At 58.2% G+C, this 55421-nt stretch carries 57 protein-coding genes, 1 rRNA gene and 1 riboswitch (1 of these 59 running past the window's edge); of the genes, 23 read left to right on the top strand and 35 right to left on the bottom strand.

Annotated features, from left to right (window positions below; translation table 11 throughout):
- From OS242_RS07170 to OS242_RS07220, 11 genes are all read right to left on the bottom strand, one after another.
- A 16S ribosomal RNA gene (locus OS242_RS07170) occupies positions 1 to 353 on the bottom strand; the annotation flags it as partial.
- 245 nt (positions 354 to 598) lie between these two features.
- Complete coding sequence (locus tag OS242_RS07175) at positions 599 to 3361, bottom strand: lipase/acyltransferase domain-containing protein (protein ID WP_267150995.1); 2763 nt, start codon at positions 3359 to 3361, stop codon at positions 599 to 601.
- A gap of 102 nt (positions 3362 to 3463) precedes the next feature.
- Positions 3464 to 3997 carry a hypothetical protein gene (locus OS242_RS07180; protein WP_267150996.1) on the bottom strand — a complete coding sequence of 178 codons (534 nt, stop codon included), beginning with the start codon at positions 3995 to 3997 and terminating at the stop codon, positions 3464 to 3466.
- A 110-nt stretch (positions 3998 to 4107) separates the two neighbouring features.
- Positions 4108 to 4971, bottom strand: a complete 864-nt coding sequence (locus OS242_RS07185) for a 2-oxoacid:ferredoxin oxidoreductase subunit beta (RefSeq protein WP_267150997.1) — start codon at positions 4969 to 4971, stop codon at positions 4108 to 4110.
- A gap of 7 nt (positions 4972 to 4978) precedes the next feature.
- On the bottom strand, positions 4979 to 6718 hold the full coding sequence (locus tag OS242_RS07190; RefSeq protein ID WP_267150998.1) for a 2-oxoacid:acceptor oxidoreductase subunit alpha: 1740 nt from the start codon (positions 6716 to 6718) through the stop codon (positions 4979 to 4981).
- A gap of 10 nt (positions 6719 to 6728) precedes the next feature.
- Positions 6729 to 8945 carry a hypothetical protein gene (locus OS242_RS07195; protein ID WP_267150999.1) on the bottom strand — a complete coding sequence of 739 codons (2217 nt, stop codon included), beginning with the start codon at positions 8943 to 8945 and terminating at the stop codon, positions 6729 to 6731.
- Positions 8942 to 10081, bottom strand: a complete 1140-nt coding sequence (locus OS242_RS07200) for a glycosyltransferase family 4 protein (RefSeq protein ID WP_267151000.1) — start codon at positions 10079 to 10081, stop codon at positions 8942 to 8944. Before OS242_RS07200 ends, OS242_RS07195 begins: the two co-directional genes overlap by 4 nt.
- Positions 10082 to 10206: 125 nt before the next feature.
- Positions 10207 to 11169, bottom strand: coding sequence for a LysM peptidoglycan-binding domain-containing protein (locus OS242_RS07205; RefSeq protein WP_267151001.1), 963 nt, complete (start codon positions 11167 to 11169; stop codon positions 10207 to 10209).
- Between the two features lie 6 nt (positions 11170 to 11175).
- Positions 11176 to 11329: riboswitch (cyclic di-AMP (ydaO/yuaA leader) on the bottom strand.
- 140 nt (positions 11330 to 11469) lie between these two features.
- Positions 11470 to 12537 carry a DUF4097 family beta strand repeat-containing protein gene (locus OS242_RS07210; RefSeq protein WP_267151002.1) on the bottom strand — a complete coding sequence of 356 codons (1068 nt, stop codon included), beginning with the start codon at positions 12535 to 12537 and terminating at the stop codon, positions 11470 to 11472.
- 129 nt (positions 12538 to 12666) lie between these two features.
- On the bottom strand, positions 12667 to 14115 hold the full coding sequence (locus OS242_RS07215) for an aminotransferase class I/II-fold pyridoxal phosphate-dependent enzyme (RefSeq protein WP_267151003.1): 1449 nt from the start codon (positions 14113 to 14115) through the stop codon (positions 12667 to 12669).
- A 200-nt stretch (positions 14116 to 14315) separates the two neighbouring features.
- Positions 14316 to 14780, bottom strand: a complete 465-nt coding sequence (locus OS242_RS07220; protein ID WP_267151004.1) for a YwhD family protein — start codon at positions 14778 to 14780, stop codon at positions 14316 to 14318.
- A 132-nt stretch (positions 14781 to 14912) separates the two neighbouring features.
- On the opposite strand from OS242_RS07220, the gene OS242_RS07225 reads away from it, so the two are divergent.
- A complete protein-coding gene (locus OS242_RS07225; RefSeq protein WP_267151005.1) occupies positions 14913 to 15557 on the top strand; it encodes a SpoIID/LytB domain-containing protein in 645 nt (214 codons plus the stop codon).
- A gap of 22 nt (positions 15558 to 15579) precedes the next feature.
- Complete coding sequence (locus tag OS242_RS07230) at positions 15580 to 16359, top strand: hypothetical protein (RefSeq protein ID WP_267151006.1); 780 nt, start codon at positions 15580 to 15582, stop codon at positions 16357 to 16359.
- Between the two features lie 54 nt (positions 16360 to 16413).
- Here the strand turns inward: OS242_RS07230 and OS242_RS07235 are convergent, their stop codons facing one another.
- From OS242_RS07235 to OS242_RS07250, 4 genes are all read right to left on the bottom strand, one after another.
- Complete coding sequence (locus tag OS242_RS07235) at positions 16414 to 17688, bottom strand: cyanophycinase (RefSeq protein WP_267151007.1); 1275 nt, start codon at positions 17686 to 17688, stop codon at positions 16414 to 16416.
- A gap of 81 nt (positions 17689 to 17769) precedes the next feature.
- Positions 17770 to 18492, bottom strand: coding sequence for an amino acid ABC transporter ATP-binding protein (locus tag OS242_RS07240; RefSeq protein WP_267151008.1), 723 nt, complete (start codon positions 18490 to 18492; stop codon positions 17770 to 17772).
- Positions 18485 to 19144, bottom strand: coding sequence for an amino acid ABC transporter permease (locus OS242_RS07245; RefSeq protein ID WP_267151009.1), 660 nt, complete (start codon positions 19142 to 19144; stop codon positions 18485 to 18487). Before OS242_RS07245 ends, OS242_RS07240 begins: the two co-directional genes overlap by 8 nt.
- Before the next feature lie 46 nt (positions 19145 to 19190).
- Positions 19191 to 19988, bottom strand: coding sequence for a transporter substrate-binding domain-containing protein (locus tag OS242_RS07250; RefSeq protein WP_267151010.1), 798 nt, complete (start codon positions 19986 to 19988; stop codon positions 19191 to 19193).
- A gap of 300 nt (positions 19989 to 20288) precedes the next feature.
- Here OS242_RS07250 and OS242_RS07255 point away from each other — a divergent pair, with 300 nt between their 5' ends.
- Both OS242_RS07255 and OS242_RS07260 read left to right on the top strand, forming a co-directional pair.
- Positions 20289 to 21425, top strand: coding sequence for a M20 family metallopeptidase (locus tag OS242_RS07255; protein WP_267151011.1), 1137 nt, complete (start codon positions 20289 to 20291; stop codon positions 21423 to 21425).
- 117 nt (positions 21426 to 21542) lie between these two features.
- Positions 21543 to 22499, top strand: coding sequence for a DMT family transporter (locus tag OS242_RS07260; RefSeq protein ID WP_267151012.1), 957 nt, complete (start codon positions 21543 to 21545; stop codon positions 22497 to 22499).
- A 12-nt stretch (positions 22500 to 22511) separates the two neighbouring features.
- On the opposite strand, the gene OS242_RS07265 is transcribed toward OS242_RS07260, so the two are convergent.
- The 5 genes from OS242_RS07265 to OS242_RS07285 form a co-directional block, all read right to left on the bottom strand.
- Positions 22512 to 23789 (bottom strand): methyl-accepting chemotaxis protein, encoded by a 1278-nt coding sequence (locus OS242_RS07265; RefSeq protein WP_267151013.1) that lies wholly within the window; start codon positions 23787 to 23789, stop codon positions 22512 to 22514.
- A gap of 122 nt (positions 23790 to 23911) precedes the next feature.
- Entirely contained in the window at positions 23912 to 24847 is a 936-nt protein-coding gene (locus OS242_RS07270) for a DMT family transporter (RefSeq protein ID WP_267151014.1), read from the bottom strand.
- A 97-nt stretch (positions 24848 to 24944) separates the two neighbouring features.
- The gene (locus tag OS242_RS07275; RefSeq protein ID WP_267151015.1) at positions 24945 to 25664 is read right to left on the bottom strand and encodes a hypothetical protein; all 720 of its coding nucleotides are present in this window, start codon (positions 25662 to 25664) and stop codon (positions 24945 to 24947) included.
- A gap of 191 nt (positions 25665 to 25855) precedes the next feature.
- On the bottom strand, positions 25856 to 27082 hold the full coding sequence (locus tag OS242_RS07280) for a M16 family metallopeptidase (RefSeq protein WP_267151016.1): 1227 nt from the start codon (positions 27080 to 27082) through the stop codon (positions 25856 to 25858).
- Positions 27083 to 27085: 3 nt separating this feature from the next.
- Positions 27086 to 27442 (bottom strand): arsenate reductase family protein, encoded by a 357-nt coding sequence (locus tag OS242_RS07285; protein ID WP_407702102.1) that lies wholly within the window; start codon positions 27440 to 27442, stop codon positions 27086 to 27088.
- Positions 27443 to 27563: 121 nt separating this feature from the next.
- Between OS242_RS07285 and OS242_RS07290 the strand changes: the two genes are divergently transcribed.
- The 3 genes from OS242_RS07290 to OS242_RS07300 all read left to right on the top strand — a co-directional run bounded on the left by OS242_RS07290 (position 27564) and on the right by OS242_RS07300 (position 29553).
- Positions 27564 to 27989 (top strand): CoA-binding protein, encoded by a 426-nt coding sequence (locus OS242_RS07290; RefSeq protein ID WP_267151018.1) that lies wholly within the window; start codon positions 27564 to 27566, stop codon positions 27987 to 27989.
- Positions 27986 to 28558 (top strand): DsbA family oxidoreductase, encoded by a 573-nt coding sequence (locus OS242_RS07295; protein WP_267151019.1) that lies wholly within the window; start codon positions 27986 to 27988, stop codon positions 28556 to 28558. The genes OS242_RS07290 and OS242_RS07295 overlap by 4 nt, the downstream gene beginning before the upstream one ends.
- Positions 28559 to 28782: 224 nt before the next feature.
- Entirely contained in the window at positions 28783 to 29553 is a 771-nt protein-coding gene (locus tag OS242_RS07300) for a S1 domain-containing protein (protein ID WP_267151020.1), read from the top strand.
- Positions 29554 to 29613: 60 nt separating this feature from the next.
- On the opposite strand, the gene OS242_RS07305 is transcribed toward OS242_RS07300, so the two are convergent.
- A complete protein-coding gene (locus tag OS242_RS07305) occupies positions 29614 to 30450 on the bottom strand; it encodes a GTP pyrophosphokinase (RefSeq protein ID WP_267151021.1) in 837 nt (278 codons plus the stop codon).
- Positions 30451 to 30579: 129 nt separating this feature from the next.
- On the opposite strand from OS242_RS07305, the gene OS242_RS07310 reads away from it, so the two are divergent.
- The gene (locus OS242_RS07310; RefSeq protein ID WP_267151022.1) at positions 30580 to 31383 is read left to right on the top strand and encodes an alpha/beta fold hydrolase; all 804 of its coding nucleotides are present in this window, start codon (positions 30580 to 30582) and stop codon (positions 31381 to 31383) included.
- A gap of 234 nt (positions 31384 to 31617) precedes the next feature.
- Here OS242_RS07310 and OS242_RS07315 read toward each other — a convergent pair whose 3' ends face one another.
- Positions 31618 to 32724, bottom strand: coding sequence for a M24 family metallopeptidase (locus OS242_RS07315; RefSeq protein ID WP_267151023.1), 1107 nt, complete (start codon positions 32722 to 32724; stop codon positions 31618 to 31620).
- Between the two features lie 131 nt (positions 32725 to 32855).
- Here OS242_RS07315 and OS242_RS07320 point away from each other — a divergent pair, with 131 nt between their 5' ends.
- Complete coding sequence (locus OS242_RS07320; RefSeq protein ID WP_267151024.1) at positions 32856 to 33848, top strand: metallophosphoesterase family protein; 993 nt, start codon at positions 32856 to 32858, stop codon at positions 33846 to 33848.
- Between the two features lie 58 nt (positions 33849 to 33906).
- On the opposite strand, the gene OS242_RS07325 is transcribed toward OS242_RS07320, so the two are convergent.
- A complete protein-coding gene (locus OS242_RS07325) occupies positions 33907 to 34899 on the bottom strand; it encodes an MBL fold metallo-hydrolase (RefSeq protein WP_267151025.1) in 993 nt (330 codons plus the stop codon).
- 91 nt (positions 34900 to 34990) lie between these two features.
- Positions 34991 to 35146, bottom strand: a complete 156-nt coding sequence (locus OS242_RS07330) for a hypothetical protein (RefSeq protein WP_267151026.1) — start codon at positions 35144 to 35146, stop codon at positions 34991 to 34993.
- An 86-nt stretch (positions 35147 to 35232) separates the two neighbouring features.
- Between OS242_RS07330 and OS242_RS07335 the strand changes: the two genes are divergently transcribed.
- Together OS242_RS07335 and OS242_RS07340 are read left to right on the top strand one after the other, a co-directional pair.
- Positions 35233 to 35403 carry a hypothetical protein gene (locus OS242_RS07335; RefSeq protein WP_267151027.1) on the top strand — a complete coding sequence of 57 codons (171 nt, stop codon included), beginning with the start codon at positions 35233 to 35235 and terminating at the stop codon, positions 35401 to 35403.
- A gap of 159 nt (positions 35404 to 35562) precedes the next feature.
- A complete protein-coding gene (locus OS242_RS07340; RefSeq protein WP_267151028.1) occupies positions 35563 to 35886 on the top strand; it encodes a rhodanese-like domain-containing protein in 324 nt (107 codons plus the stop codon).
- Positions 35887 to 35912: 26 nt separating this feature from the next.
- Here OS242_RS07340 and OS242_RS07345 read toward each other — a convergent pair whose 3' ends face one another.
- A complete protein-coding gene (locus OS242_RS07345; protein ID WP_267151029.1) occupies positions 35913 to 36116 on the bottom strand; it encodes a hypothetical protein in 204 nt (67 codons plus the stop codon).
- A 111-nt stretch (positions 36117 to 36227) separates the two neighbouring features.
- Between OS242_RS07345 and OS242_RS07350 the strand changes: the two genes are divergently transcribed.
- The 4 genes from OS242_RS07350 to OS242_RS07365 all read left to right on the top strand — a co-directional run bounded on the left by OS242_RS07350 (position 36228) and on the right by OS242_RS07365 (position 40586).
- Positions 36228 to 38027 carry an AMP-dependent synthetase/ligase gene (locus OS242_RS07350; protein ID WP_267151030.1) on the top strand — a complete coding sequence of 600 codons (1800 nt, stop codon included), beginning with the start codon at positions 36228 to 36230 and terminating at the stop codon, positions 38025 to 38027.
- Positions 38028 to 38078: 51 nt separating this feature from the next.
- On the top strand, positions 38079 to 39305 hold the full coding sequence (locus OS242_RS07355; protein ID WP_267151031.1) for an MFS transporter: 1227 nt from the start codon (positions 38079 to 38081) through the stop codon (positions 39303 to 39305).
- Positions 39306 to 39474: 169 nt separating this feature from the next.
- Complete coding sequence (locus tag OS242_RS07360; protein WP_267151032.1) at positions 39475 to 40368, top strand: YitT family protein; 894 nt, start codon at positions 39475 to 39477, stop codon at positions 40366 to 40368.
- Positions 40368 to 40586: a hypothetical protein gene (locus OS242_RS07365; protein ID WP_267151033.1), complete on the top strand. Its 219-nt coding sequence runs from the start codon at positions 40368 to 40370 to the stop codon at positions 40584 to 40586. Before OS242_RS07360 ends, OS242_RS07365 begins: the two co-directional genes overlap by 1 nt.
- Positions 40587 to 40640: 54 nt before the next feature.
- On the opposite strand, the gene OS242_RS07370 is transcribed toward OS242_RS07365, so the two are convergent.
- From OS242_RS07370 to OS242_RS07380, 3 genes are all read right to left on the bottom strand, one after another.
- Positions 40641 to 41840, bottom strand: coding sequence for an ATP-binding protein (locus tag OS242_RS07370; protein WP_267151034.1), 1200 nt, complete (start codon positions 41838 to 41840; stop codon positions 40641 to 40643).
- Positions 41841 to 41962: 122 nt separating this feature from the next.
- On the bottom strand, positions 41963 to 43765 hold the full coding sequence (pepF, locus tag OS242_RS07375; protein ID WP_267151035.1) for an oligoendopeptidase F: 1803 nt from the start codon (positions 43763 to 43765) through the stop codon (positions 41963 to 41965).
- A 1-nt stretch (position 43766) separates the two neighbouring features.
- Positions 43767 to 43982, bottom strand: a complete 216-nt coding sequence (locus tag OS242_RS07380; protein WP_267151036.1) for a DUF3906 family protein — start codon at positions 43980 to 43982, stop codon at positions 43767 to 43769.
- Between the two features lie 127 nt (positions 43983 to 44109).
- Here OS242_RS07380 and OS242_RS07385 point away from each other — a divergent pair, with 127 nt between their 5' ends.
- Complete coding sequence (locus tag OS242_RS07385; RefSeq protein WP_267151037.1) at positions 44110 to 44274, top strand: aspartyl-phosphate phosphatase Spo0E family protein; 165 nt, start codon at positions 44110 to 44112, stop codon at positions 44272 to 44274.
- Between the two features lie 32 nt (positions 44275 to 44306).
- Here the strand turns inward: OS242_RS07385 and plsY are convergent, their stop codons facing one another.
- The 4 genes from plsY to greA all read right to left on the bottom strand — a co-directional run bounded on the left by plsY (position 44307) and on the right by greA (position 46956).
- Complete coding sequence (plsY, locus tag OS242_RS07390) at positions 44307 to 44888, bottom strand: glycerol-3-phosphate 1-O-acyltransferase PlsY (protein WP_267151038.1); 582 nt, start codon at positions 44886 to 44888, stop codon at positions 44307 to 44309.
- A gap of 98 nt (positions 44889 to 44986) precedes the next feature.
- On the bottom strand, positions 44987 to 45874 hold the full coding sequence (locus OS242_RS07395) for a C40 family peptidase (RefSeq protein WP_267151039.1): 888 nt from the start codon (positions 45872 to 45874) through the stop codon (positions 44987 to 44989).
- 141 nt (positions 45875 to 46015) lie between these two features.
- Positions 46016 to 46465, bottom strand: a complete 450-nt coding sequence (locus tag OS242_RS07400; RefSeq protein ID WP_267151040.1) for a GNAT family N-acetyltransferase — start codon at positions 46463 to 46465, stop codon at positions 46016 to 46018.
- An 11-nt stretch (positions 46466 to 46476) separates the two neighbouring features.
- Positions 46477 to 46956, bottom strand: a complete 480-nt coding sequence (greA, locus tag OS242_RS07405) for a transcription elongation factor GreA (RefSeq protein ID WP_267151041.1) — start codon at positions 46954 to 46956, stop codon at positions 46477 to 46479.
- 187 nt (positions 46957 to 47143) lie between these two features.
- On the opposite strand from greA, the gene OS242_RS07410 reads away from it, so the two are divergent.
- Genes OS242_RS07410 through OS242_RS07420 form a run of 3 tightly spaced genes read left to right on the top strand, consistent with a single transcriptional unit; the run spans position 47144 to position 48222 of the window.
- Positions 47144 to 47371, top strand: a complete 228-nt coding sequence (locus OS242_RS07410; RefSeq protein ID WP_267151042.1) for a spore coat associated protein CotJA — start codon at positions 47144 to 47146, stop codon at positions 47369 to 47371.
- A gap of 5 nt (positions 47372 to 47376) precedes the next feature.
- Entirely contained in the window at positions 47377 to 47637 is a 261-nt protein-coding gene (locus OS242_RS07415; RefSeq protein ID WP_267151043.1) for a spore coat protein CotJB, read from the top strand.
- Positions 47638 to 47652: 15 nt separating this feature from the next.
- Positions 47653 to 48222 carry a manganese catalase family protein gene (locus tag OS242_RS07420; RefSeq protein WP_267151044.1) on the top strand — a complete coding sequence of 190 codons (570 nt, stop codon included), beginning with the start codon at positions 47653 to 47655 and terminating at the stop codon, positions 48220 to 48222.
- Between the two features lie 63 nt (positions 48223 to 48285).
- Here the strand turns inward: OS242_RS07420 and OS242_RS07425 are convergent, their stop codons facing one another.
- Positions 48286 to 48744 (bottom strand): MauE/DoxX family redox-associated membrane protein, encoded by a 459-nt coding sequence (locus OS242_RS07425; RefSeq protein ID WP_267151045.1) that lies wholly within the window; start codon positions 48742 to 48744, stop codon positions 48286 to 48288.
- A complete protein-coding gene (locus OS242_RS07430; protein WP_267151046.1) occupies positions 48695 to 49195 on the bottom strand; it encodes a thioredoxin family protein in 501 nt (166 codons plus the stop codon). Before OS242_RS07430 ends, OS242_RS07425 begins: the two co-directional genes overlap by 50 nt.
- Before the next feature lie 199 nt (positions 49196 to 49394).
- On the opposite strand from OS242_RS07430, the gene OS242_RS07435 reads away from it, so the two are divergent.
- Together OS242_RS07435 and OS242_RS07440 are read left to right on the top strand one after the other, a co-directional pair.
- Positions 49395 to 50774: a cytochrome ubiquinol oxidase subunit I gene (locus tag OS242_RS07435; protein WP_267151047.1), complete on the top strand. Its 1380-nt coding sequence runs from the start codon at positions 49395 to 49397 to the stop codon at positions 50772 to 50774.
- Positions 50771 to 51793: a cytochrome d ubiquinol oxidase subunit II gene (locus tag OS242_RS07440; RefSeq protein WP_267151048.1), complete on the top strand. Its 1023-nt coding sequence runs from the start codon at positions 50771 to 50773 to the stop codon at positions 51791 to 51793. Before OS242_RS07435 ends, OS242_RS07440 begins: the two co-directional genes overlap by 4 nt.
- A 62-nt stretch (positions 51794 to 51855) precedes the next feature.
- Here OS242_RS07440 and OS242_RS07445 read toward each other — a convergent pair whose 3' ends face one another.
- On the bottom strand, positions 51856 to 53835 hold the full coding sequence (locus OS242_RS07445) for a methyl-accepting chemotaxis protein (protein ID WP_267151049.1): 1980 nt from the start codon (positions 53833 to 53835) through the stop codon (positions 51856 to 51858).
- Between the two features lie 292 nt (positions 53836 to 54127).
- Here OS242_RS07445 and OS242_RS07450 point away from each other — a divergent pair, with 292 nt between their 5' ends.
- Entirely contained in the window at positions 54128 to 54988 is an 861-nt protein-coding gene (locus tag OS242_RS07450; protein ID WP_267151050.1) for a bifunctional 5,10-methylenetetrahydrofolate dehydrogenase/5,10-methenyltetrahydrofolate cyclohydrolase, read from the top strand.
- A 2-nt stretch (positions 54989 to 54990) separates the two neighbouring features.
- A protein-coding gene (locus OS242_RS07455; protein ID WP_267151051.1) for a cyclodeaminase/cyclohydrolase family protein crosses the window boundary here: on the top strand, positions 54991 to 55421 show its 5' portion. Its footprint extends 199 nt past the window's final position; only the first 431 of its 630 coding nucleotides appear in the window; it begins with the start codon at positions 54991 to 54993; the stop codon falls past the right edge of the window.

Raw genomic sequence — 55421 nt, forward strand, 5'->3', positions numbered from 1 at the left:
CCGTAGGAGTCTGGGCCGTGTCTCAGTCCCAGTGTGGCCGGTCACCCTCTCAGGTCGGCTACGCATCGTCGCCTTGGTGAGCCGTTACCTCACCAACTAGCTAATGCGCCGCGGGCTCATCCGACAGTGAAGCGATAGCTTCTTTCCCTCAAAAGTCATGCGACTCAAGAGCCTATCCGGTATTAGCACTCGTTTCCAAGCGTTATCCCGGTCTGTCGGGCAGATTGCCCACGTGTTACTCACCCGTCCGCCGCTGACATCCTCGGAGCAAGCTCCGAATCAGTCCGCTCGACTTGCATGTATTAGGCACGCCGCCAGCGTTCGTCCTGAGCCAGGATCAAACTCTCAATAAAAGTTTGGTTCAAGCGAACTGAATCGCTGGCTCGAAAATCGATCTCGTAACACTCGTTTAGTTTTCAAGGATCAATCAGCGAGATCACTCTCGCGTCAACCGCTTGTCTCTCGCGGCGACAAGAGATATCTTATCATGCCCGTTCCTCCACCACAACCCAACATTCTGCCACAATCCGCCATTGCAAAACAAAAAGCCGCTTTTCAGCGGCTCACAATCTCAAGGCTCGTTATTTTGTTTTCATGCTCACTCTCCCGCCATATGAAGCGGTTGGCCTTGAACGGCGTTCGCACCTTGATACACCGCCGTGTTGCCTGTGGTCTGACGAATCGTCAGCGGCGCGGACGTTTGATTTTGCAGGTTGCCGTATACATAGCGGTCGTGTGTGCCCGTCTCCGCGATATCGTATTTGGCGACGATAAACTCAGTGCCGTCGTCGCTCTTTACGACGATGTCATAGTCGGTGAACTTGTTGATAAAGAACTGCAGATTTTGCTTGCCGTCCTGCAATCTCGCTGCTTGCGGTTGCAAAGATGCGGTGGAGTGTTCCGCATCCAGCGTGCCGTCCGCATAGAACTTCACCGTTTCGGTCAGACCGGTCTTTTTGTTTTTCAGCTCCACCGTCATGTTGCTGAAGCTCTCCGGCGTGCCGGTCAGCGATTGAGCCGTCAGTTCCGGCAGCAATTCGCTCGCAGCCGAGGTGCGGATGCCTGCGACCGAGATGTTCGGCTGACCTTTTACGATATTGACGATCTTGGTACGGGTCGCCTGATCTTTGACCAAGGCAACGTGGTCTGCGCTGGAATAATAGAAGGAAGCGTTCGTGCCCGGTTTGTTCGCCGAGAGCAACGGCACGGTGCCGTCGCCTTTGGCCATCACGTATTCGAGATAGAACCAATGGAAGATGTCTTTCATCTCCCAGTAGTTGTAAGCGGTCACAGTGCTTTGCGCGTCTCCGATGATGTGGTGCTGTTTGACACCCGGATAGCTCAGGTCCCATTGTCCGTGCCGGGTGTCGGCCAGTCCGGCCAGCGCGCTGTTCGGATATTTGGCGTTCAGCTGCGCGTGCGTGTAATCGGTCGTATTGCCCCAAATGTCGATGTAGCGGTAGGCCGAACGTCCGAGTTGCGCTTTGATTTGCTTTTCGTACTCAGCGGACGGCGCGAGTTGATACACGGCCGGGGCGTTTTTCGAAATCGCCTCGCCCGTGGAGTCAAAGACGATCGGGATGCCAAAGTTGTAGCCGCCAAACGCCAGTGCTTTTGAAGCGAGCGCCGCGCCGAGGAACGGCGTGCCGACGGTGGTAACTTGGTCGATTTTGGTTGTCATCGCCGGTTGATTCAGCAAGTAGTCTTTCATGACCAGACCGCCCATGCTGTGCGCGACCGCTTGTACTTTCGTCGCACCGGATGTGCTCAAAGCTTGGTTGATCGTGTCGGTCAAGCGCTGTTGGTGGGCGCGATTGTCCAAACGCCAGTCATAGGGGAATCCGTACAGGGTCTTGCCCGGCACGTAGCCTGCCTGGGTCAAGTCGCTGATCAAGTCGCGGTAGTACGACGCGAGATCCAATTGGACGCTTGACAAGTAGGTGATCCCTTCCAGTCCGTAGTGATTCAAGTTTGGCGTGACGGTGACGCCGGAGTTCTTCTGAACGACACCCGTGCATCCCGAGCAGGCCGGGACGAGTTCCAAGTTGTTTTTCAGCGGCGCGTTGATCAGCAGCGCATCCCACAGATTGAACCAGGTCAGTTCGCCGTTCGCCATCAATTGAGAGCCGCCGATGCCCGGGAAGAGGATGACCGGGATGGTTTTCGTCTTCAAAGAGAGCGTGTAGTTGGCGGTGGAGGCTCCGGTGTACGGATAGACTTTCGCGTAGTAGTACCCCGGATCGAGGGTCATTTGAATCTGCTCGTTGCTGTTGCTGCTCAGTTGGGAGTAGCCCACCAGCCCTTGCGAGGCGTTGTACAAGGAGACATCATAGTCGGTGCCGACGGGGATGTTGGTCAGGTCGAGGGAGAAGGTGGAGCGCAGCGGCACGTAAAAGCGGTAGAAGTCTTGGTCGGAGCCTGTATGCAGATTGGCATTGAGGTAGGAGTTGTTGTTTTGCACGGTAAGCGCGCCGGCAAACGTGTCATTGCGCTCATAGGAATCGGAGTCGGTGTCAGGCGTCGTGGAGTGAGTCGCTTGGAGGTTGTAGGAGAGATTGGTGTTGTAGGTGCCGTTGTAGCCTTTTACCTTGACGTAATAGGTGCTTCCGGCTGTCACCGGCAGATTGGTGATGATCTCGTCGGAGTTGCTCCCTTTGAGCGAGGAGCGGAGCAAGGTGTTGGCGGAGTCATACACTTCGATGTCATAGTCGGTGCCGTCCGGGACCGCCCCGAGCCAGAAGCGGGCCACGCCGCCGGTGCCAAAGCTGACCTTGAAATAGTCGACGTCAGAGGAGGAACTGATCTTGCCAAACAGATCATCCCCTGCGACCAACGTGTTGGCCGAGGCGAAAGAACCGTTGCTCTCCGTCTCGTTGACATTAAGCATGGCGCTGACTTCGCCTGTGGTGGCGAGACGGCGGTGCATCGTATCCCCGAGTTGCACGTTGGCGGCTGTGATGTTGCCGTTTTCGTCGCGCTTGATTTGCAGGATCAATTGGCCCGCAAAGGAGTCGATCTCCTCTTTGTTGTGGCTGACCTTGATGTTGAACGAGTAGCTTTCCCCTTCGCGAAGTCCTTTGATCGTCAGCGATTTGCGGCCGGCTGTCAACTTGCCTTTGTACTCGATCTGTTTGCCCTCGCTGCTGCCGATCAAAACGTCGACCGACTGCCCGGCAGCGAGCGTGCCCGGATACTGAAACTCGACTGCCACCTCCCCTTTGCTGTCTGCCGTCGCCGCAAATACGTACGGCGCAGCAGGCGTTTCCGTTGCAGCTTGCACGGTCGGGGCTGCCAAGGTGAGCGGTGACAAGGCGAGCGCCGCGATCAGCAACCAATGAAACGGTTTTGTTGCACGTCTCATAAAATAATCCCTCCCTCTGGAAAATGGGTATTACAATTGTAATGCTACTATCTTTATTCTGTAAAAGGCAATAAAAAAACTCCCGACTGGTCGGGAGTTTTTTTATGATTCGATAAAATCGCACCGTTTCTCGAATTTCTCCAGCATTGGATGGCGTGCATAGCCCCCGCTCCCGTGGATGATCAGACGAACACCCCGGATCAATTCCGGGAAGGAAGCAAATCCGGCGAAGGCGTTGGCATACCCGGCACTCAGGTAGAGAAAATACGGGCCGGGGTGGCGTTCCCCGATGTGGCGAAGGATCAGTTCCATCGGCGTGTATTTTTTGCGCTTTTCTTCAAACGTGTCGATGCGAATGTACGCGTCGGTGCGCACGTCGTCCAGCAGCGACTCGATCTCCTTCACCCGGCGGTGAAACGGCGATGCATCGCGGACGCCGAGGGTGGCGAGCGTCTTTTCGTTGTGCGGGAACAGCACGATGCGGGAAAAGCGGCGACGCTCGGCCAGTTCGAGGATCTGCCGCAGGTCGTGCTCGGTGAACGCGTCAAAGGAGTCGAGCACGAGCAATGTCCCTTTCGCCGCATCGAACACTTGTTCTCCATAGCCGAAATCGACCATCTTGCGCTGTTTGGCCATGCCGACACTCCTTTCCTGTTGCTACCAGAGTACCAAAAACCCTTCGCGCACTCAATCGCGAAGGGTTTTTGGACAGGCATGTATTATATATTTCCTGTGCTCGGTTTCGGTTACCGGCGGAACTGATCGATCAGTCCGGCCGCGTCTGCAGGCGTGATGTCGAGCGTCTGCTTGACGGTTCCGGTCTCGGTGGCACCCAGCACGTATTCGTGCCAAGCCGGACGCTCTTCCCGGTACAGGATGCCGGTGCAGACCGACTCGGTCTCGGCGATGCGCTTCATCGCGTTGTATTTGTCGGTCGGGTCATAGCCTTCCTCTTCGTCGAGATTGACGATGTGCTCCTTGAACCATTCATAGGTGTTGACGCGGTTGAAGGTGACGCACGGCGAGAAGACGTTGACCAAGGAGAATCCTTTGTGTTTCATCGCCGCTTCGATGATGTTTTGCATCTGCTTCAACTCGCCGGAGAACGCTTGGGCGACGAACGAGGCACCCGAGACGATCGCCAACTCCAGCGGCTTGAGCGGTTCTTCCCCGACGCCTGCCGGGGAAGTTTTGGTTTTGTGGCCTTTTTTCGAGGTCGGCGAGGCTTGACCGGTGGTCAGACCGTAGATGTGGTTGTCCATGACGATGTAGGTGATGTCGACGTTGCGACGGCAGGCGTGAATGAAATGGCCGACGCCGATGCCGTAGCCGTCGCCGTCACCGCCCGCTGCGATGACGGTCAGGTCTTGGTTGGCCATCTTGACACCCTGCGCGGTCGGCAGGGAGCGGCCGTGCAAGGTGTGGAAGCCGTAGCTTCCGAAGTGCTGCGAGATCTTGCCGGAGCAGCCGATCCCGGAGACGCAGACGACGTCTTCCGGCTCTAAGCCCATCCGCACGCAGACTTGCTGCAGGGCGGCAAGGACGGAAAAGTCGCCGCACCCGGGGCACCAAGTCGCTTTGTCATACCGAAAATCTGCCATAGTCGCCATTTTTCAATCACCCCTTCACGTGGCTGACAATCTCGCTGACGGTGAACGGATTGCCGTTGTATTTGTGCAGCACGTCCATCTTGTCGTGGAAGCCGATCTCTTTGCAGAGCAATCCTGCCAATTGACCTGTGTAGTTGTTGTCGACGACGACGACGCGCTGCGCTTTTTCCAAATGCGGACGGACCGCGTCTTTCGGGAACGGCATCAGGCAACGCAGTTGCAAATGGCCGACGTTGGTCGCGCCGCCCAGTTGCTCCATCGCTTCGGCGATCTGCGCCTCAGTGGAACCAAATCCGACGAGGATCGTCTCGGCCCCGTCCGGCCCGCTGTAGTCGACGCCCCACTCGTTGACGTCGCGCTCCAGCGTGGACAGTTTCCGGAAGCGTTTTTTCATCTGCGCTTCCCGCATCGGCACGTCCTCGATCTCAAGACCCGTCTCTTCGTGCTCGTTGGTCAGGGCGCAATAGCGGCCGTTTTTCATGCCGGGGAACGAGCGCGGCGAGATGCCCGATTCGGTAAGAGCATATCGTTTGAACGCGCCCTTCTCCATCTCGTCAAGCTGCGCCTGCGTGACCACTTCGCCGCGGTCGATGGTGACGCGGGAGAGATCGAGGTCAGGGAAGGAGCGCTTGTTCATGCCCATCAGCAGGTCGGAGAGCACGATGACCGGAACTTGATAGCGCTCCGCCAGGTTGAACGCGTTGATCATTTGATAGAAGCAATCCTCAATCGACGTCGGCGCGATGACGATGCGCGGCGTCTCACCGTGTGATCCGTACAACGCTTCGTAGAGGTCGGACTGCTCCGTTTTGGTCGGCAAGCCGGTGGACGGTCCGCCGCGCTGGACATCGACGATGACCAGCGGTGTCTCGGAGATGCCGGACATGCCGAGCGCTTCCATCATCAAGGACAGGCCCGGGCCGGACGTGGAGGTCATCGAGCGCACGCCGGCGAAGTTTGCGCCGATCGCCATGATGCAAGCGGCGATCTCGTCCTCCGCTTGCAGGACTTTGCCGCCAAACTTCGGCAGGTTGGCGAGCACCCAATACAGGATCTCGGTCGCCGGGGTGATCGGATAGGCGGCGAGAATGCGGCACCCGGCCAGCGTTGCACCGAGGCCGATGCACTCGTTGCCGGACATCAGCAGACGGGCCTTTTCCGGTTTGCTGGCCACCGGAACCGGTTTTTGCAAGTTGCCGTAATGCTCTTTGACGTAGTTGTAGCCTTGGTCGAACGCGTTTTTGTTCAAATTGACCAGTTCGGCGCCTTTTTTGCCAAACTGCGCTTCGATTTGCTCATAGAAATTGCTCGGGTCGATGCCGAGCATGTAGCTGGAGGCGCCGGCGGCGACCATGTTTTTGATGATCGAGTTGCCGAGATCTTTGGCGAACTGAGAGAGCGGCACAGCGCAGAGATGGACCGCTCCTCCCCGCTTGGTCGACGCTTGGAACTTGGCATCGTGGATGATGACGGCGCCCTCGACGAGCTCGTCTTCGTTTTCATCGATGGTCGTTTGGTCGAAGGCGACGAGCATTTCCAGCGTGTCGCCGTGATACTTCACTTCGCGGTCTGTGGATGCGCGGATCTTGTAGTTGGTGTGGCCGCCCTTGACGAGCGACATGAAATGGCGGTAGGCAAATATGTAGTAGCCCATCCGAGTCAGGACGGTCGCGAGGATTTCCCCGGTCGAGTCGATCCCTTCCCCTTGCGCACCGCCCACTTTCCAGGTGAATTCGTTGGTGGTCATGTCTGTCACCTCATCTGCCAAGTCTTGATGGTGCGTGTTCGTGGGTAGTATGCCCAGATGCCTGTCCCGCAAACAACGCGAGCGGAACGGCGGCGTAGAGCAGGATCAAGGCGGCTGCCACCACCCCGGAATCGTTAAACAAAAAGGCGGCCAACGCGGCAGCCCACAGCCGTTTGGTGTTTTCGGTGACAAAGGTGCCCGACTCGCCGGGCAGCCGCTGCGGACGCCACAGCACGAGCAGGGTGAGTGCGGCGAACAGCAAAAATAATTTGCCCCAAGCGGAGACGCGCAACAGGTGCAGGTTCAGTTCCACCTTACGGAGGATCACCTGTCCCACGGCGGTGAACTCGCCATGCACGAGTTGCTCCGCGACGCGCCCGATGTGCGTCTGCTGCCCGCTCGGGACCGCCCCGTTCCAGACGAGCATCCCGGCAAGGACGAGCAACAGGACGGTCAGCATCCCGCCGCCGAGGATCAGGCATTGTCGCACGCTGGGGACTCGGGAGCAGGCGGAGTGGAGCAGCCAGTAGGCGCACCCTACCGCCGCCGCCATCGCACCGCCTGCGTTTGTACCGAGCGTCGGCGCGGCAAACAGCCAGATCACAGCGGCGAACAGGAACAGAGCGACGGCTCGTTGCCAGCGAGCGGAGATGCGGCCCTGCCACGCATTGAGGGCGAGCAGAACCGCGCCGAGCAGGACGCCCATGTATTCGTTGCCGATGCCGTAGTATCGGGCTCCGGCGATGGGGTCGTAGGAGAAAAGCGACTGTTTGAGCAAAGGTGCGCCGAGCAGCAGATCGATCATCAGGGTAAACGCCGTCACACCGGCCAGCCACCCAAGCCGTTGCAGCGGATCGCGGACGAGACGCAAGAGCAGAAAGATGGCGAGCGTCCCCGTCAAGGAATAGCCAGTCGTCGCCGTCACGGAACGCGGACCGAGCAACGGAACGAGCAGCCAGGCCAGCGGGAAGATCATCATCACCTCAAGGAACGGGCCGGCTGTGCGAAACCACTCCGCTCTGCGCCACAAAGAGGCGGCGAGCAAGACGGCGGCGAGGCCGATCCAGATGTCGAGCCAGTACCGGACCAACATGTGCCGGGATTGGCTCGGCACGATCAGCCGGTCGACCAAAGCGGTCAGAAACTGATGCGGGTCGGAGGCGGAGATCGCTTGCATCGCCTGCCCTTGAAAGCGGCTTGCTGCCGCTTCCCCGCTGAAAAACTGCGCCAGGGTCGGTGCGAGGTCGTACTGGGCAACCAGCCCGGTGCGCTTGGTCGTTGGCGAACTGAGCAGCCCGCCGCCGCTGTAAGAGCCGCCCGCCAGCAAGACGGGCGTGAGCGGCGGTGCGGCAGGGTCGGGGTGCTTGTCCGGCGAGACGACGAGCATCAGGTGGTCGGGGCCGATCTCGGGCAACAGCTTGCCGACGAGCCGATCAGCCTGTTGGAGCGCCGCCAGTTCGGCCTGTTGCCGCTTCGAATCGGTCATCCGGCCGTACGTGCGGTGCAAGCGGGCGAGGTCGCCGCTGTCGATGACGATCAGGCTGGCCTGTGAGCGGATCTGTTGATAGCTGCGGTACAGTTGATCGACGTCCGTGTGCAGACCGTAGGGATGCATGGCGGAAGGGTGGGTGCCTGCCTGTAGATTACCGATGTCGACCGCCCCGTCTCCGTCCATCGCGAGAAGGGCGGCCGGTCGGTGGATCTCATCGCCTAGATCGGAGTTGCCGAGCGCTGCGGTGCGGCCGCCGGCGCGGTGCACAGCATCGCCGAGCGCTCCGGCGTCCGCATGGAAACGAGCCTGATCGAGTTGGGCGGCGATGTGCGGCAGAGCTGGAAAAACGACGGTGCCCTGCGGCTCCCGACCCGTGTGGCGCAGGTAGAGGTCTCGTCCGGTGGTGGAGGCCGCGCCGTCCGTTTTCACTCGCTCCCCCGTGCCGTATGCGGCTGCGTAGACAGGTTGACTCACGATCGCACGCGCCCCGGTGTTGATCGTCAAAAGCGAATTGATCGCGTTTTTCGGGTTGCGTTCGATCTGATTGATCACGCCGGACGCGCCGGACTGTTGCATCTGCCAGAGATGCGGCGTCGTTTCCTGGGAAATAACGTCGAGACGTAAACCGTCGATCAGCAGCAAGACCGCACGTTTCGAGCTTTCTGCTTGAACAGGCGATGAAAGAAGAGAGCAGCTGAGCAGCATGACGAGCAGGACCCATCCGAGCCGTCTCATACGATGCTTCCTTCCCGCAGCGCGACGGCCGCGTGGTATTCGCGCAAGGTGGCATCGACCATCGCTCGACGGGTAAACATCTCTTCGGCGCGCATCTTGCCGTTTTCGCCAAGTGCTTCGCGCAGGTCGGGTCGCACGGCGAGGAGTTGGATCGCGTCGGCGAGCGCGATCTCGTCCCGAGGCGGTACGAGCAGACCGGTGATGCCGTGGTCGACCACTTCCGGGAGACCACCGACTTCGCTGGCGATGACGGGGCGGCCATGCAGCATCGCTTCGATCGGCACGAGGCCCAATCCTTCGGCGTGCGAAGGCTGGACGACAACGTCAAATCCGAGCATCAGCCTGGCCGCTTTGGGAACTTCGCCAAGAAAGCGTACGCGGGCGTGACGCATTTTCCCGGCGAGATTTTGGTACGTCGAGTGGTACGGGCCGTCGCCGATCAGCACCAACTCCGCGTCGACGCCGCGGGCGAGCACGATCTGAAAGGCGGCGAGCAACGTCGCAAACCCTTTCTCCGGCACCATGCGTCCGACGGCACCGATCACCGTACGGTCCGCGTCCTCGCACCCGAGCACGGCGCGGGCGTGTTCACGGGCGAGCGGCGGCAACGGATCGACGCCGTTGTGAATGGTGACGGCTCGGTCTTTGAACCGTTGGTGGCGGGAGACGTGGTCCTCCTGCAGATGGCGGGAGACGGCGATCAGGCGGTCGGTGTCGGAGGCGAGCCGCCGTTCCAGCGCATGGAGAACGCGACGTTGCAAACCGCTGCGCGGCGTCATTTGATTGTGGACGGTGCAGACGACAGCCGGACGCGGGTCGCATCCCCGTACCGCAATCCGTCCGACGACCCCCGCTTTGGCTCCGTGCAGGTGCACGAGATCGACCGGGAGGCGACGCAGGATCTGGCGCAACTGCATCGCCGCCCGCAGATCGGCCATTGGCGACATCGCGTCGCTGAGATCGAGCGTCTCGACCGGCACCCACGGGTACAGGTCACGGCGAAGCGTCGAATCGCTCGGGCAGGCCACCGTGACCTGATGCCCTTCCGCTTGCAATCCTTCAATCAAATCGATGACATGGCGGCGCATCCCGCCTTCCATCGGACGCAAGACTTGCAGCACATGATAAGTACGCACGTGTCAGTCACCTCTTTCATGCTTCCTAGGTTTTCCATGTGAGGAAAGGATCATTCCAATGACAAAAAAGACCGCCTGCTCCCAGTGGGAACAGGCGGTCTTGCGGGTATGGGATAGCGGGCTTTTTACTTCAACAGGTACACTTTTACATCTTGCATCCCGAACTGACGCAGTTCGGCCTGCGTGCCGTCGATGTAGATGTCGATGCGGTTGCCTTTGATCAGGCCGCCGGTGTCTTCAGCGGTGGCGACAAATCCGCCTGCCGGAAGCAACGGGGAATTGTAGCCGGTCACCCAGACTTTCGAGCCGAGCGGGATCACGTTCGGGTCGACTGCGATCACGCCTTCGCGGACTTTGGTGCCCGTGAAGGTGTGGCCGCCCCATTGCCACATGATGTTGCCCGGGCCGTATGCGGATGCGGTGGCCGACAGTTGCTTGCTGTAAGCCATGCCTGCAATGGTCGGGGCAGCTGGCTTGGCTTCCACCGGTTTCGCATCAGCCGGTGCCGGTGCTGCCGGAGCCGGCGGCGGGGTCGGGCGCGCGGCAGTCGGTGCGGTGACGGCGGTCGCCGCATCTTTCAGTTGCTGCGACGGCTTTTGCACCGGAGCCGGGGCTACCGGAGCTTCTTGTTTCACCGCTTCTTTTGCTGCCGGTGCCTCTTGCAGCACCGGTGCTTTTGCCTCGACGGCCGGAGCGGTCTCTTGCTTGCCGACCGGGATCGTGATCGTTTGGCCGGCAGTCAGTTCGGACGACTGAAGGCCGTTGAGGGTCTTGATGTCCTCGACGGTGGTGTGGTACCGATCAGCGAGGAACCACATCTCATCGCCCGCGTCGACTTTATAAGCGAGCGCGACGTTGAGCTGTTGACCCGCTTGGATCTGATCGGTGGTCAGGCCGTTTGCATATTTCCATTCGGAGACGTCGGTGCCGTATTGCGCCGCCACTTCCGAGAGCGACTGTCCATGTTTGACGGTGACAGGACCGACACTGCTCATCGCAGCCGCCTCTGCTTCTTGCGTGTTGCTGAACAAAATCAAACCAGATGCAACGAGTGCACCTGCAGCGATCTTTTTCCAGTTTTTCATCATTGCCTTGCACTCTCCTTCCAAAGCCTGCGGAGTTAGCTGCCGGGTTCGGGAGAAGGATTCCCGCTCGCTTTTTATTCAATCGTCATGCGAAAAAGCGAGTTCACCCCATTCTTGGTTCCTCCGCTCCTTTTCGAATGTGAGGATTCGGCTCGTTGTTGTGTGTTGTGAACGAGTATCATCCTACCGCAAGTGAGTGAAAAGATTCACTAGGCCATCGTTGGAAATCAAATGGAAAAATCTCCACGACCCGCCCGTAACCTTAGAGCCTCAGGGGATCGCGGAGATCGCGAACAGAGATTGTCAATTTTTGTGCACGCCAATTTCGCCGCTCGACGTCTCAACGGTCAGCTTGTGGCCGCCCGTTCCGACGGTACCCGATTTGCCATGTTCGTCATTGCTGTGGAACGCGGCCGGGAAATCGACCCCGACATCGCCCGACGAGGTCGTCAGCGCAAACGCAAACGACGCCGCCCCCGGCAACGCGACGACGGTGTCGCCCGATGTCGCGTGCACCTCGACGTCTCCGTTCATCTCTTTCAGCCTCATGGTGATGTCGCCCGAGGAAGCACGGGCGCGCACCGCACCCCGCACATCATTCAGCACCATGTCGCCGGATGTGATCTCCGCATCGATCTCTTCGATGGACGGACCGCCATCCGCCAGCCGGATCGACCCTGAGGAAGCGCGCAGACGAACGTTTCGGGAGTCGAGTCCGCCCATTTGCATGTCGCCCGACGTGGCCGTCGAGGAGATCGTCTCTCCTCCCTGCCAGCCATCGACACGGATATTGCCCGAGGTCGCGTTGATCGTGCCGCTCCGGGCCGCGATCCCGCGCAGCAACAGGTCGCCTGATGACGCGGTCACGCTCACCGACTCTCCTTCCGCGCCATCCAGCGTGGCGTCACCCGACGAGGTGATGATCTCCAGCCGTTTCGCCTTCAGATCTTCTGCCGCAAAGTCGCCCGACGACAACTCCGCTTTCAACTCCTCATATTGCTTTTCCGGCACGGTCACATCCAGTCGGATCGACGTGCGGACAGCAGACAAATTCAAGGAGAAATAGACCGGGTCGTGATCGACGGCGATGCTCAATTGCCCGCCTTTCTGATCGGCTGACAGATGGTAGCTGTCTGCTCTCCCCTTGCCGCGCAGGTGCACGACAGCCTCGTCCGTCTGCCCGGGCATCAGATGGACATCCACATCGCCCGTCTCGATCAAGATCTTGCTGAGATCCTGCGCGGCAAACGTTTTTCGCTCATCATAGTCCTGCAGATCGGTTCCCAAATCCAACCCGGACACCGCACCGATCACACCCAACCCGGCGAGCAGCACACCGCCAAGCGCGATATTTCGCACCCATTCACCCATCTGTTCTCCTCCGTTCACCACATGTCTTTGCCCCTATAGACGCATGTCCGATCCCAAACCCTTCAAAAAAAGAGGACCCGATCCAAAAAAATTTGGAGTGGGTCCCCGTCCGTTCGTCTGCCGTTATTTCTATTTCAGCACTTTGACAAATTCGATGTTGGGATCGTCCGGGCCTTGCACCGGCAATCCTTCGCGAACGTGTTCAACGATGTATTCGATGTTGTCTTCGGTCACCACTTCGCCCGGCATGACAATCGGGATACCCGGCGGGTAGACCATGATGAACTCCGCGATGATCCGGCCGGCCGCCTCTTTCAGCGGCACGATCTCCGTCTGCTTGTTGTAGAACGCGTCGCGCGGCGAGAGAGCCAAGAGCGGCATCGACGGCGTTTTAACCTGCGGCACGTCGCGCTTTTCCGCCCGGTAACGGGATGCGATCTCGCGCAGGGCGTTGACCAAGAGACCGACCGTCTCCTCGGTGTCGCCAAACGTGATGATGCAGAGGATGTTGTACAGATCGGACATCTCGACTTCGATGTTGAAGTCGGTGCGCAGGATCTTTTCCACTTCCCAGCCGGTCAAGCCAAGGTCTTTGACGGTGACGTTGATCTTGAGCGGGTCGTGGGCGTAGGTCGCCGTCGTTTTCAAGATCTCTTCACCAAAGCAGTACAGCCCTTGGATCTCATTGATCTGCTCGCGGGTCTTATGGGAGAGGTTGATCGTGCGCTCGATCAGCTCACGGCCGTGCATTGCGAGGTTTTTGCGGGCCACGTCCAACGAGGCGAGCAGCAGGTACGACGTCGAGGTCGTGTGCAGCATCGAAAGCACCGACTGCACGTGCGCCGGCGAGATGATGCCTTCGCGGACGTTGAGCACGGAACTTTGCGTCATCGAGCCGCCGAGCTTGTGCACGGAGGTCGCCGCCATGTCGGCTCCGGCCTGCATCGCGGAAAGCGGCAGGTCTTCATGGAAGCAGAACAGCACGCCGTGCGCCTCGTCGACCAGCACCGGAACACCGCGTTCATGCGCGAGGTCGACGATCGACTTCAGGTCGCAGGAGATGCCGAAGTAGGTCGGGTTGATCAGCAGCAGGGCTTTGGCATCCGGGTGCGCGTCGAGCGTCTTGCGCACCGTGTCGACGGAGATGCCGTGCGCGATGCCGATGTTCGGGTCGAACTCCGGGTGCATGAACACCGGATGTGCGCCCGAGAAGATGATCGCCGACAAGACCGATTTGTGGACGTTGCGCGGAACGAGAATTTTTTCACCTGGTCCGACGGCAGACAACACCATCGTCATGATCGCGCCGGACGTGCCGTGCACGGAGAAATAAGTATGATCCGCACCGAATGCCTGCGCCGCCAATTCCTGAGCTTCCTTAATGATGCCTTTGGGCGAATGCAGGTCATCGAGCGGAGCGATATTGATCAGGTCTATGGACAGAGCGTTCGGACCGATAAATTCGCTGAATTCGCTCGGCATGCCGAAGCCCTTTTTATGAGCAGGGATATGGAACTGAATCGGGTTCCGGTTCGCATGTTCAATCAGCGCCGAGAACAGGGGGGTTTGGTTTTGCATCGCGTTCAATTCCTTTCTTGATAAACATTCTCAATGCATTTTCATGCGACAAACAAGAGAATTATATCACCTTTCCCACAGGTGGGGAACTGATTTTTTCCGATTTTTTGTGACAATCGGTCAGATTTTTTTATTTTCCCCCGAATGGCGAAAAAAAACCCACCTTCACAGTGGGTTTCCTCTCGATATCTCCGTTTTCCCTAGGCAAGTTTCGCTTTCACTTCGTCTGGCGTATTCTCCCAGAGATCGGTGCGGAACTGCGCGAGGAACGCTGCGAGACGCTGTTTGTCCGCGTCGGGCAGGGAGCTCAGTTCGACGGTGCCTTTGACCGCGCGGTCCATCTGGTTGACCAGCGGACCCATCGCTTTGTAGCCGACGCCCTTCGCGGCGTCGATGATCAACTGGGCCGCTGCGATGCCGTTGTAGCCGCTGCCGCCTTCGTAGCGTTTGAGCGTCACCCAAACGACGTGGACGGTGCGTCCTTCCGGCACTTCTTCCGCCGAGCGGGCGGTGCGGAAATCGATGCCGCGCTCGATGACGCTCTTGCCGTGGATCGCGCCGTTGTCGAGGAAGATGTCATCGCCGTCGATCAGAACGGCCGAAAGATTGGCAAAGTCATCAGGTGTGCCGTGGCCGCCGGGACGGCCGGTCAGGTTCAATTCCATCTGGTCAGTTCCTCCCCTGTCTTGCCGTATGGATTCTGGTACATTTTATCATCTCTTGCGATGCATGGGTATCCGGTTCATTAGACATGTTATGAACGAAATGCGTTTTTACATAAGGAGGTGTCTTCCGAGATGAAAAAGTACGTACTAGCATTCTTGGGTATTTTTCTGACCGCTATTCTTGTTACTGCCTCGTTGGTTACGCCCGGTCAGGCGGCCGCGAAAAAACATTTCCTCAAAACGACGCCGTATCCAAAAGCGATCCGTGTCGCCGTCCGGGAGAACAATCCGTGGGGCCATCCCGACCCTCGTGGTCGGATCCTCTACGTGAAGACTTATCGTTTTGACGACTATCTGCAAAACGTGCTCCCGAACGAATGGTTGCCGTCGTGGGAGGACAACTCCCTGCGCGCCGGTGCGATCGCCACGAAAATGTTTGCGTGGTATCACCATCTCAACCCGATCAAGCAGTCCGGCTTCACGTTTGACGTGGACAACACCGTCAATTTCCAGGCGTTCGTGGAGCGGACCAACCAGCCGGAGACCGACGCGGCTCTGAAAGGGACCGGTCACCTCGCCTATGTGAAAAAAGACGGCGAGATCTTTGAGTTGAACTACCGCGCCGGCTACCAAGGCTCCCCCAACGCCCAGTACCGCAACGCGCAAAAGATGTCCCAGTGGGGGTCCCAGTATTGGGCAGAGCGGGGCAAATCCCCGATTGAGATCCTCCAGTATTATTATGAAGGTCGTCTATTGACGAGAATCCCCGGCCGCTAAAGCGGAAAGGACGTGATACGAGATGAAACAGCGCAACCCTTGGAAATCGGCTTTTCTCGTGCTCGCATCCGGCTGCTTGGCGGCGGGTACGTTCGCCTGGGCCGGAGTGGTGAACGGTCTGCCGCTCGCACAGGCGACAGAAGGCCAGCAAGAGACCATCGTCCCTTCGGAACTGGTGCTGAACCCAACCACCCCGTCTGCACCGATGGAGACGAAAGACGGCGTCAAGATCAAACCCTCGGATGACAAGCCGTTTGACGTGCCGGACGGCGAGCAGACGCTGCCAGATGACATGAAAAATGCAACGGGCGACGTCGTGCCCCCGCCGCTCACCGAGCCGAACATTCCGCCGACATCCGCTGCGAAAAAAGCAAAAAAGACGGCCAAGCTGGTCGTTCACGCGATGGACGGACGCACCGGTCAGCCGCTGGAAAATGCGGAGATCGTGCTGCTGGAGACGTCGGAGCGCTTTAAGACCGACCGCACCGGCACCACCCCGGCGATTGACGCACCGGTGATCCGCGAAGAGACGTATGCGGAGCAGTTGGCGCAGTTGCACGGGCAACTCGGCCTGATCGCCTACAAAAACGGCTACCGCGACTCGATCACGTTCGGCGTGCGCATGCACGAAGGGCGCGTGACCGACGTGACGATGTGGATGTATCAGATCACACCGGGCGACCGCCGGGTCGAACCGGTCTTCTTCCACAATCCCTACCACCGCCTCTGGCTGGTTCGCCTCGCCGATGCGTACCGCTCTCCCACTCAACCGGGGGAAGGGCAAGAGTCTCCGGCGAGATAAAGGGCCTGAAAAAAAGCGAGAGCAGACACCGCGTCTGCTCTCTTGCTTATTTCTTTACTTTCTCACGATGTCGAGCTTCATGTCTTTGTAGGAGATAGACTCGGTACCGTTGCTTGTGCCTACATAACCGACCGAACCGGTGACTTTGGTCATGGTGACTTTAAAGATCGGATTGGTCTCGTGCGTCTCGCCGTAGGTGGACGTCGAGGACCGTGAGTCGAACAGATCGGTGGATACGTCGACGAACTCGCGCGGGTTGACGCGAGATCCGTTGCGGTAGTTGTTTGGCGACGAAAAGATGTCAAGGGTCGGGGTCATGGCGTAGCTGTAGGCTTCTTTGCCCGCGATGTTCGATTTGTACGAAGCAAAGGTGACCGCTTTTGTCGCTGGGGTATAGAGATCACCCGGCGTCAGATAGGTCGCTTTCACGTTGGAGATCGACCAGTAGCCGCCGGTCGTCCCTTTCGTCGCGGCAGAGAGGTCAAACACAAACGCCCCGTTTTGCCCGAGCACTTCCATTTTTGCAGAGGAGGTGCCTTCGCCGGTCACGACGAGAGCTGTGTTTTCATCCACACCGTATGCGGCCGACTTCCCTGTGTCGGATGCGAGGCGGACGATCCGCCCTTGACGGCCCCGCTCAGAGAAATGGGTGTCGATCAACCCCTCCTTGAAAAATCCAAAGCCGCCTTTGGGATCATAGGACAGATTGTCCCCGCTGACCGACGTGTAGGAGCCGTATCGCAACGCCTCGTAACTCTCGCCGCCGGTGATCATCGGCGACTGCGCGAGGATCGCCGTGCCGGCAGAAGTTCCCGCCACAATCGCCCCGCTGTTCCACTTTGACCGGATCGCAGCCAGAGCGGGCGAGTCGGTGCGGTCACTGTTCAACAGGCAAGTGACCAAACGAGACTGGTCGCCGCCGCCGATGAAAAAGCCGGTCATCGAGTTGATCTGATTGACAACCGACGGCGAGGCGTTGTTGGCGATGTGGTCCAGATCGATGGGAATCCACTGAGCATCCAGTGCCCCGTACGTCGCTTTGAACAGGTTGGCGTAGTACTCACCGTTTGCTTGCGAGTTGCTGGCGTTTGCCGTTCCGGCGTCCGGGTCTTGACTTGCCGGGATCGAGGCGGCTGTTAAAATGCCGATCTTCGCCACGGAGCGACCGCCGGCGAGCGAGACGATCCTATTATAAATCGCCGCGTTGTCGTCTTGAAGTCCACCGCCGACCAAAACCAGATTGGCTGCTTGCACCTGCATGGGCATGGCAAACAGCAGCGTGCCCGCGATGACGAGACCGGCCCATTTGGAAAGAGATGTTGAAAACATGTGGATGTCCTCCTCTATTTGTATAGATAAAAAGTGCCTATTCGAAATAGGCACTTTTTATTCCCACTCTTGTGTGGAGAGCTATAATACTTTCTCTAAAAACTGTTTCGCGCGCGGGCTCTTCGGCGTGGTGAAAAACTCGGCCGGAGCCGCGTCGTCGACCAGACGGCCTTCGTCGAGGAAAAGGATGCGGTCGGCCACTTCACGAGCAAAGCCCATCTCGTGGGTGACGATCGCCATCGTGATCCCGGTGTGGGCCAGTCCTTTCATGACGTCGAGCACCTCTTTGACCATTTCCGGGTCGAGTGCGGAGGTCGGCTCGTCAAACAGCATGATCTCCGGCTCCATCGCCAGCGAGCGGGCAATCGCCACGCGTTGCTTTTGGCCGCCGGACAGCCGGGACGGGTAGGCGTCCGCCTTTTCCGTCAAGCCGACGCGAGCCAGCAGTTCCATGCCTTTTTGCTTCGCCTGCTCCTTGGAGAGGCCTTTGACTTTGATCGGTGCATAGGTGATGTTGTCAAGCACGGTCATGTTCGGGAACAGGTGGAAATGTTGAAACACCATCCCGACGTTTTGCCGCACTTTGCCGATGTCCGTCTTCGGAGAGGTGATGTCTTCGCCGTTGATCACAATCTGCCCCTGCGTCGGCGTCTCCAGCAGATTCATGCAGCGCAGGAGCGTTGACTTGCCGGAGCCGGACGGTCCGATGATCGCGACGACCTCCCCTTTTTTGATCTCGGTGGAGATGTCTTTGAGCACTTCGATCTGTCCGAAATTCTTATAGAGATGATCGACTTTAATCACTGCGACGAAGTCTCCTTTCCAGCATGCGGGCAGCCAGGGTCAACGCCATGACCATCACATAGTAGATCGCCGCGACAAAGATCAGCGGTTCGAAGTAAATAAACTTCTCAGACGCCACGATGTTGGCGCGTCGCAGCAGGTCGAGCGCGCCGATCGTCGAGACGAGCGCCGACTCTTTCAACAGGGCGATGCTCTCGTTGACCAGCGCCGGCAGGATGTTTTTCACCGCTTGCGGCAAAATGATGTCCCACATCATCGCGCGGTACGGCACCCCCAGCGCCATGGCAGCTTCCCGCTGGCCTTTGTCGACCGCGAGGATGCCGCCGCGGATCGTTTCCGAGATGTACGCAGCCGAGTTGAGCGAGAAGGCGAGGACGCCCGCTTGCAGCGCGGTGATGTCATAGCCGATCAACTGCGGTGTGGAAAAATAAACGATGGCGATCTGCACGATCAGCGGCGTGCCGCGGAAGATCGAGGTGTACGCGACCGCAAACCATTTCAGCGGCTTGATGTTCGAGATCTTGAACAACGACAGCACCGTGCCGAGCAAGAAACCGAAGAAGGTCGATAAAAGCGTGTATTGCAGCGTGACCCATATCCCATCCAGAATAAACGGGATAGAGGGCACAATTTGTGCAAAATCCAAATTCATGCCCTACACTCCTCAGAGTACGTATTGTGTTGTCGTTGTCAAACGCTTATTGCTCGCCGCCGAACCATTTGACGACCAGCTTTTCCAGTTCGCCGTTGTCTTTCATCTTTTGCAGGACTTTGTTGAAGTCCTCGACGCGCTTCTCGTTGCCTTTCGGGAAGGCGACCGCAGAACCGGCCGGTTCGGAGGATTCGATCACGTGGAATTCGAGATCCGGGTTGTTTTTCGCGTAGCCTTGCGCGATGACGTCCTCAACGATTGCAGCGTCCAGACGACCCGCTTTCAGCTCTTGCGCCATCTCGTTGACTTTGTTCAGGGATTTCAGTTCGATGCCTTCCCAGTTTTTCGCGTCCGCCTCTTGGATCGAGCCGAGCTGCACGCCGACCTTTTTGCCTTTGAGGTCTTCCGGCTTTTTCAGGTTGGCGCCTTTTTTCTGGATGATCGTGTTTTTCGCTTCATAATAGATGATCGAGAAATCGGCGTTTGCCAGACGCTCCGGTTTCGGAGTCATGCCCGCCATGACAAAGTCGGCGCGCTTGGATTGGAGAGCCGGGAGCAGGCCGTTGAAGTCCATGTCCTTGATCTCGTATTCGAAGTTGAGCTCTTTGGCGATGTAGTTGATGATGTCGATGTCAAAGCCGACGATCTTGTCGGTACCGGACGAAGTGTCATGGTATTCGTACGGCGGGTAGTCGGCCGAGGTCGCCATGATCAACTTTTCTTTCTTGCCGGTTTCGCCGCCGGTGGTGCCGCCTTCTTCCGTCTTTGTGCCGCAGCCTGCCATCACCGTCATCGCCAGAGCGCCGGTCAGAGCGAGTGCCGCAATTTTTTTGAATTTTTGCATGAGTAAATCTCCTCCTATGTTCGTGGTTCACTTGTACGTATCGAGTTAGTTGTTAGCATGTCCAACCGCGCCGCATTTTCTCAACTCTCGTATAGTACCCTGTCACGGATATTTATGCAAGACTTTATGTACATTATTCGACAAAGAGATTCCCTTCCAATTTAAGTAAGAAGAACCACTCCTTGTTCGATGCATGTATTTACAGTCATTAAAACCAATATATCTTTAAAATGGAAATTTCGCAAACGTTTTCTGCTATAATGTTCGGCAGTGAAAGCAGTGGAAAGGGAGGCACGCAACGTGACAGCAGATCGACAGTGGACAAGTTATTTTCAGGAGCGTTTGGACAGCGTGTTGGAAGAATTGAAGACCTATGTGGAGATCGAGACCCCGACTCACGACAAGTCGGCAGTCGACCGACTGGGAGCTTGGATCGCAGCACGTTTTCAGGCGCTCGGCTGCACCTTGGAAACGATCAAGCAACCGGTCACCGGCGATCAGTTGGTGCTGACGTACGGCGAAGGCGATGAGCAGATCCTCGTGCTCGGCCATTTTGACACGGTCAAAAATGTCGGCACGCTGGCGACCGAACCGTGGCGGATCGAGGACGGCAAAGCGTACGGTCCCGGCATCTACGATATGAAGGCGGGCATCGTGTTTTCGTACTTTGCTCTGAAGGCGATCGTCGAAGAAGGCCTTGCGACGAACAAAAAGCTGGTCTTCTATTGGAACACCGACGAAGAGACGGGCAGCGCGTCGTCGTGGAAGTCGATCCAAGAGCATGCCAAACGGAGCGCACTGGCGCTGGTCATCGAGCCCGCATACGGCGACGGCGAGCTGAAGACCAGCCGCAAGGGCGGCGGCGAGTTTACGCTGCAGGTCGAAGGGCGGGCCGCGCACGCGGGCAACGAGCACCAGATCGGCGTCAACGCGATCATCGAACTGGCGCAGCAGGCGGTGAAGATCCAGTCGTGGACCGACTACGACCTCGGCACGACGCTCTCCGTCGGCACGATCAAAGGCGGCACCACCTCAAACGTCGTGCCCGCTCACGCCAAAGCGGTGATCGACGTGCGCGTGGCGTCCGTCCCGGAGGCGGAGCGGATCACCCGCCTGATGCAGGAACTGCAACCGGTCGATCCGCGCGCCCGGCTGACGGTGACCGGCGGGATCGAGAAGATGCCGATGGAAAAGCTTCCGGCTGCCGAGCCGCTACTGCGGCACGCGCAGGAACAGGCGCGCCTCGAAGGATTTGCACTCGGTGAAAAGGGCGTCGGCGGCACCAGCGACGGCAACTTCATCACCGTGCTCGGCGTGCCCGTGCTGGACGGCGTCGGCCCGGTCGGCGACGGAGCGCACGCGTCGCACGAGCACGTGGTCGTCGACCGCATCCCGGAGCGGATCGCGTTGCTTGTCCGCATGTTGACGACGATGTAGGGGCACATCCCCCGCCGACAAGAAGACTTGAACATGACCACCCGTCCTCGTGGGCGGGCGGTCTTTTTTGTGTTAAGATGTCGTTACCTAAACATTCGGAAAAAGGAGGTTGTGGCGGTGCGCGCCCTGATGCTGGGGATCTTGTCCTCGTTTTTCTTTGCCTTCACATTCGTTCTCAATCGCTCGATGGAGCTGGAAGGCGGCAGTTGGCTGTGGAGCACGTCGCTGCGCTATTTTTTCATGGTGCCGCTCCTGTTGCTCCTCGTGCTGTGGCGGGGCAATCTCCAGCCGCTGTGGCGGGAGATGCGACGACAACCGGGAACATGGCTCGTGTGGAGCTTCGTGGGATTTGGCCTGTTTTACGCGCCGCTGACGTTTGCCGCCGCCTATGGGCCGGCCTGGCTGGTCGCCGGATCGTGGCAGATCACCATTGTCGCCGGGTCGTTGCTTGTACCCTTGTTCTATGACCTGAGCGGCGAGCGGCAAAAAATCCCGGTGCGCGGGCTGCTGATGTCGCTTTTGATCCTGCTCGGCGTATTCCTGATGCAGATGCAGTCGGCGACCGCTCTGACGATGCGGGAGGCGCTGCTTGGCTTTTTGCCGGTCGTTGTCGCCGCCTTTGCCTATCCTCTTGGCAACCGCAAAATGATGGCCGCTCTGGAAGGGCGGCTCGACTCCTACCAACGCGCCCTCGGCATGACGCTGGCCTCGCTGCCGCTTTGGATCGTACTCGCCCTGTTCGGCGCGACCACAGCAGGCGCTCCCAGCGAAGGGCAAGTGCTCCAGTCGCTGCTCGTCGCCGTCTCCTCCGGCGTGATCGCAACTGTGCTGTTCTTCTCCGCCACCGACCTCGCCCGCGGCAACGTCCGCCAGTTGGCAGCGGTGGAAGCGACGCAGGCGGGTGAGGTGATCTTTGCGGTGATCGGCGAGATGCTGATCCTCGCCGGCCACCTGCCATCCGCACTGTCTTGGGCCGGGATGGCACTGGTGATGATCGGCATGGTGCTGCACAGCTACGTGTCGCACACCCCCGCCCCCTCTCCCGCCGCAAAAAAAGAGAGTGCCTCGTCGTAGGCACTCTCCTTTTTACTTCACGTGCAACCGGTCGATCAACCGTTGCAACTGCTGCGCCAAATCGCTCAGCGAGTGGGCCGTCTGCTGGATCTGCTCCATCGACGCGAGTTGCTCCTCCGAAGAAGCTGCGACATCCTGCGAATAGGACGCCGACTGTTCGGCGAGGCGGGTCATGTCGGAAACGCCCGCCGAGACCTGCTGCGAGTTGACGGTGATCGCCTGCGTGACTTGGGTGACCTCGCCGTTTTGTTCGGCGATGTTGTCGGCTGCCAGCACGATCCGTTCAAACGCCGCGCCCGCCTGTTGTGCCAGTTCCGAACCGGCGCGCACCTCGGTCACCCCTTCTCCCATCACGAGCACCGCCTGCGCGGTGTCCTCCAGGATCTCCGTGATCATGTCCTCGATCTGACGGGCCGACTCCCCGGACTGCTCTGCCAGTTTGCGCACCTCGTCCGCGACGACCGCAAAGCCTCGCCCCTGCTCCCCGGCGCGGGCCGCCTCGATGGCGGCGTTGAGCGCGAGCAGATTGGTTTGACCGGCGATGCCGGTGATCACTTCGAGGATCTTGCCGATCTCCTGCGAGCGACCGTCGAGATGGCGCACCACAGCCGACAGACGGTCGACCGCTCCTGCGATCGACTCCATCTGCCCCATCACCTGCCGGATCGTGCGATTGCCCTCTGCCGCTTCGGCCGCCATCCGCTGCGAGGCGGCTGTCACCTGTGTCGAGCGGTCGCTGATCTGCCCCATGCCGGCTGCCACCTCGTGAAACGCCTGCGCACTTTCCAGCGTGTGGCTGGCCTGCAGGTCGGCTCCCTCGGCGATCTCCTGGATCAACACCGTCACCTGCTGCGTCGCCTGCCTGGTCTCCTCCGCGCTCGCCGCCAACTCCTGTGACAAGGCGTTGACCTCCAGCGCCGTGTGGTTCACCTCGCCGATCAACTGCTCCCAGTTGGCGCTCATCTCATTGACAGAGACGGCCAGAGGTTTCAAACCGCGCGCCATTTCCTCGTCGAGTCGAATCGACAGGTTGCCTTGCGACATCTCCGTCACATGCTCGATCACCATGTTCATCGGCTGCAAAAAGCGACGGAAGTTCACCGTCGTGATCGCAGCGCCTGTCAGTCCGCTCAACACTACGGTGACCGCCACCGTGTAGACGACTTGCATCCCCTGCAGATCATTGATCCAGACCGTGCTTCCCGACAGCAACACTGCTGCCAGCACCGCCATCAAGACGGTGCGCAGCAAATACGCGCCAAACGATAGTGTGTTTTTTTCACTTCTCATGATTGATCCCCTATGCTCCAATCAGTATTCATTAATTTGACTGATGAGTATATTCCACGTGCTCCCCGTCATTTTCCTGCACATATCGAGCGAGTTTGCAAAAAGAAAAACCGCCTGATCGCTCAGGCGGACTCTTGCATCGGCGGCAGTTGCCTCTTTTCTTTTGATTTCCACTGCGACGTGCCCAGCCAGACGGCGAAGAACACGGTCAAAAATCCCGCGCCGTGCACCCATGTCAACGTCTCCTCCAGCAGCAGCACGGCAAAAAACAGACTCATCGCCGGCATCCCGTTCATAAACATCGCCGTGCGTCCCGCACCGATGATGCGAATGCCGCCGTTCCACCAGACGGTGCACAAGGCGGTCGCCACCCAGCCGGAGAACAGCAGCACGCCCCAGACAAACCAGTCGTCCGGCCACGGGCGATGCACGCCGTTGACCGCTTCTTGCAACAGGGCGGTCGGGATCAGAAACAGCGTCGCCAACACGTGGCTGTAAGCAGTGATCACCATCACCGGCCGAGTCTGCACCGCTTTTTTAACAAACAGTCCGGAGATGACGTAGGTCAGCATCGCGATGATGACCAGCCCTTCGCCAAGGCCAAACAACAGCGACTCCTCGTGCGCGCGCGCATCCCCGTAGATCACCAGCAGCACTCCGGCAAATCCGAGCAGCAACGCCATGATCTTTCGGATATGAAGCGGCTCGCGGAAGATCAGATACGCGAGCATCGCCGTCACCAGCGGGTTGAGCGCGAGGATCAGCGAACCGGTCGATGCCGGGACCGACTGGAGCCCGGCTGAGACCGTCCATTGATGGATAAAAATCCCTGAACCTGCGATCGCCGCCGTCAACCCCCACTCTTTTTTCGTCAGCCTCACAAAACCGTGGCTTTTCCATACAACAGCTGCCAGCAGCGCCGCTGCGGCCCCGATACGCAGAGCGGCCAGCATCAGCGGATCAAAGTGTCCGGCGAGGTACTTGATCATGACCACGTTCAGCCCCCAGATCACGATGACCAGCAACAGCAACAGTTTGGCGTTGCGCTCTTCGTTCATGGCACTCTCCACTTTCCATCAGACATTTTTGTTCATTATACACCTCGATCCCAACAAAAAACGAGAGTCTTTTCGACTCTCGTAAAATCCTATACATTTAGAATTTTCGATTTACAGTTCCGGCCGGCAGAAGATAATCGTAGGAATTGACACCGAGCACGGTAACGTTGTGCGGGATCGCCCACTTTTTCAAGAATTGGTTGTATTCCCAATACGGCACGCTTAACGTCAGATCGGTCGAAAGGGCCAGTTCGGCCACCAACGCTTGCAGATGCGGCGCTTTTTTCGCGTCGATTCCGATCACGTCGAGCACCAGACCGTCGGTGCCGTACTGTTTGGAGATCAGGCTCAGCCGATGCACGAGTTGCGCGCGCTGTTTGTCCTCCGCCAAGGCGGCAGACATCTGCTCACCGGTCAGTCTCACTCCGGACAGCGCCTCGCCGCCCCCGTTCCTGACAGCTGCGATGGCCCGCACCGCCTGCTCGTCCAATCGATCCTGTTCCAAGTCGTACGCATCGTGGCCGAACACCGCGACCGCTTTCTTGCCGGAGAGTACCTGCTGCCCGGCCTGCAGGAACCGCAGATCCGGGTCTTGTCCTTTTAACACGCTATAGGAGCCGGGCACGCTGTCGACCTCATCAGTCTCGCCGCCGGTCATCTTCTCTTCTTCCATCTGGATGCGCTTGTTCGCCGCGCTCTCTGCCGACTGCCAAGCATCCTTGTCGAACGCCTGCGACGCTTGGGTCACCGCATAGGAACCGGTGCCGATCAGCGCCAACGCCGCGCAGAGGGCAAGCAACCATTTTTGCTTGTTCAAGGAATAAACCCTCCCCTCTTTATCGGTAGCACATATTTAACTGAATCTTTCTATCATTCACGATAACACGCTTCTATCAAACAGTCAACGTACTTTATTACCGATTATTTATATATAATTTGTTTTTTTTAGTGCCACAGACACAAAAAGCCCCCTGCCACACTTCCTGACAGGGGACGATAGACTTATTTTCACTTGGGCTGTTGCGGGCCTACTGTCACGCGGGTCATCTGACTGAGGTCGAGCGTTTCACGGGCGAGCCGCATCGCTTCATCCATCGAGACCGATTCCAGATCGGCGATGTCCTGCTCGTACGGGATGTAGCGCCCGTACAGCACCTCATCGTCGATCAGCTTGTGCACCTTGTTGCCGAGGTGGTCGCTGCTCATCAAAAGCGCCGCGCGCAGCATCGCCTTCGAGCGTACGATCTCATCCGGGTCGATCGCGGACGTGAACTTTTGGATCTCCGCCGTGATCTCGCCGATCACCTGATCGGTGACGCTCGGCTGACAACCGGCGTAGATCATGTACGCGCCGATATGCGGCCAGCCGGAGTAAGAGCCGTCCACATGGTAGACCAGCCCCAGTTCGTTGCGCAACCGCTGGAACAGGCGCGACCACGAATCGCCGCCGAAAATCGTCATCGCCACATCGAACGCGTGCAGGTCGCAGCGTTTGATATGCGGGGCACGAAAGCCGAGATACACCTGCTCCTGCTCGCTGTCCTCGTCCTCATGGCGGGCCGAGATGCGGGACAAGGCCGGTGTGACCAGCGCGGGAGCTTTTCGCGTGTCGGTGCCGAAATGTTTCGCCACCACCTCGACCACCTGTTCATGCGCGACATGGCCGACCACGCCGACGATCAGATTGTCCGGGGTGTAATACGTTCTGGCAAAATCCAGCACTTGCCGGCGGGTCAACGAGTCGATGGTGCCGAGCGTGCCGATCGTCGGATGAGCAAATCCGCCCAGCAGCGAATGATAGGCGATGTCTTCGCCCCACGCCGACGGGTCGTCCTTGATCATCTTATACTCTTCGCGGATGACGTCCTTTTCCTTGACGAACTCCTCCTGCGGTGCGTGAAAATTCGCCAGCACAGAAGCAAAAAGATCGAGCCCTGCGAGGATCGCCTCCGCCGGACCGTCCAGTTCATAGGTCGTCGACTCATATCCGGTCGACGCATTGGTCGAGCAGCCGAGCCGCGCGATGGCATTGCCAAACTCCACCTGATCGAGATCGGGCGTGCCTTTGAAGACCATGTGTTCGAGCAGATGCGCCACCCCGTAGATCTCCGGGCTCTCATACCCCGACCCGATGCCAAAGCGCAGGTGGGCCACCGCCCCGCGCAGATAGGGAGTATGTTCGGTCAGCACCGTCAGACCGTTCGGGAGCACCGTCTTGCGGATAGATGCTGTCATTCGTCAGCCGAGCACCTTCTGAAATTCTTCTTCCTTAAAACCGACCGTCGCCTGGCTCCCGCGCACGAGGATCGGCCGCTTGACCAGCATGCCGTCGGTGGCGAGCAGGTCGAGCATCTCCTCTTCGCTCATCGACTTCAGTTTGTCCTTCAGGCCCAACTCCCGGTACTTTTGGCCGCTCGTATTGAAAAATTTGCGGATGTCGAGGCCGCTCTTTTCCAAATAAGAGCGCAGTTCTTCTTTCGTCGGCGCTTCCTCGACGATATGGCGGTCTGCAAAGGCAACGCCTTGTTCTTCCAGATATTTTTTCGCTTTGCGGCAGGTGCCGCACTTCGGATATTGGATAAAAAGTGTATCCATCATGTGTTCGTACCTCCTTGTTGCCCCCACTGTAACATGAAATTGTAGGGTCGCCAACAGAATTTTATCCATCAAATCAGTTATCCTAATCGTAGCAACCAGAGAAAATGAGGTGTATAAGATGTACCAATCTCCGTCGAATGATACATTGAAACAATGGCTGACCGACGTCAAAACGATCGCCGTCGTCGGGCTGTCCGACAAACCGGACCGCACATCCTATCAGATCGCCGAAACGATGCAGGAGCGCGGCTACCGGATCATCCCGGTCAACCCGATGCTCAAATCAGCTGTGCTCGGCGAGACCCCGTACGCTTCTTTGGAAGAAGTGCCGGATGGCGTCGACATGGTCAACGTCTTCCGCCGCAGCGAAGAACTCCATGCTGTTGTCGAGTCGGCCGTCAAATCCGGTGCCAAGTGCATCTGGGCGCAGCAAGGCGTCTACGATGAAAAAGCGGCCGAACTGGCAGTCGAAAACGGCGTGGAAATCGTGATGGACCAGTGCCTCGCCGTGGCGCACAGCGTCCTGATGGGAGGCAAGCGATGAGCCGCCTCGATTATCATTTTGACTACGCCTGCCCGTGGTGCTACCTGAGCACCCTCACCGTGCGCGAATTGGAAGCGGAAGGCGCTGCCGTCGAGTACCATGTCTGGAAGATGCCGCCGGGTGCCAACCCGCCGCCGAAGCCGGAAGGGTATTTTGAAGCCGGCCGCGCCCGCCTGAAAGAATTGCGGGAAGAAAAAAATGTACCGCTCTCCTCTCCGGTTCAATCCGAGACAATCCCGGCTTTGCTGGCGACAAAAGTGGCGACCGAAATGGGCAAAGCGGGCGACTATGTCACCGCCGTCTTTGCCGCTCACTGGGCGAACAAACAAGACATTTCCGACCGCGAGACGTTGATCCGCATCGCAGGTGAGATCGGCCTCGATCAGGGCGCATTTGCTGCCGCTCTTGACGCGGAGGCGGGCCAAGCGGCTCTGGAACAAGACTTGCAGACCGCCAGCGCGGAAAACATCGACACGATCCCGGCGTTCCTGAACGGCGAAAAACGCCTGCTGATCCACCATTTCGACGATGTTCCCACGCTGAATGACATTCGTGAACTCTCCCGTTAAGGGAGAGTTTTTTTGCACGCAAGTAAAAATGTATAAAAGAGTGTCTCATGGATTAGAATAAACTCATTTCCTAATATTTGCGAGTATCCCTTTTTTTGCCGTTGACATCCTTGATTCGAATTGTAAACTTGTATTGACAGAAGAATTTGCCAAGCATTCGGAAAGGGGGGAACCCGATTTTGCCGGAGCCCATAGGGCCTGATGCAAACCGGGGCACTCTACATATGGAAACATTGCGATATGTTCAACAGTTTGGCCGTTCCAAACGGGACAATTTACGCCCGAGCCTTTTGCAAAAATATCACGTCGGGCATTCGATTGAAGTTACACCGTTCCGCATGATGGACTTCGGTTGCTTCGCTTCCACCGCTGACGGACTGAGCGGTCTGCTGCACAACAGCGAAATGCCGAAAGATTTGCAAAATGATCTGCAAAAATTGATCGACACGCAAGGCACGCTCCACGTAAAAATCAACAAATTTGACCGCCGTACCGGCGAGATCGCTTTTGGTCTCGAAGACAAAAATTATCCGAAAGACACATCGTCCGAGAAACCGGAGCAAACAGTTGTGCAGCCGAAAGCGGAGACCAAACCGGAAGAAACACCGGTGGCAACTCCGACGGCAGCGGCTGTGACTGAAACGGTCGTCACCGCAAACGAGACGGAAAAATCGGCTCAAACGGACACTTCGAAAGATCTCGAACCCTACCAATTTACCACTTCCCAGCCGGTTCAACCGACCCGCACCGGCACCGATGCTCTCAGCGAACGTATCGAACAAGAAGTGGAAGATATCCGCAAATTCTTGGAAACGGTGATCAAAACGCCGCTGTCCCCGGCCGCGAAAGACATGTTGCGCGATCTGCTTCAAGACACGTCGGTCTTCCGATTCACCTATGCGATGCAGACGGCTGTCGACGAATTCCAGGCGGACGTCGGCCTTCAATTGATGACCGAGATCAAAATGGCGCTGCAAAAACGCCAAGATCAATAATTTTAGCCAGAACGGCACATAAAAACCCTTGAGCGAGGCTCAAGGGTTTTTTCGTCGTGCTTAATTTTTCTTGCTCAGCCGGGTGCCGAGCAGGTCGTTGATCATCTTCAGCTTCGGATTGTCGCCAAAATCGTGCTCACTGCCGAAGTAATGCCGGTACATCTCGGCCGCCTTGTCAAAGTCTTTTTTCACATACAGCGAAAAGATCTCTTCCAATTTGTCCTCGTTGGCAATCGCAAACTCCTGCACCACTTCACGGGCGGTGCGGATGTCGCGGCGGAACTGGTCCATCTGCATGTCGAGTTCATAGGCGGTGTCGGCTGCGGTCCGCAGCGCGTCCTTCATCTCGGCGGGCAGGTTCTCGGCGTATTTGTAGCGCAGTTCATGTTCGTTGGTCGCCCAGAAGTTCATCGCCAGCGTGCGCAGTTGGATCTCGCACAACACCTCTTTTTTCGTCGCGCCGTGGTAAGTCGGATAGCGAACGAGCATGTGGACGGAGCGGTAGCCGGACTCTTTGGGATCGGCGATGTAGTCGGTGATCTCCTCGATGACAAAATCCTCACGCTGGCTCAACATCTCCTGTACCTCGCGGATGTCCTCGATATAGCGAGTGACCACGCGCAGCCCGGCGATGTCATATACGTGCTGCTCGATCTCTTCGATCCAGTTCTTCGCGCCGATCTGCACGCCTTTTTTCTCCGCTTTTTTTAAGATCGAGTCGGTCGTTTTGACGCGGCCGACGACGAACTCGATCGGAGAGTAGTTGTCTTGGTGCAGGCAGCCGTATTTGATGCCTTTCAGTTTGACTTTCATTTCGTCGATTGCTTGCTGGTACGGAGCCCGGAGCCGGGACAAACGTTCCAGATCACTTTTGCTGGGTTTGTGTATCGTGCTCATCTTCGTTCTCTGCTCTCCCTGTCACTGTCATACTTCTGTAAAAATTCACGATCCAAAGGCAAATTCCTGCCATATTCAAATGAATCTGATTGTGATACCATGATACTACTCTTGAACAGGAGGACTTTGATGAAGCATTTTGTCAGTGAGCATGGATCGGGCGTTCCGATTGTTTTTATACATGGGTTTGCCGGCAACTCGCGGACCTGGTTGCCGCAGGTGCGCGTATTTCAAAAAAAGTTTCGCGTGATGCTCTATGACTTGCGCGGTCACGGCCGCACCGGCGGCAGCGAGCTCGACTGCTACACGGCCGAACTGTATGCCGACGATCTGGCGCAGGTGCTCGACGAGCGCGGCATCGAGTCGGCGCACATCTGCTCACTCTCGATGGGAGCGATTGTCGCGCAGGCGTTTGCTGCCAAATATCCGGAGAAAGTCCGGACGCTGACGTTGGCGGGCGGATTCTACACGATCCCGTGGTATTTCAAAGCGGTGATGAACGTGCTGAACCGGACGTTGACCAAAGTGTTGCCGCCGAGTATCATCGTCGCCATCGGCTCGCATGTGTTGATGCCGCGCCCGCGGGAAAAGGTCGGACGCAAAGCGTTCATCAAGGCCAGCCGGGACCTCGGCCCGCGCGAGTTTGAGAAGATCATCTCGTTTTTGACCAGCGCCGATGCCCGCGCATTGTGCCAGACGTTGCGCGTGCCGACGCATCTGATCTCCGGTGACGCCGACTATTGGTTCATCAAGCAGGTCCAACGGATGAAAGTCTGGATCGACGGGGCGAAAATGCACCTGCTCAAAGGCTGTGCCCACGTCGTGACCATCGAGCGATTTGCAGAGTTTAACACGCTGTATCTGGGCATCATCGAGCAGTTCGAACACCAACAGCAGCAACGGCTCTCATCAGCGAAACCAAAAGCGATCTGAATATACACCGCAGAAAAGGGACATGCTCCAGCAGCACGTCCCTTTCGCATGTACCAGACTGCCAGAATGCAGTCACCCCGCGAAAGGGACAGGCTCGGAGGGCACGTCCCTTTCGCATGTACCAGACTGCCGGAATGCATTCACCCCGCCATCGGGATATGCCCGGACAGCATGTCCCTTTTTGTTCTTGTTGCGAAAAAGACATGCCGTTTTTCTCAGCATGTCCTGTTTTCTTTATTTTACTGCGAGGATCTGCAACTCTTTCGGGTACGAGGTGAGCACTTCGACACCGTCTTCGGTAACGAGCACGTCGTCCTCGATGCGCACGCCGCCGACGTTCGGAACGTAGACGCCCGGCTCGATGGTGAACACCATGCCCGGCACCAGCTCTTGTTCGTTTTTGCCGTGCATCGACGGGGTCTCATGCACCTCGATGCCAAGCCCGTGCCCGACGCGGTGCGTGAAATACTCGCCGTAGCCGCGCGCCGTGATCGTCTCCCTTGCAGCCGCGTCAATCGCCATCGCCGGCACGCCCGGTCGGGTCGCTGCGATCCCGGCCAGATTGGCCGCCAGCACCGTCTCGTAGATCTCGCGCTGCTGGTCGGTCGGCTCGCCGACCATCACCGTCCGGGTGATGTCCGAGCAGTAGCCCTCATACACCGCCCCGAGATCGAGCAGCACCAAGTCGCCCGCCTGAATCACCCGGCTGCCCGGGCTCCCGTGCGGCAACGCGCTCTTTTCCCCGCCGAGCACGATGGTCGAGAACGAGGTGCCGCTCGCACCGTGACTCTTCATGGTCGACTCGATCACCGCGACGATCTCCGCTTCCGTCTTGCCCGCTGCGATGGCGTTGATGCCCGCCTCGACGCCGCGGTCGGCGATCTGTGCCGCCTTTTTCATGATCGCGATCTCTGCCGCATCCTTTTGCAGGCGCATCTTCAGCAGCAACTCCTCGGCGGCCACCGATTTGGCCTCGCCAAACACCGTCTGGAGTTGCTCATAGCGCGCCACCGTCAGATGCTGCTTTTCAATCGCCAACGCGCCAAACGGCCCGTCGCCGACCACGCTGCGCAGTTTTTCCATCGGGTCTTCCGTGTCGGACACCGTCACAATCGCCGACCGGAACCCGCTCTTTTCCGCTTCATTTTTCTCCAGCGACGGGATAAACAGCGTCGCCTCCCCGCTCGCCTGCAGGCACAACGCCATGAACCGCTCATGCGGATGGCAGTCAAACCCTGTCAGGTAAAACACGTTCGGCGGCGACGTCACCAGCGTCACGTCCACCCCGTTCTCCGCCATCCACTCCCGGATGCGGGACAATCTCGTCTCAAAAATCGTCATCCTCATCGTCCTCCCTTTCCTAAACAGTTCCACTTTCCCGCGCGGATTCCCTGCTGCCCACGTTTGCATCCGCACCATTTCATGGCATACTGAAACTACCGAATCCCCAAAAGAGAAGGGAGGTCGCCGCGATGCGCCGCCTGTCGTCTGTACGAGGCTTGTACGCGTGGATCTTGATCTTCGCCAGCCTCCTGTTGGTCGCTCCGTTTCAGTCTTCTGTCGCCACCGTCAATGCGGAACGACCGCGTCTGTCGATCGCCGTCTTTTCCGACCTGCACATCACCGCCAGCGAGGTCATCGGCGCCGACATTCCCACCTACAAATTTAAAAACGCGCTCGTCGATCTGCGCCGCCTGCGACCCGATCTGCTCGTGATCAACGGCGACCTGTCGATGAACGGACGTCCCAAAGACTACGACCTGATCAAAGAGCTGCTCGCCAAGGAAGTGCCCACTCTGCCGATGTACCCGACGATGGGCAACCACGATTACTACCACGCTTGGGAAAGCCCCGAATGGAACGACGACCGTTCCAAAGAGACCTTCCAGAGCAAATTTGCCCTCGACAAGCTCTACTACGACCGCTACGTGCGCGGCCTCCACTTGATCTTCCTTTCACCGGAGCAATACATGCCGCGGCAAAAGGAGATCGGCGAAGCGGCGTGGCTCTCCCCGGAGCAGGTGGCGTGGTTTGAAAAAACGCTGCTGGCCACGACGATGCCGACCGTCGTCTTTCTCCATCAGCCGCTCGACGGCACCGTCTACCAAGGCTTCCCCATCGGCACCGTGCAAGCAAAAGAACTGCTCGCCATCGCGCAAAAACATCCGCAGGTGTTCTGGCTCTCCAGCCACACGCACATCTCGCCGGAGTCGCCGACCGAGATGGTCGAGCGCGACAACATGGTCTTTGCCAGCACCGGCTCCGTCTGGCGTCCGTGGGACCGCCTGACCTCGTATTTCCCAGGGGCGCGCAAACGCAACGGCATCTACTACCACACCGACCCGCTGAAAAGCCAGTCGCGATATCTAAACGTGTATGACGACCGAGTCGAGATCCTCGTCCGCAACCACCATACCCATTCTTGGAGCACCGTCAAACACAGCGTGCCGCTCAAACCGCACTGACCAAACAAAGAGCCTGCCCTCGACCGGGACAGGCTCTTTCTCCGTTACGAGTTACGAACTACGAACAGGTCACCATTTCCTTGACCACGCGGTACTGCACGATGCCCGACTGATCATCCTCAACGGCGAGCACACCTTCCTCCACCAGCCAATCGAGGTGGCCGAGCGTCTCCGAGACGATCAGCGACAACTGGTTGCGGTGGTGAGGAAACATCGCCAGACACAGCCGCGCCCCGGTCGTACGCCCCTCGCGCACCATCTCCACGATCCGGGCAGCCCGGCGCTCTTGATCGCGCAGTCGCTTTTCGATCAACTCGCGATGCCCCGTCACCGGCTCGCCGTGCCCCGTGTAGCCGATGTGCCAGTCGATGGCCGCCACCTTTCTCAGCGCTTCCCGATACAGCACCAGCGTGCGCGGACGCGGTTGACTGATGTCTGCCGGCGGCTCGATCATCGCGTTGGACGAGATGTGCTTGATCACGTGATCGCCAAGGATCATCACCCCGTCCTCCGCCCGGTACAGCGACAGATGGTCCATCGAATGACCGGGCGTATAGAGCACTTCCCACGCCTCGTGCCCCGGCACCCGGTCGCCCTCGGCCAGCATCACATCGACATGACCTTGTCCCATGTAGTCTTGGTAGTCGGCGAGTTGCTCATACGCGAGCAGGCCGTCCTCGTCTGACAGACCAAACGAGCGGTACAGATCGAGGAAAAATGTTTTGCGCTCCGCTTCCACCGCTTGATTTTTTTGGATCAGCCGCTCCGTGCCGGGATGAGCAAACACTTTCGCGCCGCACTGCTTTACGAGCCGCTCCACCAGCCCGCTGTGATCGACATGAAAATGGGTCAGCAGGATCTGATCGATGTCTCCCACAGTCAGCCCGATCTCCGCCAATCCCGCACTCAGCGCAGCCTCCGCTTCTGGCGTCTGCGGGCCCGTATCGACCAGCGTCACCGTCTCGCCGTCCTGCAGCACATACACATTCACATCGCCCACCAGCCACGGCGTCGGGATCGCGATCCCGTGCACGCCTTTCGTCGCTGTCATCTGCCACACTCCTTCCACGTTGCCGCGTATTTGACCGAACAGTCGGTATATACATTCATCGTATGCCATTTCCATGAAAATGAAAAGACCCCTAGCGTTTGCCGGGGCCGTTGTTTTCCGCAAGATTGGCACTCATCATCATCGTCATCACCATGCGCCAGACAGAGACTTTTGTGTATCCGGACTGCCGGGACACCAGCGCCACGAACACGATCACCAAGGCGAGCACGAGAAACAGGATTTTCACAAACCTCACCTCCCGCCGTTAGAATCCCCCGCTTTTGTAAAGCCTAGACGTTGTGGGTTGACGGCTTTTTTCAGGAGGTGAAGGCGTTGAACAGCGAAGAGATCAGCGCGATGGGTATCAAGGAAATTCAACAACTGGCCAAACGCCTGCGCATCCACCCTTCCTACAAAGTCGGGGGACTGCGCGTCCGCAAAAACAAGGCGGAACTGGTCCGTGACATCCGCAAGTCCCTGAACGGCGGCGAACCAAACGAATAAGAGCCCGATTATCACCCGGCGACGACCCGAGCGCATATCCAAACGCAGCGGGTCGTCCAACACGATGTTGCGTAACAAATGTAGTTCAATTCACATATTCTAAGTGCTGAGTCGTTTAAGATAGAGAGCAACAGCTATGTCTGACAAGGAGGTTTCCGCATGTCCGCCACCGTCTACCGCCACGTGGCAACCATCACCGCTTCCGACCTCAAGCATCGGATCGCGCAAGGCGACCTGCCCGTAATCGTCGATGTCCGTGAACAGGAGGAGATCGACGAAGGGAAGATCCCGCAAGCACGGCACATTGCGCTCTGGGAGCTCACCTCGCGGATCGACGAACTCGATCCGGCTGCTGAGACCGTTCTCGTCTGCCGCAGCGGCCGCCGCTCGCTGGCCGCCTGTAAAGTGATGATCCTCGCGGGATTTGAAAATGTAAAAAACATGGAAAACGGCATGCTCGCTTGGACGGGAGCCCTCGCGTAGAGGGCACCGTCCTTTTTCCTGCTTTTTTATAGTTGTACCTCGTACCCCCCGGCCTCCGCAGCGACCAGCCGTTTGGTCTGCACCAACGCCTGCCGCTGTTCCTCCGACAGCCCCGCTGCGATCAGATCCGCTTCCGTCACGGTCGCTCCGATCTTTTGATGCAGCCGAATCAACGTCCGCAGCACATGCGGCGTGATAATGTCGATCAACTCCTGCCTCGAAAAACGCATCCGCTTTCCCTCCTTTGCTTCTTTCATCATAACCAAAAACCCGGCATCGGGACATTCCCCCAACACGTACTCATAAAATACAAACTTTTCGGAAAAGGGGGTCCTGCCACGATGCAAAACCTGATCGGCCTGCTCCATGCGGCGGTGGAACGCCACGGCGAGCGCGACGCCTTGATGTGGAAAAGCGAAGGACACTACCGCAAGATGACTTACGACGGGCTCTGGCAACGCGTTCAATCTTTCGCCTATGGCCTGCAAGCCCAAGGCGTTGCCCACGGCACCAAAGTGGCGATCTTGTCAAACAACCGCCCGGAATGGTTGATCGCCGACTTCGCGGTGCTCTCCCTCGGCGCGGTGTCCGTTCCCGTGTATCCGACGCTCACCGCCCCGCAGATCGGCTTTATTCTGCAAAACGCCGATGTCGAACTCGTGATCGCCGAAAACGTCGAGTTGGTCGAAAAAGCGTTTGCCGCCGCCTCCGACACCGTGCGGCTGATCGTGCACATCGACCGTTTGGAAGCGCTGCCGGAACAGACCGGACCGGCTCTGCTCCCCTTCGACGCCCTCGTGCGCGACGGACTCGAATGCTTGGAAGCAGACGGTCCGCTGACCGCTTGGGAACAGGTGGACAAATCGGACCTCGCCACCATCGTGCACACCTCCGGCACCACCGGCAACCCCAAAGGCGTGATGCTCTCTCACGAAAACCTGCGCACAAACGCCGAGTCGGTGCTGTTGTACGTCCCGGTCCGCCCGGAGGACCGCTCACTCTCTTACCTGCCGCTCTCCCACATCTTCGAGCGCACCTGCGGCCAGTTTGCGTTTCTCTCCACCGGTGCCTGCATGGCGTTTGCCGAGAACCTGAACACGATCCCGGAAAATCTGCTCGAAGTCACGCCGACCCTGATGACCTCCGTCCCCCGTCTGTTTGAAAAAATCTACGACGGCGTCCAGAAAAACATCGCCGCCTCCTCCAAAGTGAAACAATGGCTGTTCCGCACCGCCCTGAAGATCGGCAAACGCCACACCGCCGACCCGACACCGCTGACCCAATTTCTCTATCCGTTGTTCGACCGGCTCGTCTTTGAAAAGATCCGGGCCAAAACGGGCGGCCGCCTGCGTCTGCTCGTCAGCGGCGGCGGCTCGCTCTCACCGTATATCGCCGAGTTTTTCCGTGCGGTCGGACTGCCGGTCTGCGAAGGCTACGGGCTGACCGAATCGGCGCCCATCGTCTCGACCAACCCAGTGCCGGACATCCGCATCGGCACCGTCGGCCGCCCGCTCAAAGGCATCCAAGTGCGCATCGCCGACGACGGCGAAGTGCTGGTCAAAGGTCCCAACGTGATGATCGGCTACTACAAAAACCCGCAGGCCACCGCCGACTCGTTCAACGACGACGGCTGGCTGTGCACCGGCGACATCGGCCGATTCGAAGACGGCTATCTGAAGATCGTCGAGCGCAAGAAAAACATCCTCGTCCTCGCCACCGGCAAAAACGTCGCTCCCTTCCCCGTCGAATCGGCCCTCTCCCGCAGCCCGTTCCTCTCGCAGGCCGTGCTGTTTGGCGACAAGCGCAAATACGTCACCGCCCTGCTCGTCCCCGATTTCCAAGTCCTGTCCGAGTGGGCGGCCGAACAGGATCTCGCTCTGCCGCTCCCCGATCTGCTCGCCGATGAGCGCGTGCAAGACCTCTACGCACGGGAGATCGACAAGCGGCTGCAGGACTTTGCCTCGTTTGAGCGTCCGAAAAAATTTACCCTGCTCCCACGCGAGCTGACCCTTGAAGACGGCGAGTTGACCGCGACCTTGAAAGTCCGCACCCACGTGCTCGAAAAACAGTTCGCTTCGGAAATCGAAGACATGTACCGCGAGCGGGAAGAAATTGCGGCAGACACCGCCCGTTCTCTGTAGTATAATGAGTAAAATTCAGCTCATTGTAATTTTTTAGGAGGATTTCCTTTCATGCGGAACTACCTGCTGTCGCTGCTCCGCCTGCCGCCCGCCGTGCATTTCTATCTGTTTTCGGAAATGCTGTTCGGCATCGGCGTCGGAGCGGCCGTCATCTTAAATTTCCACTACTTGGAGCTGGGCTTTGACACCAAAGTGATCGGCTTGGCGCAAGCGTGCTACTCGGTCGCCGTCGCCGTCTTTTCCTACCCGGCGGGGATTCTCACCGACCGGCTGGGGTCCAAATTTGCGATGTTGCTCGGTTCTGCCATCGTCACGCTCTCCTATGCCGCCATCGCATTTGTTACCACACCCGCAATGCTCTATCTGGTGCAGATCGTCCTTGGCATCGGCTTTGCGTTCGTCATCGCCTGCGAGTTTCCTTACATCATGAGCCTGTGCGAACGCGAGGAAGACGAGACCACCGCCTACAACATGCTGATCGCTGCCTTCACCTTGATGATGAGCGTCGGTTACATCCTCGGCACCAAACTCCCGACCTGGCTGCCGGAGGGACAGACCGCCTATCAGACGACGATCTTTTTCATCGCATTCAGCTTCCTGATCATGTTGATCCTTCGCGTGTTCCTCCCGGCCAAGAGTCGACGCAAACAAGAGGAGCACGCCCGACAGACCGAAGTCAAACGCCCGTCGTGGCTGGCCGTCCCGAGTCGCCAAGTCCTCGTCTACGTCCTGTACGCGACGGCGGCCGGCTCCCTGTTCTCTCTGCTGGGGCCGTTTGAAAATGTCATCCTGCGCGAACGCTTTTCCTTGAGCGATGACATCGTCGGCTATCTGTTTGCTCTGAACTCGTTCCTCCTCTTCCTGACCACCTTCTTCACACCCTTTATCATGACCTCGCCAAAGCGGCGTCTGATCTTGTACACGGCGTTCGCGCTCCAGCTCCTGTTCATGCTGATGCTGGGCACCATCGGCGCGATCTGGCTGTTCTCACTGGTGTTTATCGGCAAAGGGACGGTCGGCGTGCTGATCAATTCCTTCATCGACGCTTCGATGATGAAAGCCACACCCGATGCCGAGCGCGGCCTGCACTCCGGCCTGCGCAACCTCTCGCGCTTTATCATCGGAGCCGGCGTCAACTCCATCGGCGGCTTCCTGCTCGCCAGCGGCGACTACCGCTCGATCTATTACGTCGCCTTCGTGATCGTCGCGGCTCAAGTGCTGATCTATCTGACGCTCGTGCGCGGTCATCTGCGGCAGGATCTGCAAGAGTCCTTTTGAACGAAAAAGACCGGACGGCTCTCCTTTCTGAGATGTCCGGTCTTTTTGCTTTCCTTGTCAACCTCCTCAGATGAGAAAAATTTTCAACAAAATGTGCAATCGGTCTCATCCGGCCCGGCCCGTCAGGTATACTATAGGTAGACTAACAAACTGTCAAAGGAGTGATGAAATGGAACAAACGATAGTCCAGCCGAACCCTCCGACCCAGCACGGCAAAACGTCGCTCGCCAAAGTGTTGAAACGGATCTTATTCATTACGCTCGGGGCCTTGCTCGTCTCGGTCGGCTTGGAGATCTTTTTGATTCCCAACCACATTATCGACGGGGGCATCGTCGGCATCTCGATTATCCTGTCGTACCTTACCGAGTGGCAGATCGGCCTTTTCCTCTTCGTGTTAAACCTTCCGTTTGTGTTGCTTGGATACAAACAGATCGGGAAAACGTTCGCCCTCTCCACCCTGCTCGGCATCACCGTCATGTCGATCGCCACCAACTTTCTGCACCCGGTCCCGAGCCTGACCCAAGACGCGCTGCTTGCCACCGTCTTTGGCGGCATCATCCTCGGCATCGGCGTCGGTCTGGTCATTCGCTACGGCGGGTCGCTGGACGGCACGGAGATCGTCGCGATCTTGATCAATAAAAAGACGCCTTTCTCCGTCGGGGAAGTCGTCATGATCGGCAACATCTTCATCCTCGGCTCGGCCGGCTTTGTATTTGGCTGGGATCGGGCCATGTACTCCTTGATGGCCTACTACATCGCGTTCAAGATGATCGACCTGACCATCGACGGCTTTGAAGAGTCCAAGTCGGTCTGGATCATCTCTGACAAGCACCGCGAGATCGGCGACGTGATCAACGCGCGCCTCGGCCGCAGTGTCACCTACTTGAACGGCGAAGGCGGCTATTCAGGCGACGAGAAAAAGGTCGTCTTTTGCGTCGTCACCCGTCTGGAAGAAGCCAAGCTCAAACTGATCGTCGAAGAGATCGACACCGACGCGTTCCTCGCCGTCGGCACGATCGCCGAAGTCAGGGGCGGACGCTTCAAAAAGAAGAGCATCCACTAATGGCGCTCAAACCCTGCCCCGTGTGCAAGGGCACAGGCAAACTGCACACCGCGCTCCCCGTCCCCTCCGTCGTCATCTGTCTCACATGCAAAGGCACGGGGAAGGTGGAACGAAACGTCGTCCAAAGCAAGCGCAAAGTCCCGTTCCTCCTCCAGATCTGGAAGGGGATCGCCGAACGAAAACAAAAACAGCAACCGCGTGAACCGGACAACGAATAAAAAAGGAGCCGCCTGCGAACGATGCAGGCGGCTCTTTTTTTGAATGTTGCGGACTTACGCCTTCGAATGCTCGACTTCCTCTTCCCACTCCACAGCCGAGAGAAACCAATCATTCAGCTGCATCAGCCGCGCTTCCACGGTCTCTTCCGTCGGGCCCTTGACGATAAACGTCGCGAGGTTGGCGACCGTGTTGGTCGGTTTATCCAGTTGCACGCCCGGTTTGACACCCGGCGTGTAGTCGACGACCCAGTCGAACGGGATCTCAGCCGGGAGCGCGCGCACCACGCCCGGACGGGACGGCACGACGAGGTAGCCGCCCAGTTCTGCCGGGACCGGCTGCACGACTTTGTCGTTCAGACCGCAGGCGAGGCGCGTCCACGTGCGGTTTTGGTGAAGGCCGTACACGTGCTGGATCGTATCGACGACGCGGGCCCCGCCGGAGCGAGACGCGATCTCGCAGAGCAGGATGCGGTCATCCGGCGTCAGGAAAAACTCCGCATGGAAGGAGATCAACGGCGTTTCCGGCAGCGCACGGATCGTTTCGATGGCCTTTTCACGCATCCGCACAAACAGCGGGCTGTCCGGGTCGAGCGTCAACGAACCGCGGCTGAGGCCTTGCTGCCACGCGAGGCAGCCGTTCAAGTAGCGGGACACGGAGGCAAACAGCAGCTCACCGTCTTTGTAGATGCCGTCGACGTGGTACATGTCGCCTTCGACGAACGTCTCTACCATCATGTTGACCAGCGGACCCTTTTTCAGGAACTCCAGCATCTGCGCTTCATCATGAATGACCTGCGTGTTGACCGCACCGCCGCCGTCGACCGGCTTGATCACCACCGGGTACCCGTGCTGCTCGACAAAGAGACGCAGGTCGAGCGACGTCTCAATGCGGTGAAACTTCGCCACTTCCATCCCGGCTTTGACAGCGTGCTCTTTCATCACGACTTTGTCGCGGTAGGCGATCGCCGATGCCAAGCTCTGCCCTTGCACGCCGATGGCGTCGCGCAGGTGCCCCATGCGAATAACGTCATACTCCGACGTGCCAAAGACGGCTGTAAACGGCGTCTCCCGATGTTGATCCAACGCGTTCCACAACACATCCGCTGTATCGAAAGACTGGATTCTCACCAGTTTGTGATAAAACTCCGGGTGCTGCATGTCGTCCGTCGTGAACAGCACGATCTCATCGTTCAGATCGGCCAGCCACTCATGGAACGGAAGTCCTGACCATCGACCCATTAACAAAACGGCCATTTGAATGCCCCTCTCTTTGTCTCATACAAATATATTCAATGTTTTCTATAAACTCTGTCGATTCCCTCCCTGCTCGGTAAAAAAACCGCCTGCCCATGCCGGGCAGACGGTCAAATTGTGGCTTACGCTTCCAGCATCAATTGCTCCAATTCCGCGAGTCGCTCTTTGAACACTTGCAGCGCGTCGTGGATCGGTTGCGGCGAGGACATGTCGACGCCTGCGCCTTTGAGCAGGTCGAGCGGGTCCTTGGAGGAACCGCCGCTCAGGAAGTTCAGATAGCGCTCGACAGCCGGAGCGCCTTCGCCCATGATCTGACGACCGAGGGCGATGGCAGCGGCAAAGCCGGTCGCGTATTTGTAGACGTAGAACGAGTTGTAGAAATGCGGGATGCGCGACCATTCGTTGTGCAGTTCGTCGTCGATGACGAGATCCGGGCCATAGTATTTTTTGTTGAGATCCCCGTAGATCTCCCGCAGCACATCGGCCGTGAGAGCACCGCCCTCTTCGATGGTCGCGTGGCAGATCTTCTCAAACTCGGCGAACATCGTCTGACGGAACATCGTCGAGCGGAACTGATCCAGCGAGTGGTTCAACAGGTACATCCGCTGTTGCTTGTCGGTCGTCTCCGCGAGCAATTTCTCCAAGAGAAGGTTCTCGTTGAGCGTCGAAGCGACCTCGGCGACAAAGATCGTGTAGTTGCCGTAGACGTACGGCTGATCTTTGTGCGAGTAGTAGGAATGCACCGAGTGGCCGAGTTCATGCACCAGCGTGAACAGGGAATCCAGCGAGTCGTTGTAGTTCATCAGAATGAACGGGGAGGAACTGTAGCTGCCCCAGGAGTAAGCGCCGCTGCGCTTGCCTTGGTTCGGGTAGACGTCGATCCAGTTTTCGTCGAAGGAGCGCTTGACGACCGACACGTACTCATCACCGAGCGGCGCGAGGGCGGTCAGCGATTTTTCCTTCGCCTCTTCATAGGTGACGCTCATCTCCACGTTTTCAACCATCGGCACGAACAGGTCGTAATAGTGCAGGTCGTCGACCTTCAGCACTTTTTTGCGCAACGCGACGTAGCGGTGCATGGTGTCGAGGTTTTCATGAACAGCTGCGATCAGGTTGTTGTACACGTCGGTCGGGACGTTGTCCGGGAACAACGACATCTCCAGCGAGGAGTTGTATTTTTTCGCCTGTGCGTAGAAGACGTCCTTTTTGACGTTTGCCGAGTACGCTGCGCTCAGCGTGTTGCGGAACTTGCCGTATGTACCAAACAGGCGCTTAAAAGCGTTTTCGCGCAACACGCGGTCGCGATTCTCCAGCAGGAGACGGTACATCCCTTCGGAAACGGCGTGCTCGTTGCCCTGCGAGTCCTCGACGGTGCCAAACTCCAGGTCGGCGTTGGTCAGCATCGAGAAGATCGTATCCGGCGCGTCCGCCAGCTCGGAGGTGCGGGCGAGCAGATCTTCCAGCTCCGGGGAGAGGACATGCTCCTTCTCGTCCATCAGCCGCTGCAGGAAGGTTCCGTAGACGCGCAGGTCTTCGTTTTCTTTCAAAAATTGCTCCAGCGTCTCAGCCGGCAGTTCGAGGATCTCCGGTTTGTAGAACGACAGCGAGCTCATCGCCTTTGCCATCAGCGTGTTGGAACGGTCGGCCAATGCTTGGTTGGCGGAGTTGGCCGTGTCGGTGTGCGAATTCATGTTCGCATAGACGTAGACGTTCTCCAGCACCTGCGCGATCTCATCTTGCAGGCGCAGCGCGGCCAACAGCGTCGCGGAAGATTCGCCGAGGCGGCCTTTGAACGCCTCGACCTGCGGGAACATCTCCTGCGCTTTCTGGTAGTCGCGCTCCCACTCTTCATTCGATTGATACATCGTGCCGAGATTCCATTGGTAGGCTGTCTCGATCTCGCTGCGCTTTTTGATTGCGGTCATCTCAGTTCCCCCTTGTCGTTTCCATCACATATCCATTGCCCGGTTCCAATCGTTTTTTCTCTACGATGGCAAACTCCGCTATTGTAATCAATCCCAGCGCGTTTCGCTCCAGCAGCGCTTGTGCCTGCGTGAACGCCTGCTCCTCCCCGTCGGCGATCACGATCACCGTCGAGTCGGCAAAGCCGTCGCCTCGGGCCTCCAACCGATATAAGAACATCCTGTGGTCTTCCTCCTCTTTTGGCTTATTATACCTTATTCCCGGAGCGCACTCCACATCCACCCCCCATAAAAACGGGCAGGGCTCCGTACAATGTGATACACTTTGTACAACAATTGAGGAGGTGATGTATATTAGCTGTATAACAAACGCCATCGAGTTGCTCCGTCGTGAACTGAATGAATGCGCGTGCCACAAGCAGGGCAACTTGCTCGACAAAGAAGTCATCGCGATCTCCCAAGCTCTGGATGTCCTGCTGGTGGCACGCTATAAAGACCAAAAAGCGACCTGATCTCACAGGTCGCTTTTTTTATGTTTCCTTTTTTACATCCACGTGATGCGCGTCTCCGTCTTGTTCATAATCCGCTCGATGTTGCTTCTGTGCCGGTAGAGCACGAGCAAGCACAGGATGAACGTCCCGAGCGACAGCACTTTGTCATCGGTAAAGATCGCAAACAGATGCACGTACACGCCGGTGATCATCGACGCGAGCGAGACGTACTTCCACGCATAGAGCGACAGGAAAAAGACCAGGAGACCCGTCACGAACAACAGGGGCGAGATGAACAGCAACACGCCGCCCGACGTCGCCACCGCCTTGCCGCCGCGGAACCCGGCAAACACCGGGTAGCAGTGCCCGAGCACGGCCGGGATGCCCGCGAAGATCGGGTGCAGATCGACACCGGCGAGAACCGGCAGCGCGGCCCCGAGCGTGCCTTTTAGCACGTCGACCGCCGAGACGATCACACCGGGCGCGATGCCGAGCGACCGAAACGTGTTGGTGCCGCCGAGGTTGCCGCTGCCGTGCTCGCGGATGTCGACGCCGTAGCCGAGGCGGCCGACGATCAGCGCGGTCGGGATCGAGCCGATCAGATAACTGAGAATCAACAGAACAAGGATCGTCATGAGTGCGGAGCCTCCTTCCAGCTGAAAGACAGGTTTGTCCCTTCATTGTAGCACAAAAAACGACCGGAGAGCCCGGTCGTTTTCCATGATTTCCCGATCTATATCACCCTGACACCGGCTTGGTACACCCCTGCCCAATAGCCGCTGTTCAGGTCGTCGACCGTGACGCCGTCCGTTGCATCGGCATGCACAAATTTGCCGTTCCCCAGATAAATCCCTGCGTGCGAGGTTGCCGCGCCGCCGGCAGCGAAAAAGACCAGATCGCCCGGTTGCAAATGTTGTTTCGCCACTTGCGCGCCTGCTTCGTACTGCGCGTACGTGGTCCTCGGCACGTTGACACCGACTTCCCTCATAACGTATTGGATAAATCCGGAACAGTCAAATCCTTGCGGTGTCTCCCCGCCGTACACGTAAGGCACGCCTTGATACCTCAATCCGTGCGTGGCGGCCTTGTTGCCGAGCGTCGCGGTCACTCCGGCCGATTGGTTCAAAGTCGGAGCGGCGTTGCTCCCCGCGTGGACCGTCACGGTCTTCGTTTGCTTCTCCTGCGGTTTCTGTGCGGTCGGCACGATCTGCGCATCGCCGCGGGAAGCAACCTGCGCCCGGGCTTCCCATTTGCTTGGAGCCGGGGCTGGCGGCGTTTCCTCAACAGGCTGAACCGCTGCGTGCACCTCTTGCTCATCCAAGATCGCCCGCGAGGCCGCGCCTTCGTTTGGCGTGCTGTCGTGTCGCGAGTCAAAGGCAGGCAAATAGCGGGAATATCGCTTGACCCGATCCAGGCGTTTCTGCTCGACGAGCTCTTTTTCCTGTTCGGTGGCGTTCAGGCTGTTCTCCGCAACCTCCGTCGCCGGAGCTTGAGCCGGCGCCTCCGCGAGCGCGACGCCGCCGGACGGACGATCCAGCCCGACCGCCGCCTCCACTACCTGTTGCTCCAGCAACATAGACGAAAAGAGACCGATCAGCAACCCTTTTTTCCAACGATCCATTCTCAGCCTCCCCCAATTTCTCAAGATTGTCGTTCCTGCCATACCTTTCGTGAAAGACTATTCAGGACATGTCGGCGGACTAGCCTACAAATCGCGGAAAACGCAAAAAAGGCCCTTCCCCTGCCAAGGAAAGGCCTTTTTTTAGAAACTCGGCTCCCGCTTGTCGCCGAGGACTTTTTTATAGCCGAACGTGTGGTCGCTGTCATAGCCAAGCCCCGCAAAGAACGTCTGCACGCCTTCGCGGCTGCGCTGGCTTTGCAACATGATCTTGGTGCTGCTGTGCTCGCGGCCGAGCTCTTCGACTCGGTGCATCAGGCTCCGTCCGATCCCTCTCTGCTGCGCTTCGGTGTCGACGATCAGGTTCTCGACCACCGTGTACGGCAGCGTTCCGAACATCGGGTCAGGACAGAAGGAGACAAAGACCGAACCGTCCACCTTGCCGTCTGTCACGTGCACAAGCAGATAATGGTCCGGGCTGTCTGCGATCTCTTCGATGCGCGAGGCGATCACGCGCACCGGCTCGCCCGGGCACAACATCTCATAGAGCCGCTGGATCGCCGCTCGGTCTTCCGCCGTCGCTTGTCGAATCAACCTGTAACCCTCTATCGGATCTCGACGATCTCGAACTCAATCGAGCCGCCCGGCGTGTTGACGGTGACTTTGTCGCCGACACTGCGGCCGATGACAGCGGCGCCAATCGGCGATTCATTGGAGATCTTGCCTTCCAGCGGGTCCGACTCGGTGGAGCCGACGATCGTATAGGTCTCTTCGTCGCCGTCCGGCACTTCTTTCAATTTGACGGTGGTGCCGATGGCGACCACATCCGCATCTTCGCTGCCCGGTTCGATGATGCGAACGTTGCGCATCATTTTCTCCAGCGTCACGATGCGGGACTCGACGAACGCCTGCTCGTCCTTTGCCGCATCGTACTCGGCGTTCTCGCTGAGATCCCCGTACGAAACCGCGATCTTGATCCGCTCTGCCACTTCACGGCGTTTGGTGCCTTTCAGGAAATCCAATTCTTCTTCTAACTTTTTCAACCCTTCGCGGGTTAGGAATACAGCTTTATCGTTCTCGCTCATTTCGTTCCTCCTCAGAAATTGATACTCCCACTAGGGTGTAACTGGAGTCGATTCGTAATACAGGATAAAGCAAAAAAACTTTCTAGTCGAGTCGTTTTTTGAAATTAATGGGTCGAAGTGGCATCAAACCGCCCTCACTCAAGTATGGATAATCTGAACTCGAGAGGGATGGGAGGTTGGTTTAAGCATGGCAACGTTCACGCAATACAAAGTCTACTACCCGTTTGTCGGCCCTTGCGACCCCTGCCCGCCGATCCGGGCGAAGACGTATAACACCCCGCCGCAACTGTACGTGCCGGTGCAACCGCCGGGCCTGCCGCAATACGATCCGTATACGGCGCTCAAGCAGGGCACGCTCTGGCCGGCGTACTACAGCCCCTATGACGGACGGATCGAAAGCAAACCGGGGGAGTGAGCGAGATGGCGCACAAACAGCTGACAGAAGAGTATTACAAGCTGCTCCATGAGATCCAAGCGGTCGACTTCGTGCTGGTCGAGCTGAACCTCTATCTCGACACGCATCCAAGCGACAGCGCGATCATCGAACAATACAACGCGTACGCAGTCAAAAGCAAGCAACTCAAGGAAGAATATGCGCGCCGATACGGGCCCTTGCAGCACGGCGACATGGCCGACAAACCATATTCCTGGCCGGATGCACCGTGGCCGTGGCAAGTCTAGGGGAGGTGACAGAGGATGTGGATCTACGAGAAAAAGTTGCAATACCCGGTCCGTGTCTCCAAATGCGATGTGCGCATGGCCAAACTGCTCCATGAACAGTACGGCGGCGCGGACGGCGAGTTGGCGGCGGCGCTCCGCTATCTGAACCAACGCTATTCGATCCCGGACAAAGTGGTCGGTCTGCTCAACGACATCGGTACCGAGGAGTTTGCCCATCTGGAAATGATCGCGACGATGATCTACAAACTGACGAAAGACGCGACACCGGAGCAGATCCGCGCGGCAGGCGTCGATGATCACTACGTCAACCACGACCGTGCGCTGTTCTATCACAACGCATCCGGCGTGCCGTGGACAGCCTCCTACATCCAAGCCAAGGGCGACCCGATCGCCGACCTGTATGAGGACATCGCGGCGGAGGAAAAGGCGCGCGCCACCTATCAGTGGCTGATCGACCAGACGGACGACCCGGATCTGAAAGACGGACTGAAATTCCTCCGCGAACGCGAAGTGATCCACTCCCTGCGCTTCCGGGAAGCGGTCGAGATCCTCAAGGAAGATCAAGCTCAGAAAAAAATATTTTAACGCAAAAAAGACCGCTCTCCGCCGGGGAGATGCGGTCTTTTCCTATCCGAGTGCGAGTCGTCCTCACTTGCGGCGCAGCAGGAACACACCGGCTGCCATCGCGATAAACAGCACGTCTTTGCCGACGTCCGTCCAGCCGACCGGCTTGGCCTCCGTCGGGCCAAAGCAGCCGCAGCCAAACGGCAGCACTTTGCCCCAGTTGGCCGCGAGCGCGACGAGGAAAAACAGGGACAGGATGCCGATCACCACCGCCGAGATGCGGGCGGTCTGCGGGATCAGCAGGCCGATGCCAAACAAGAGCTCCAGCATCGGGAGCACGACCGCCATCGGCTTGATCAGCGAGTCCGGCAGGATGCCGTAGGAGCGCAGGATCTCGCCAAACGTGTACAGGTCGATGATCTTGGCGTAGGCAGAGTACAGAAACACGCCGGCGAGGGCGAGTTGCAACACCCAGGTCAGGTAGGTGACGATGTTATTTTTGGAGGAAGTCCCGGAAGACGTCTTGAGTTGTGCCGCCGACAATGCGGTCGACCTCCTTCCCGTCTTTGAAGTGAATCAGAGTCGGGGTGCCTTCGATCTTGTAGTCATCCCACGGCTCTTGCTGACGCTCGATGTTGACCGGGAACACCGGCTTGCCCATCTCTTCGGCCAGCGGCATCAGGATCGGTGTCGAGATTTTGCAGTGTGCGCAGGACGGCTGGTAGAAGTACGCGTAGACGTCTTCTTTGTTGTGAATTTTCGTCTCCAGTTGGTCCGGCGTGATCTTGTTTTTGTAGTAATCCTGCACCGCCGCGTTGGCTTGCTGCGCATCGTCATAGTTGGTGGACATGAAAAAGCCGCCCACGATCAGCGCGATCGCCACGAGCGCACTGCCAAAGATCCACGGCAGCTGCTTTTTGCGGGCTGCTGCCTTTTGGTTGCGGATTTCCTTTTCAATGCGCTTGTCCAAATTGCGTTGCTTTTTATTCGACATGTTGTGGCCCTCCTCAAAGGATTCATATGGTCTGCTTCTTCTATTCTACTACATAAATGGTCGTTCATGTTTATGAACAATCTGTGTGATTTTAATCACATAGTTGTCACGAATTCCTGACTTGAGCACGTTGTGTCTCGCGATTTCGAGGCGTAGTCTGAAAGCAGCAACACTACTTTCAGCCGAAGGAGGCAACATCATGGACGACCTGCTCTTTTCCCGCATCCTCACCGGCACCACCCTCGCCTTTCACATCTTCTTTGCATCGCTTGGAGTCGGCATCCCCGTGCTGATCTCATTGGCCGAATTTCTCGGCATCTCCCGTCGCGATGACGAATACATCCTGCTCGCCAAACGCTGGTCGAAAGGGTTTGTCCTGCTGGTCGCCGTCGGCGTCGTCACCGGGACATGCATCGGCTTTCAGCTCAATCTGCTCTGGCCGGGCTTTATGGAACTGGTCGGCGAGGTGATCTCGCTACCGTTCATGCTGGAAGCGTTCGCCTTTTTTCTCGAAGCGATCTTTCTTGGCATCTACCTGTATACGTGGGGGCGGTTTAAAAATCCGTGGATTCACTGGTCGTTTTCCTTGCCTGTGATTCTCGGTTCCTCCGCCTCCGCCGCGTTGATCTCCACCATAAACGGATTTATGAACGCCCCAACCGGGTTTGAGATCGTCGGCGGTCAATTGACTCACATCGACCCGATCGCTGCGATCTTCAACCCGGCGACACCGAGCAAAGTGTTTCATGTGCTCGCATCGTCTTACTTTACCACCGCCTGTCTGCTCGCCGCACTGACCGCTTTTTTCCTTGTGATTCGGCGCAAGCGGCTGACCTATTTCAAAAAAGCTCTGACGCTGACGATGAGCGTCGCGCTGCTCACCGGACTACTCACCGCTGTCGCCGGCGACCTGTCGGCCAAATACATGGCCGCCTACAATCCGGAGAAACTGGCGGCTGCCGAAGCGCTCTATGAGACGACGGCCAACGCGCCGCTGCTCATCGGCGGCCTGATCGAGGAAGAGACGCAGACGGTGAAATACAAAGTCGAACTGCCCGGCATGCTCTCGTTGCTCTCTTTCGGCGATTTCCGCGCCGAAGTGAAAGGGCTGAACGAATTTCCAACAGACGAGCGACCGCCTGTGTACATTCACTATCAGTTCCAAGTGATGGTCGGGGCGGGCGTGTTTGGCATCGCTTTGTCCGCCTTGTATCTGCTGCTGGTCTGGCGCAAAAGACCGCTCGCGTTTTCCAACGGACTGCTCCGGGCGACTTTGGCCCTCGGCCCGATTGCTGTGATCGGGATGGAATGCGGCTGGATCTTCACCGAGATCGGGCGCAAACCGTGGATCATCTACGGCATCATGAAAACGTCGGAAGCGGTCACCACCGCCGGCAACATCCTCTACTACCTGATCGGATTTGTCCTGCTCTATGCGGCCATCGGGATCACGCTCTCCGTCGTGATGATTCGCTTCTTTCGCAGACGTCCGGTCGAGGCCGACCCGTTGTACCTCGCGATTCATCAGAAACGGCCGATTGATCCGCCCTCGGCGGCGAGAGGAGGAGGTTCCAGATGACGGTGACACCGGAGATGGCGATCACGATCCTGTGGCTGTTTTTGTTCGCCTACATCGTCTTGGCATCGATTGAATTCGGCGCAGGGTTTCTGCTCTTTTGGTCGCGATTTCGGAACTGGCCGTCCGAAGTGGAGCAGGTGATCGAGCGCTATCTCTCCCCTTTCTGGGAAGTGACCAACGTCTTTTTGATCACGTTCGTTGTCGGACTGGTCGGATTTTTCCCGGAGAGCGCCCGCTACTATGGCACGGTGTTGCTCCTGCCCGGCTCCGTCGCGCTGGTGCTGCTCGTGCTCAAAGGCACGTTTTTCGCCTACTGCCACTACGCCAAGGTGCGGGGCCGCTTTTATGTTTGGCTGCAAGGCGTGACCGGGCTGCTGCTGCCGATGGTGCTGGTCAGCGTCATCCCGATCTCCGAGGGCGGATTTGTCACCCGTACGCCGGAGGGACGGCTGGACCTCGTCTTCACCGATGTGTTGCAAAGCCCGCTCCACTGGGCTTTCGTGCTGTTCGCGCTGCTCAGCGTGCTTTTTGTGTCGGCCGTGTTCCTGCACTTCTACGCCGCCCGTGCCCGTGCGCCGGTGGCAGCGGCCGCCTTTCGCTCCGTCGCGCTCCATGTCGGCCTGCCCGCGCTCGGCTCCGGGGCGTTCATCCTGTTGCCGCTGACCGTTCACCGCCCGGACCACTTCCTCGCCCTCGCCACCGACTGGTCTTGGCTGCTGCTGCTCTCCGGCGCGCTGTTCGTCAACGCGTATCTGTTTTTGCAAAAGGGGAGATGGCCCGGCGTCACATTCGTGCTCGTGCTCGCCCAGTACGCGGCCGCTGTGGCGGCGTACGGCTACTCGCATCTGCCGTACCTGCTCTATCCCTATCTCACGATCCACGACGCCTTTGTCAACCCGGTGATGGCCCGGTACCTCACCGTCGCACTCGCCGGCGGGCTGTGCCTGCTGGTCCCCGGTCTGCTGTTCCTCTCGTGGCTGTTTTTGTTCAGCGACCGCTATGTGCGGCTGGACAGGTGAACGCAAAAAAAGACCCGGTGCTCCGTTTTTGGAGACCGGGTCTTTTCTGTGAGACGAGTCGCTTACAGTTTGAAACGGTAGATCAGCTCTTGCAGATCGGCTGCGATGCTCGACAGCGAGTGGGCGGCCGACGCGATCTCCTGCATCGACGCCAGTTGCTCTTCGGCGGCTGCCGAGACGTTTTGCGTGCCGGACGCCGCCTGCTCGGAAGCGCGGGAGATGGCGTTCATCGAGTGCACGACCTGTTCGCTGTTGCCCGTCATCTGACGGACGGCGACAGTCACTTCCGAGATCTGCATCGTCACATCCTGGATCGCCTGCTGGATGCGGGCAAACGCGTCGCCCGCCTCGTTGACCACGTTGATGCCGCTGAGCACTTCTTCGGTGCCCGCTTCCATCGACGCGATGGCGATGTCGGTCTCGCCTTGGATGCCGAGGATCAACTCGGAGATCTGCTGCGCCGAAGCGCCGGACTGCTCCGCCAGTTTGCGTACTTCATCGGCGACGACGGCAAAGCCGCGGCCGTGCTCACCGGCGCGCGCCGCTTCGATGGCTGCGTTGAGCGCGAGCAGGTTGGTCTGCGCGGCGATGGTGGTGATCACCTCGACGATCTGACCGATCTCGTGCGAGCGCTGGCCCAGCGAACCGATGACGCCCGACAGTTGGCCGACGGTGGAGTTGATCGAGTGCATCTGCCGGATCGCCTGCTGGATCGAGGCGTTGCCGTCGTGCGCCAGATCGGACGCCGTCTGCGCCGTGCGGGAGACGGTGTTCGCGTTGGTCGCGATCTGCTTGATGCCGATCGACATCTCGCTGATCGCCTGCGAGCTCTCTTCCACGTTGATCACCTGTTGATCCGCACCGCGCGCCACCTCTTCGATGGTCTGCGCGATATGCTCCGTCGCTTGACTGGTCTGCTCGGAGGAGGCGGTCATCTCTTCCGACGAAGCGGCCAGCGTCTCCGCCGTGTCGCTCACCTCGGCGAGCACCGTGCGCAGCGATTCGCGCATGCGGTTGAAGTTCTCCGCCAGATCGCCAAACTCGTCGCGGTTTTTGATCGACACTTCGGCGGTCAGGTCGCCTTGGCCGATCCGCTCCGCTGCGTCGGTCACGGTGCGCAGCGGACGCACGATGGAGCGAACCATCAGGAGGCTCACTGCCACCCCGATCACCAGCGCGATGGCCAGGACGGTCAGCATGGCGTTAAAGATCGGCTGAGAGGCTGCCTCGGCTTCATTCAGATAGAACGTGCCGAGCACGCGCCAACCGGTCTGCTCATGCTTGGCAAAAGCCACCGCTTTGGTTTCGCCCTCCCACTCATACTCGGTGTTGCCGTTGTCCGAACTGAACACCGTTTCGAGGAAGGCGGCCTCGGCGACCTCTCCGAGCTTTTCGGTCGGATGATACATATAGTGGCGCTCGCTGTCGAGAATGATCGGATAGCCTTCCATGCCGATGTTGATCGACTTGGCGACCTCCCCGAGCGACTTGAGATTCAAATCCAACGCCATGACGCCGGAGCCATCCGATAACGCTTTGGCGATGGTGACGATCACGTCATTGGACGTGGCGTTCACATAGGGAGCCGTGACGACCACCTTGCCTTTTTTCGCCATCGTCTCTTGGTACCACGGACGTTTGCGCGGGTCAAAATCGGCCGGGAGATCTTGCTTGGGCGCGAGAATCATCTTGCCTGTCTCGGTGCCGACATACGTATTCATGATTTCAGGATGCGATTTTCCGAATTGTTCCAGCTGTTTGAACAGTGCTTTTTGATCCGCCTCTTCCTTATAAGAAGCGGCTGTCAGCGAATCCGCCATGAAGGACACATTTTCCATGCCTCCCGTGACGACGCGGTCGAGAAGTTGCACGAGCAGGTTGACACTTTCCGTCGCGTTTGCCGTCAATTGTTCCTTGACTTCCTTTTCTGCGTTTTGGTAGGACAGGAACCCCACCGACAGACAAGGTACGATCAGGATCAATGTGGCGAACAGGATCAGTTTGTTCCGCACGTTCAAACGAAACCATTTCTGTTTACGCATTTCGTGCTCCAATCCCCCTCTGAAAAACTGATGATGGTTACGAAGAAAGTAATTCGACAATTCATGCGAAATTCCTACAATGCGGGATAAAAGAATGCTTCCAGCTTATAATTTCCACTAAACGACCAAAGACTGTTGATGTCAGGTTGATTCCGAATTCCTGATCCCTTTTTCGCCTTTCCAGCCCTCGACAACAAAAAATGAAGAGTGTATAATACGGGAAATAGAAAAAATCGAACATTAACACACAAACAGACAGGAAACGTTCGATATTTTGGAGGAGGACGGAACCATGACTTTGGAACTAAAAGGCAAGCCCGTCGCAGATCAGATTCGGGAAGAGGTACTTCGTGAGGTGGAGGCGTGGAAAGCGCGCGGCATCGTCCCCAAGCTCTGCACCTTGATCGTCGAAGGCGATCCGGCGTCGCTTTATTACGCGGAAGCAAAAGGACGGGCTGCGGAAAAGCTCGGCATCGAGTATGAACTGCACAAATTCCCGGCCACCGTCAGCGAAGGATTGTTGCTCGACGTGATCGGCCGTTTGAATCGCGACCCGGAGGTGCACGGCATCATGCTGGAACTGCCGTTGCCCGCCCACCTGCACGCCCCGAAGATCGCCGAAGCGATCCTCCCGCAAAAAGACATCGACGGCCTGCATCCGGACAACCTGCTCGCTGCGATCAAGGAGACGACCGGCCTCTATCCGGCGACTCCGAAGGCATGCATCGCCCTCCTCACCCAATACGGCCATACGGTCAAAGGCAAGCACGTCGTGATGGTCGGTCGCGGCGCGACTGTCGGTCTGCCGCTGATGCACCTGCTGCTCAATGCGGGCGCGACCGTCACCGTCTGCACCTCGAAAACGCCCGATCTCAGCGTCCACCTCAAACAGGCGGACATCGCCTTCGTCGCCGTCGGCCGCGCCGGGCTGATCCAGCCGGAGATGGTGCATGAAGGGCTGATCCTGATCGACGCCGGCATCAACGAGACGGCGGACGGCAAGATCGTCGGCGATGTGAGTGCCGACTGCCTCGCATCTTCCGCCGGCCTCTCACCTACTCCGGGCGGCGTCGGCACCGTCACCACGGCGATGCTGTTCCGCAACTTGATGGATGCGATGGACCTGCAGATTCCCGTCAAGGAGGCTCGCTAACGATGACGACTTTCGATCAACCGATCCGCACCTTCCTCACCGCGGCCGCTTCCGACTCGCCCACCCCGGGCGGCGGCAGCGTCGCCGCGCTCGTCGCAGCCCTCGGCGCTTCGATGACTTCGATGGTGGCCAACCTCACGCAAGGGACCAAATTTGCCGACGTGGAAGCACAGATGCAAGCGTTGGCTGCCGAGTTGCAGCGCACCATGCAAACGGCGGAAACCCTGCTGGAACAGGACATGGTCTCCTTTGACCACTACATGTCGGCGCTCAAGCTGCCAAAAGACACCGACGAACAAAAAGCGGCCCGCACCCTGGCGATCCAAGAGGCGACCGTCAAAGCGACCGCCGTCCCCCGCGACCTCGCACAGCTCTGCAACACCGTGCTGCGCCAATCGCTTGTGATCGCGGAGAAGGCCAATAAAAACGTGAT

The organism is Tumebacillus lacus, from assembly GCF_026410385.1.
GTDB classification, from domain to species: Bacteria; Bacillota; Bacilli; order Tumebacillales; family Tumebacillaceae; genus Tumebacillus; species Tumebacillus lacus.

What these genes read in the sequence shown, in the direction of transcription:
- OS242_RS07190 (WP_267150998.1), bottom strand. Translation starts at nt 6,718, where the DNA reads ATGACCACCAACGAATTCACCTGGAAAGTGGGCGGTGCGCAAGGGGAA.
- OS242_RS07310 (WP_267151022.1), top strand. Translation starts at nt 30,580, where the DNA reads ATGAAGCATTTTGTCAGTGAGCATGGATCGGGCGTTCCGATTGTTTTT.
- OS242_RS07325 (WP_267151025.1), bottom strand. Translation starts at nt 34,899, where the DNA reads ATGACAGCGACGAAAGGCGTGCACGGGATCGCGATCCCGACGCCGTGG.
- OS242_RS07410 (WP_267151042.1), top strand. Translation starts at nt 47,144, where the DNA reads ATGGCAACGTTCACGCAATACAAAGTCTACTACCCGTTTGTCGGCCCT.
- OS242_RS07250 (WP_267151010.1), bottom strand. Translation starts at nt 19,988, where the DNA reads ATGCAAAAATTCAAAAAAATTGCGGCACTCGCTCTGACCGGCGCTCTG.
- OS242_RS07205 (WP_267151001.1), bottom strand. Translation starts at nt 11,169, where the DNA reads ATGATGAAAAACTGGAAAAAGATCGCTGCAGGTGCACTCGTTGCATCT.
- OS242_RS07350 (WP_267151030.1), top strand. Translation starts at nt 36,228, where the DNA reads ATGCAAAACCTGATCGGCCTGCTCCATGCGGCGGTGGAACGCCACGGC.
- OS242_RS07380 (WP_267151036.1), bottom strand. Translation starts at nt 43,982, where the DNA reads ATGTTCTTATATCGGTTGGAGGCCCGAGGCGACGGCTTTGCCGACTCG.
- OS242_RS07215 (WP_267151003.1), bottom strand. Translation starts at nt 14,115, where the DNA reads ATGCAAAACCAAACCCCCCTGTTCTCGGCGCTGATTGAACATGCGAAC.
- OS242_RS07270 (WP_267151014.1), bottom strand. Translation starts at nt 24,847, where the DNA reads ATGAACGAAGAGCGCAACGCCAAACTGTTGCTGTTGCTGGTCATCGTG.
- OS242_RS07175 (WP_267150995.1), bottom strand. Translation starts at nt 3,361, where the DNA reads ATGAGACGTGCAACAAAACCGTTTCATTGGTTGCTGATCGCGGCGCTC.
- greA (WP_267151041.1), bottom strand. Translation starts at nt 46,956, where the DNA reads ATGAGCGAGAACGATAAAGCTGTATTCCTAACCCGCGAAGGGTTGAAA.
- OS242_RS07345 (WP_267151029.1), bottom strand. Translation starts at nt 36,116, where the DNA reads ATGCGTTTTTCGAGGCAGGAGTTGATCGACATTATCACGCCGCATGTG.
- OS242_RS07185 (WP_267150997.1), bottom strand. Translation starts at nt 4,971, where the DNA reads ATGGCGACTATGGCAGATTTTCGGTATGACAAAGCGACTTGGTGCCCC.
- OS242_RS07265 (WP_267151013.1), bottom strand. Translation starts at nt 23,789, where the DNA reads ATGAGAAGTGAAAAAAACACACTATCGTTTGGCGCGTATTTGCTGCGC.
- OS242_RS07300 (WP_267151020.1), top strand. Translation starts at nt 28,783, where the DNA reads ATGGAAACATTGCGATATGTTCAACAGTTTGGCCGTTCCAAACGGGAC.
- OS242_RS07320 (WP_267151024.1), top strand. Translation starts at nt 32,856, where the DNA reads ATGCGCCGCCTGTCGTCTGTACGAGGCTTGTACGCGTGGATCTTGATC.
- OS242_RS07365 (WP_267151033.1), top strand. Translation starts at nt 40,368, where the DNA reads ATGGCGCTCAAACCCTGCCCCGTGTGCAAGGGCACAGGCAAACTGCAC.
- OS242_RS07415 (WP_267151043.1), top strand. Translation starts at nt 47,377, where the DNA reads ATGGCGCACAAACAGCTGACAGAAGAGTATTACAAGCTGCTCCATGAG.
- OS242_RS07280 (WP_267151016.1), bottom strand. Translation starts at nt 27,082, where the DNA reads ATGACAGCATCTATCCGCAAGACGGTGCTCCCGAACGGTCTGACGGTG.
- OS242_RS07220 (WP_267151004.1), bottom strand. Translation starts at nt 14,780, where the DNA reads ATGGAATTGAACCTGACCGGCCGTCCCGGCGGCCACGGCACACCTGAT.
- OS242_RS07235 (WP_267151007.1), bottom strand. Translation starts at nt 17,688, where the DNA reads ATGTTTTCAACATCTCTTTCCAAATGGGCCGGTCTCGTCATCGCGGGC.
- OS242_RS07285 (WP_407702102.1), bottom strand. Translation starts at nt 27,442, where the DNA reads ATGGATACACTTTTTATCCAATATCCGAAGTGCGGCACCTGCCGCAAA.
- OS242_RS07225 (WP_267151005.1), top strand. Translation starts at nt 14,913, where the DNA reads ATGAAAAAGTACGTACTAGCATTCTTGGGTATTTTTCTGACCGCTATT.
- OS242_RS07230 (WP_267151006.1), top strand. Translation starts at nt 15,580, where the DNA reads ATGAAACAGCGCAACCCTTGGAAATCGGCTTTTCTCGTGCTCGCATCC.
- pepF (WP_267151035.1), bottom strand. Translation starts at nt 43,765, where the DNA reads ATGACCGCAATCAAAAAGCGCAGCGAGATCGAGACAGCCTACCAATGG.
- OS242_RS07430 (WP_267151046.1), bottom strand. Translation starts at nt 49,195, where the DNA reads ATGTCGAATAAAAAGCAACGCAATTTGGACAAGCGCATTGAAAAGGAA.
- OS242_RS07395 (WP_267151039.1), bottom strand. Translation starts at nt 45,874, where the DNA reads ATGGATCGTTGGAAAAAAGGGTTGCTGATCGGTCTCTTTTCGTCTATG.
- OS242_RS07385 (WP_267151037.1), top strand. Translation starts at nt 44,110, where the DNA reads ATGTATATTAGCTGTATAACAAACGCCATCGAGTTGCTCCGTCGTGAA.
- OS242_RS07355 (WP_267151031.1), top strand. Translation starts at nt 38,079, where the DNA reads ATGCGGAACTACCTGCTGTCGCTGCTCCGCCTGCCGCCCGCCGTGCAT.
- OS242_RS07245 (WP_267151009.1), bottom strand. Translation starts at nt 19,144, where the DNA reads ATGAATTTGGATTTTGCACAAATTGTGCCCTCTATCCCGTTTATTCTG.
- OS242_RS07435 (WP_267151047.1), top strand. Translation starts at nt 49,395, where the DNA reads ATGGACGACCTGCTCTTTTCCCGCATCCTCACCGGCACCACCCTCGCC.
- OS242_RS07295 (WP_267151019.1), top strand. Translation starts at nt 27,986, where the DNA reads ATGAGCCGCCTCGATTATCATTTTGACTACGCCTGCCCGTGGTGCTAC.
- OS242_RS07305 (WP_267151021.1), bottom strand. Translation starts at nt 30,450, where the DNA reads ATGAGCACGATACACAAACCCAGCAAAAGTGATCTGGAACGTTTGTCC.
- OS242_RS07420 (WP_267151044.1), top strand. Translation starts at nt 47,653, where the DNA reads ATGTGGATCTACGAGAAAAAGTTGCAATACCCGGTCCGTGTCTCCAAA.
- OS242_RS07290 (WP_267151018.1), top strand. Translation starts at nt 27,564, where the DNA reads ATGTACCAATCTCCGTCGAATGATACATTGAAACAATGGCTGACCGAC.
- OS242_RS07315 (WP_267151023.1), bottom strand. Translation starts at nt 32,724, where the DNA reads ATGACGATTTTTGAGACGAGATTGTCCCGCATCCGGGAGTGGATGGCG.
- OS242_RS07340 (WP_267151028.1), top strand. Translation starts at nt 35,563, where the DNA reads ATGTCCGCCACCGTCTACCGCCACGTGGCAACCATCACCGCTTCCGAC.
- OS242_RS07440 (WP_267151048.1), top strand. Translation starts at nt 50,771, where the DNA reads ATGACGGTGACACCGGAGATGGCGATCACGATCCTGTGGCTGTTTTTG.
- OS242_RS07445 (WP_267151049.1), bottom strand. Translation starts at nt 53,835, where the DNA reads ATGCGTAAACAGAAATGGTTTCGTTTGAACGTGCGGAACAAACTGATC.
- OS242_RS07370 (WP_267151034.1), bottom strand. Translation starts at nt 41,840, where the DNA reads ATGGCCGTTTTGTTAATGGGTCGATGGTCAGGACTTCCGTTCCATGAG.
- plsY (WP_267151038.1), bottom strand. Translation starts at nt 44,888, where the DNA reads ATGACGATCCTTGTTCTGTTGATTCTCAGTTATCTGATCGGCTCGATC.
- OS242_RS07450 (WP_267151050.1), top strand. Translation starts at nt 54,128, where the DNA reads ATGACTTTGGAACTAAAAGGCAAGCCCGTCGCAGATCAGATTCGGGAA.
- OS242_RS07180 (WP_267150996.1), bottom strand. Translation starts at nt 3,997, where the DNA reads ATGGCCAAACAGCGCAAGATGGTCGATTTCGGCTATGGAGAACAAGTG.
- OS242_RS07210 (WP_267151002.1), bottom strand. Translation starts at nt 12,537, where the DNA reads ATGGGTGAATGGGTGCGAAATATCGCGCTTGGCGGTGTGCTGCTCGCC.
- OS242_RS07195 (WP_267150999.1), bottom strand. Translation starts at nt 8,945, where the DNA reads ATGAGACGGCTCGGATGGGTCCTGCTCGTCATGCTGCTCAGCTGCTCT.
- OS242_RS07360 (WP_267151032.1), top strand. Translation starts at nt 39,475, where the DNA reads ATGGAACAAACGATAGTCCAGCCGAACCCTCCGACCCAGCACGGCAAA.